The organism is Pseudomonas sp. EGD-AK9 (assembly GCF_000465935.2).
GTDB lineage: Bacteria > Pseudomonadota > Gammaproteobacteria > Pseudomonadales > Pseudomonadaceae > Aquipseudomonas.
The window spans coordinates 1-44,001 of record NZ_AVOF01000351.1 but is presented as its reverse complement, the minus strand read 5'-3'; the positions used below and the strand labels follow the sequence as shown (position 1 = coordinate 44,001).

Annotated in this window: 40 protein-coding genes and 2 tRNA genes; 29 read left to right on the top strand and 13 right to left on the bottom strand. The window is 65.4% G+C overall.

Annotation, left to right across the window (positions count from 1 at the left end; genetic code table 11):
• Positions 1 to 76: 76 nt before the first annotated feature.
• A complete protein-coding gene (gene smpB / locus N878_RS16045) occupies positions 77 to 559 on the bottom strand; it encodes an SsrA-binding protein SmpB (RefSeq protein WP_021444625.1) in 483 nt (160 codons plus the stop codon).
• A gap of 126 nt (positions 560 to 685) precedes the next feature.
• On the opposite strand from smpB, the gene N878_RS16040 reads away from it, so the two are divergent.
• Genes N878_RS16040 through N878_RS16030 form a run of 3 tightly spaced genes read left to right on the top strand, consistent with a single transcriptional unit; the run spans position 686 to position 2,837 of the window.
• Complete coding sequence (locus N878_RS16040) at positions 686 to 2,089, top strand: sodium-dependent transporter (RefSeq protein ID WP_021444624.1); 1,404 nt, start codon at positions 686 to 688, stop codon at positions 2,087 to 2,089.
• On the top strand, positions 2,090 to 2,524 hold the full coding sequence (locus N878_RS16035; protein ID WP_021444623.1) for a type II toxin-antitoxin system RatA family toxin: 435 nt from the start codon (positions 2,090 to 2,092) through the stop codon (positions 2,522 to 2,524).
• Positions 2,517 to 2,837, top strand: a complete 321-nt coding sequence (locus tag N878_RS16030; RefSeq protein ID WP_021444622.1) for an RnfH family protein — start codon at positions 2,517 to 2,519, stop codon at positions 2,835 to 2,837. Before N878_RS16035 ends, N878_RS16030 begins: the two co-directional genes overlap by 8 nt.
• A 59-nt stretch (positions 2,838 to 2,896) precedes the next feature.
• Here N878_RS16030 and N878_RS16025 read toward each other — a convergent pair whose 3' ends face one another.
• Positions 2,897 to 3,415: an outer membrane protein assembly factor BamE gene (locus N878_RS16025; protein WP_021444621.1), complete on the bottom strand. Its 519-nt coding sequence runs from the start codon at positions 3,413 to 3,415 to the stop codon at positions 2,897 to 2,899.
• 94 nt (positions 3,416 to 3,509) lie between these two features.
• Between N878_RS16025 and fur the strand changes: the two genes are divergently transcribed.
• Positions 3,510 to 3,914, top strand: coding sequence for a ferric iron uptake transcriptional regulator (gene fur / locus N878_RS16020; RefSeq protein WP_031303278.1), 405 nt, complete (start codon positions 3,510 to 3,512; stop codon positions 3,912 to 3,914).
• Between the two features lie 125 nt (positions 3,915 to 4,039).
• Here the strand turns inward: fur and recN are convergent, their stop codons facing one another.
• Positions 4,040 to 5,716 carry a DNA repair protein RecN gene (recN, locus tag N878_RS16015; protein WP_021444619.1) on the bottom strand — a complete coding sequence of 559 codons (1,677 nt, stop codon included), beginning with the start codon at positions 5,714 to 5,716 and terminating at the stop codon, positions 4,040 to 4,042.
• A 158-nt stretch (positions 5,717 to 5,874) separates the two neighbouring features.
• Between recN and grpE the strand changes: the two genes are divergently transcribed.
• The 8 genes from grpE (at position 5,875) to N878_RS15975 (ending at position 16,181) form a co-directional block, all read left to right on the top strand.
• On the top strand, positions 5,875 to 6,444 hold the full coding sequence (grpE, locus tag N878_RS16010) for a nucleotide exchange factor GrpE (protein WP_021444618.1): 570 nt from the start codon (positions 5,875 to 5,877) through the stop codon (positions 6,442 to 6,444).
• A gap of 99 nt (positions 6,445 to 6,543) precedes the next feature.
• Positions 6,544 to 8,460, top strand: coding sequence for a molecular chaperone DnaK (gene dnaK / locus N878_RS16005; protein ID WP_021444617.1), 1,917 nt, complete (start codon positions 6,544 to 6,546; stop codon positions 8,458 to 8,460).
• A gap of 135 nt (positions 8,461 to 8,595) precedes the next feature.
• Positions 8,596 to 9,723 carry a molecular chaperone DnaJ gene (gene dnaJ, locus N878_RS16000; protein WP_031303276.1) on the top strand — a complete coding sequence of 376 codons (1,128 nt, stop codon included), beginning with the start codon at positions 8,596 to 8,598 and terminating at the stop codon, positions 9,721 to 9,723.
• Between the two features lie 63 nt (positions 9,724 to 9,786).
• Entirely contained in the window at positions 9,787 to 10,590 is an 804-nt protein-coding gene (dapB, locus tag N878_RS15995) for a 4-hydroxy-tetrahydrodipicolinate reductase (RefSeq protein WP_021444615.1), read from the top strand.
• A 298-nt stretch (positions 10,591 to 10,888) separates the two neighbouring features.
• Positions 10,889 to 12,037 (top strand): glutamine-hydrolyzing carbamoyl-phosphate synthase small subunit, encoded by a 1,149-nt coding sequence (gene carA / locus N878_RS15990; protein ID WP_021444614.1) that lies wholly within the window; start codon positions 10,889 to 10,891, stop codon positions 12,035 to 12,037.
• Positions 12,038 to 12,068: 31 nt separating this feature from the next.
• A complete protein-coding gene (carB, locus tag N878_RS15985) occupies positions 12,069 to 15,290 on the top strand; it encodes a carbamoyl-phosphate synthase large subunit (RefSeq protein ID WP_021444613.1) in 3,222 nt (1,073 codons plus the stop codon).
• Positions 15,287 to 15,763, top strand: coding sequence for a transcription elongation factor GreA (gene greA / locus N878_RS15980; protein ID WP_021444612.1), 477 nt, complete (start codon positions 15,287 to 15,289; stop codon positions 15,761 to 15,763). The genes carB and greA overlap by 4 nt, the downstream gene beginning before the upstream one ends.
• A complete protein-coding gene (locus N878_RS15975) occupies positions 15,741 to 16,181 on the top strand; it encodes a hypothetical protein (protein ID WP_021444611.1) in 441 nt (146 codons plus the stop codon). The genes greA and N878_RS15975 overlap by 23 nt, the downstream gene beginning before the upstream one ends.
• A 9-nt stretch (positions 16,182 to 16,190) precedes the next feature.
• Here the strand turns inward: N878_RS15975 and yhbY are convergent, their stop codons facing one another.
• Positions 16,191 to 16,502, bottom strand: coding sequence for a ribosome assembly RNA-binding protein YhbY (gene yhbY, locus N878_RS15970; RefSeq protein ID WP_031303274.1), 312 nt, complete (start codon positions 16,500 to 16,502; stop codon positions 16,191 to 16,193).
• A gap of 91 nt (positions 16,503 to 16,593) precedes the next feature.
• Between yhbY and rlmE the strand changes: the two genes are divergently transcribed.
• From rlmE to N878_RS15885, 17 genes are all read left to right on the top strand, one after another.
• A complete protein-coding gene (gene rlmE, locus N878_RS15965) occupies positions 16,594 to 17,217 on the top strand; it encodes a 23S rRNA (uridine(2552)-2'-O)-methyltransferase RlmE (RefSeq protein WP_021444609.1) in 624 nt (207 codons plus the stop codon).
• Between the two features lie 173 nt (positions 17,218 to 17,390).
• Positions 17,391 to 19,304 (top strand): ATP-dependent zinc metalloprotease FtsH, encoded by a 1,914-nt coding sequence (ftsH, locus tag N878_RS15960; protein WP_021444608.1) that lies wholly within the window; start codon positions 17,391 to 17,393, stop codon positions 19,302 to 19,304.
• Positions 19,305 to 19,310: 6 nt separating this feature from the next.
• Positions 19,311 to 20,162, top strand: coding sequence for a dihydropteroate synthase (gene folP / locus N878_RS15955; RefSeq protein WP_031303272.1), 852 nt, complete (start codon positions 19,311 to 19,313; stop codon positions 20,160 to 20,162).
• Positions 20,163 to 20,175: 13 nt separating this feature from the next.
• Positions 20,176 to 21,513 (top strand): phosphoglucosamine mutase, encoded by a 1,338-nt coding sequence (gene glmM / locus N878_RS15950; RefSeq protein WP_021444606.1) that lies wholly within the window; start codon positions 20,176 to 20,178, stop codon positions 21,511 to 21,513.
• A 65-nt stretch (positions 21,514 to 21,578) separates the two neighbouring features.
• Positions 21,579 to 22,334 carry a triose-phosphate isomerase gene (gene tpiA, locus N878_RS15945; RefSeq protein WP_021444605.1) on the top strand — a complete coding sequence of 252 codons (756 nt, stop codon included), beginning with the start codon at positions 21,579 to 21,581 and terminating at the stop codon, positions 22,332 to 22,334.
• A gap of 3 nt (positions 22,335 to 22,337) precedes the next feature.
• Positions 22,338 to 22,715: a preprotein translocase subunit SecG gene (gene secG / locus N878_RS15940; protein WP_021444604.1), complete on the top strand. Its 378-nt coding sequence runs from the start codon at positions 22,338 to 22,340 to the stop codon at positions 22,713 to 22,715.
• A 7-nt stretch (positions 22,716 to 22,722) separates the two neighbouring features.
• Positions 22,723 to 22,808 (top strand) — tRNA-Leu (locus tag N878_RS15935).
• Positions 22,809 to 22,903: 95 nt separating this feature from the next.
• Positions 22,904 to 22,980 (top strand) — tRNA-Met (locus N878_RS15930).
• A gap of 129 nt (positions 22,981 to 23,109) precedes the next feature.
• Positions 23,110 to 23,568, top strand: coding sequence for a ribosome maturation factor RimP (gene rimP / locus N878_RS15925; RefSeq protein WP_021444603.1), 459 nt, complete (start codon positions 23,110 to 23,112; stop codon positions 23,566 to 23,568).
• A gap of 112 nt (positions 23,569 to 23,680) precedes the next feature.
• Complete coding sequence (nusA, locus tag N878_RS15920; protein WP_031303271.1) at positions 23,681 to 25,162, top strand: transcription termination factor NusA; 1,482 nt, start codon at positions 23,681 to 23,683, stop codon at positions 25,160 to 25,162.
• 27 nt (positions 25,163 to 25,189) lie between these two features.
• The gene (gene infB, locus N878_RS15915; RefSeq protein ID WP_021444601.1) at positions 25,190 to 27,676 is read left to right on the top strand and encodes a translation initiation factor IF-2; all 2,487 of its coding nucleotides are present in this window, start codon (positions 25,190 to 25,192) and stop codon (positions 27,674 to 27,676) included.
• 110 nt (positions 27,677 to 27,786) lie between these two features.
• Entirely contained in the window at positions 27,787 to 28,176 is a 390-nt protein-coding gene (gene rbfA, locus N878_RS15910; protein ID WP_021444600.1) for a 30S ribosome-binding factor RbfA, read from the top strand.
• Positions 28,177 to 28,178: 2 nt separating this feature from the next.
• Positions 28,179 to 29,141, top strand: coding sequence for a tRNA pseudouridine(55) synthase TruB (gene truB / locus N878_RS15905; protein ID WP_021444599.1), 963 nt, complete (start codon positions 28,179 to 28,181; stop codon positions 29,139 to 29,141).
• 213 nt (positions 29,142 to 29,354) lie between these two features.
• Positions 29,355 to 29,624, top strand: coding sequence for a 30S ribosomal protein S15 (gene rpsO / locus N878_RS15900; RefSeq protein ID WP_004424394.1), 270 nt, complete (start codon positions 29,355 to 29,357; stop codon positions 29,622 to 29,624).
• Positions 29,625 to 29,795: 171 nt separating this feature from the next.
• Entirely contained in the window at positions 29,796 to 31,901 is a 2,106-nt protein-coding gene (gene pnp, locus N878_RS15895) for a polyribonucleotide nucleotidyltransferase (protein WP_021444598.1), read from the top strand.
• A 281-nt stretch (positions 31,902 to 32,182) separates the two neighbouring features.
• Positions 32,183 to 32,551 (top strand): BON domain-containing protein, encoded by a 369-nt coding sequence (locus N878_RS15890; RefSeq protein WP_021444597.1) that lies wholly within the window; start codon positions 32,183 to 32,185, stop codon positions 32,549 to 32,551.
• 57 nt (positions 32,552 to 32,608) lie between these two features.
• The gene (locus tag N878_RS15885) at positions 32,609 to 32,806 is read left to right on the top strand and encodes a CsbD family protein (protein ID WP_021444596.1); all 198 of its coding nucleotides are present in this window, start codon (positions 32,609 to 32,611) and stop codon (positions 32,804 to 32,806) included.
• A 63-nt stretch (positions 32,807 to 32,869) separates the two neighbouring features.
• Here N878_RS15885 and N878_RS15880 read toward each other — a convergent pair whose 3' ends face one another.
• From N878_RS15880 to N878_RS15840, 9 genes are all read right to left on the bottom strand, one after another.
• On the bottom strand, positions 32,870 to 33,175 hold the full coding sequence (locus N878_RS15880; RefSeq protein WP_021444595.1) for a DUF2845 domain-containing protein: 306 nt from the start codon (positions 33,173 to 33,175) through the stop codon (positions 32,870 to 32,872).
• Positions 33,176 to 33,195: 20 nt separating this feature from the next.
• Positions 33,196 to 33,498 carry a DUF2845 domain-containing protein gene (locus N878_RS15875; protein WP_021444594.1) on the bottom strand — a complete coding sequence of 101 codons (303 nt, stop codon included), beginning with the start codon at positions 33,496 to 33,498 and terminating at the stop codon, positions 33,196 to 33,198.
• 4 nt (positions 33,499 to 33,502) lie between these two features.
• On the bottom strand, positions 33,503 to 36,382 hold the full coding sequence (locus N878_RS15870) for a DUF748 domain-containing protein (RefSeq protein ID WP_021444593.1): 2,880 nt from the start codon (positions 36,380 to 36,382) through the stop codon (positions 33,503 to 33,505).
• A gap of 104 nt (positions 36,383 to 36,486) precedes the next feature.
• Entirely contained in the window at positions 36,487 to 37,503 is a 1,017-nt protein-coding gene (locus N878_RS15865) for a class I SAM-dependent rRNA methyltransferase (protein ID WP_021444592.1), read from the bottom strand.
• Positions 37,504 to 37,701: 198 nt separating this feature from the next.
• Positions 37,702 to 38,880 (bottom strand): acetyl-CoA C-acetyltransferase, encoded by a 1,179-nt coding sequence (locus N878_RS15860; RefSeq protein ID WP_021444591.1) that lies wholly within the window; start codon positions 38,878 to 38,880, stop codon positions 37,702 to 37,704.
• A gap of 84 nt (positions 38,881 to 38,964) precedes the next feature.
• Positions 38,965 to 39,831 (bottom strand): oxygenase MpaB family protein, encoded by an 867-nt coding sequence (locus N878_RS15855; protein WP_021444590.1) that lies wholly within the window; start codon positions 39,829 to 39,831, stop codon positions 38,965 to 38,967.
• 78 nt (positions 39,832 to 39,909) lie between these two features.
• Positions 39,910 to 41,847 carry an acetate--CoA ligase gene (gene acs / locus N878_RS15850; RefSeq protein WP_021444589.1) on the bottom strand — a complete coding sequence of 646 codons (1,938 nt, stop codon included), beginning with the start codon at positions 41,845 to 41,847 and terminating at the stop codon, positions 39,910 to 39,912.
• A 162-nt stretch (positions 41,848 to 42,009) separates the two neighbouring features.
• Positions 42,010 to 43,674, bottom strand: a complete 1,665-nt coding sequence (gene pgi / locus N878_RS15845; RefSeq protein ID WP_021444588.1) for a glucose-6-phosphate isomerase — start codon at positions 43,672 to 43,674, stop codon at positions 42,010 to 42,012.
• Between the two features lie 79 nt (positions 43,675 to 43,753).
• Positions 43,754 to 44,001, bottom strand: a 248-nt coding sequence (locus N878_RS15840) for a pantoate--beta-alanine ligase (RefSeq protein ID WP_031303268.1), incomplete at its 5' end; no start/stop codon positions are given.

The following is a 44,001-nucleotide window of genomic DNA, read 5'->3' as shown; positions in this document are numbered from 1 at the left end:
GCCAGCGCACCGGCCCGGCGCTGCGGGCGTTCAGTGGCGCGCGGCCTGGGCGGCGCCGCGACACCCTACCGAGTGCTCAGTCGTCCTTGCCCTTGCTGCGCATGGCGCGCTGCACTTCGCGGTCGGCGTCGCGTTCCTTCTCGACATGGCGCTTGTCGAAGTCCTTCTTGCCCTTGGCCAGGGCGATCTCGCACTTGACCAGGTGCTGCTTCCAGTACAGCGACAGCGCCACGCAGGTGTAGCCCTTCTGCTGCACCGAGCCGAACAACTTGTCCAGCTCGCGCTTGTTCAGCAGCAGCTTGCGGGTACGGGTCGGGTCGGCGATGACGTGGGTGCTGGCGGTCTGCAGCGGGGTGATGTGCGCCCCCATCAGCCAGGCCTCGTCGTCCTTGAGCAGCACGTAGCTGTCCACCAGCTGCGCCTTGCCGGCGCGCAGGCTTTTCACTTCCCAGCCGGACAGCACCAGGCCGGCCTCGAACTTGTGTTCGATGAAGTAGTCGTGCAGCGCCTTCTTGTTCAGCGCGATGGTGCCTTGGGGATGTTTCTTTTGCTTAGCCATAGGGCGCGCATTATAGGGAGTCGCCAACGCCTGCGCTATGGGCGGAGCCGGCGCCGAACTTGAGCCCATGCGGCGAATCTCCGACAATGCGCGATCTTTTTTCCCGCAGCATGGGTTTGGCCGCATATGGCGAACGACAAAGTCTCGATTCACGGTGCCTGGGCCAGTCGCTGGGTGTTCATCCTGGCGGCCACCGGCTCGGCGGTCGGCCTCGGCAATATCTGGAAGTTTCCCTACATGACCGGGGTCTACGGCGGCGGGGCCTTCGTCGTCATGTACCTGTTCTGCATCGCCCTGGTCGGCGTGCCGATCATGCTGGCCGAGACCCTGATCGGCCGTCGTGGCCGACAGAGTCCGGTCAACGCCATGAAGAGCCTGGCCGTCGAGGCCGGCGCCTCGAAGCACTGGTCGCTGGCGGCGCTGGTGGGCATGGTCGCCGCGTTGCTGATCCTGTCGTTCTACAGCGTGGTGGCCGGCTGGTCGCTGGACTACATCCTGGGCATGGGCCGCGGAGATTTTACCGGGGTCACGGCCGACGGCGCCGGCGCCGCCTTCGGTGGCCTGACCGGCGATCCCTGGCGCCTGACCCTGTGGCATAGCCTGTTCATGCTGCTTACCGCGGTGGTCATCGCCAAGGGCGTGGTCGCCGGCCTGGAGCGCAGCCTGCGCATCATGATGCCGCTGCTGTTCGTCCTGCTGCTGGTGCTGCTGGGTTACAGCTTCACCACCGGACACTTCTGGCAGGGCTTCGACTTCCTCTTCCATTTCGATCCGAGCAAGGTGCAGGACGGCATCCTCGCCGCCATGGGCCATGCCTTCTTCACGCTCAGCGTCGGCGTCGGTTCGATCATGGTCTACGGCGCCTACATGCCGAAGCGGGCCTCGATCGGTGCCACGGTGCTCACCGTCGGCGTGCTCGACACCCTGGTGGCGCTGACCGCGGGGCTGGCGCTGTTTCCCATCGTCTTCGCCGCCGGCCTGGAGCCGGGCGGCGGTCCGGGCCTGATGTTCGTCACCCTGCCCATTGCCTTCGGCAATATCGCCTTCGGCCAGGTCATGGGGCTGATCTTCTTCGTGCTGGTGGCGGTGGCGGCCTGGAGTTCATCGATCTCCATGCTCGAGCCGGCGGTGGCCTATTTCGTCGAGAAGACCGCGCGCAGCCGCGCGCAGGTGACCGCCGTGCTGGCGCTGCTGTGCTGGCTGGTGGGCATGGGCACCGTGCTGTCGTTCAACCTCTGGGCCGAGGCCAAGTTCTTCGTCTTCGCCGATGACGGCTTCCACCTGCTGCAGTGGGGCGCCGAGGGCGGCAAGACCTTCTTCGACAGCATCGACTACCTCACCAGCCGCATCCTGCTGCCGCTGGGCGGGCTGTCCTTCGCCCTGTTCGCCGGTTGGGTGCTGAGCCGCGACGCGGTGCGCGAAGAGCTGGCGATCAGAAGTCCGCTGCTGTTCAATCTGGCCCTCTGGCTGATTCGCGTGGTGGCGCCGATCGGCGTGCTGATCGTCTTTGTCGCGGAGCTGAGCAAATAAATGACCACGCGCATCCAACGCTCGGCGCTGCTGCCCTATCCGGCGCAGGCACTGTTCGACCTGGTCAACGACGTGGCCAGCTATCCCGAGTTCCTGCCCTGGTGCCGCGCCAGCCAGGTGCTGGAGGTCAGCGAGGTCCATATGCTGGCCAGCCTGGAGGTGGCCAAGGGCAGCCTCAGCCAGCGCTTCGTCACCCGCAACACGCTGCAGCCCGGGCAGCGCATCGAGATGAACCTGCAGGAGGGTCCGTTCACCCGCCTGCACGGCGTTTGGGAGTTCAAGGCGCTCGGCGACAAGGCCTGCAAGATCAGCCTGGACCTCTCCTTCGACTATGCCGGCCCGCTGGTGCGCGCTACCCTGGGGCCTCTGTTCAACCAGGCGACCAACACCCTGGTCGACGCCTTTTGCCAAAGGGCCAAGCAGCTGTATGGATAAGCGCAACATCGCCATCGAAGTGGTCTACGCCCTGGCCGACAAGCAGAAGCTGTTGCGCCTGTCGGTGCCGGCCGGCACCACGGTGCGCGAGGCGGCGCTGCTCTCGGGCATGCAGCAGCATTTTCCCGGCCTGGACCTGCAGCAGGCGCCGCTGGGCATCTTCGGCAAGGCGGTGGCCAAGCCCGAGGAGCGGGTGCTGGAGGAGGGCGAACGGGTGGAAATCTACCGGCCGCTGATCGCCGACCCCAAGGAAGTGCGCAAACAGCGTGCGGCCAAGGCCAAGGCGAAAGAAGAAGGCGGAGAGCAGGTCTGAGAAGCGCCCGCCAGACATGAAAAAGCCCGGATCGCTCCGGGCTTTTTCATGTCTGGGTGTTACTGCGGATCGGTATCCAGTGGCTCCGGTACCGGTACCGGTACGGTCTCCACCTGGTCCACTTCGCGCTGGATCTGCTCCAGCAGCGAGCCCGGTGCGGGCGGGGTGTCGTCCTGCTGCTGCGGCTGGGCTTGCGGGGTGGTCACGCCGCTGTCCTCGCCGAGAATCGCCTGGTCGCGGCTGACGCCGGGCATGAAGTCGCCGGCCAGGCCGACCAGTTGATCGTTGCCGTCGAACACCAGGCTGACGCGCTCCTGCAGGCGCTGAGTGCCACCCGGCTGGATGCTGTAGAGGTAGTCCCAGCGGTCGGCGTGGAAGGTGTCGGTGATCAGCGGATTGCCCATGATAAACCGCACTTGGCGTCGGGTCATTCCCGGGCGCAGCTGGTCTATCATGTCCTGTGTCACGACATTGCCCTGTTGGATGTCGATCTTGTAAACCCCGGGGAATGAACAACCGGCGAGTGCGAAGAGCCCGGTCAGCGACAGGCTGGTCAGCAAGAGCTTGGTTTTTTGCATCGGAGGGTGACTTCCACTATCTTGGGCAACTTGAACCCCGGATCATACCCGTATTGAAGGGTGCTGCGAAGCAGCATCCATGAGAAAGCAGACCATGGTTGAAAATAGCGAACTGCGCAAAGCTGGACTGAAAGTGACTCTGCCACGGGTGAAAATCCTGCAGATGCTCGACAACGCCGAGCACCGTCACATGAGTGCGGAAGACGTCTACAAGGCACTGATGGAAGCCGGCGAAGACGTCGGCCTGGCCACCGTGTACCGCGTGCTGACCCAGTTCGAAGCGGCCGGCCTGGTGGTGCGCCACAACTTCGACGGCGGTCACGCGGTGTTCGAGCTGGCCGACAGCGGCCACCACGACCATATGGTCTGCGTGGATTCCGGCGAAGTGATCGAGTTCTTCGATGCGGAGATCGAGAAGCGCCAGAAGGAGATCGTCAAGGAGCACGGTTTCGAACTGGTGGATCACAATCTGGTGCTGTACGTGCGCAAGAAGAGCTGATGCTTTTGCTGCAATGAAAAAGGCGACCCGCGGGTCGCCTTTTTGTTTTTCGGTTTTCCGTTGCCCGAATGAAGGTCGGCGGGCCATGTCGAGCATTGCCGGATCGTATCCGGGCCAGGCTCCGCTTAGGCGGCCTGGGCCTTGCTCACCATCTTGCGCGCGTGGGCCAGGGATTCCTTGGTCAGATCGACGCCGCCGAGCATGCGCGCGATTTCCTCGATACGACCGTCGTTGTCCAGCTTGCTCACCGCCGTGGCAGTGGCGTCCTCGTCGCGGCGCTTGTGCACGAACAGGTGCTGATGGCCCTGCGCGGCCACCTGCGGCAGGTGGGTGACGCACAGCACCTGGCCGCGTTCGCCGAGGCGACGCAGCAGCTGGCCGACCACTTCGGCGGTGGGGCCGCCGATACCGACGTCCACTTCGTCGAACACCAGGGTCGGCACGCGCGAGGTCTGCGCGGTGATCACCTGGATTGCCAGGCTGATGCGCGACAGTTCTCCGCCCGAGGCCACCTTGGCCAGCGCACGCAGCGGCTGGCCGGGGTTGGCGCTGACCAGGAACTCCACGCTCTCCAGGCCGCCGGCCTGCGGCTCGTCGCTGTCCAGCGGTTGCAGCTGGATGCTGAAACGCCCGCCGGGCATGCCTAGCGCCTGCATCTCCTGCTCCACCGCGGCGCTCAGGCGCGCGGCGGCCTGGGCGCGCAGGGCGCTGAGCTCTTCGGCCTTTTCCCGGTAGTGGCGGGCGTAGGCGGCCAGCTCCTCGGCCAGGCGCTCGCCGGCCTGGTCGTCGGCGTTCAGCCCTTCCAGCTCCTCGAACAGTTGCTGCTGCAGGGCGGCCAGTTCGCCGGGTTGGATGCGGTGCTTGCGCGCCAGGGTGTAGATGCTGTCTAGGCGTTCTTCCAGGTATTGCTGGCGCTCGGGGTCGGCGTCGAAGTGATCGAGGAAGCGGTTCAGCTCGCCGACCGCTTCTTCCACCTGGATCTGTGCGCTGGCCAGCAGGTTGCTGGCTTCGCCGAGGGCGCCGCCCTGGCCGGCGAAGCCGCCGAGACGGTTGAGGCTGGCGGTCAGCGCCGACAGCACGTTGCCGGCATCGCTCTCGCTGCACAGCTCCAGCACCTGACGGCAGGCGCCGAGCAGGGCTTCGGCGTTGCTCAGGGCCTTGTGCTCCTGTTCCAGCTGTTCCAGTTCGTGCTCGCCCAGGGCCAGGTTGTCCAGTTCTTCCAGCTGGTAGCTGAGCAATTGATGGCGCGCGCGCTGCTCGTCGCCCTGGCTGGAAACACGCTGCAGCTCGTTACGCGTCTGCTTCCAGCGCTGCGCGGCCAGTTGCACCTGGCGCGCCAGCTCCTGGCTGGCGGCGTATTCGTCGAGCAGGCGGCGATGGGTGTCGGTCTTCAGCAGCGACTGGTGCTCGTGCTGGCTGTGGATATCGATCAGCAGCTCGCCCAGAGCCTTGAGGTCGCCCAGTGGGCAGGGCGTGCCGTTGATATAGCCGCGCGAGCGGCCCTCGGCGGTGATCACTCGGCGCAGGATGCACGGGCCGTCGTGGTCCAGGTCGCGTTCGGCGAGCCAGGCGCGGGCTTCGGCGATGTCGCTCAGGTCGAAGCTGGCGAGGATGTCCGCCTTGTCGCTGCCGGGGCGCACCACGCCGCTGTCGGCGCGGTCGCCCAGGCACAGGCCGAGGGCGTCGAGCATGATCGACTTGCCGGCGCCGGTCTCGCCGCTGATGGCGCTCATGCCGCGGTCCAGCTCGAGATCGAGGTGGTCGACGATGGCGTAGTTGTGAATGGACAGGTGCACCAGCATGGCGAACGCTCCCGAAGTGAGGTCTGGTTATTTATACAGTGTTTTTTCTTTTCCTGACAATCCTCCCTATCGCCCCTTGAAAGCTGGGGATTTGGCTCCATATAGGCGGGCAGGTGCGCGAGTCGAGTTCGCGCCGGTTTATTCGAGAGGAGAGAGGCATGGCTGACGAACAGACCCTGGATACGCAGAACCCCGAGGCGCAGGCGGCTGAGGCCGCGGCGGCGGGCGACGACCTGGCTGCTCGCGTGCAAACGCTGGAAGAGCAACTGGCCGCTGCGCAGGATCAGTCGCTGCGCATGGCTGCCGACCTGCAGAACGTGCGCCGCCGCGCCGAGCAGGACGTGGAGAAGGCGCACAAGTTCGCCCTGGAAAAATTCGCCAACGACCTGCTGCCGGTGGTCGACAGTCTGGAGCGCGGCCTGGAGCTGTCCAGCCCGGACGACGAGGCGATCAAGGCGGTGCGCGAAGGCATGCAGCTGACCCTCAAGCTGTTCCACGACACCCTGGCGCGCTACCAGCTGGAAGCCATCGATCCGCACGGCGCGCCGTTCAACCCGGAACACCACCAGGCCATGGCCATGGAGGAGAGCATCCACGCCGAGCCCAACTCGGTGCTCAAGGTGTTCCAGAAGGGCTATCTGCTCAACGGTCGCCTGCTGCGTCCGGCCATGGTCGTGGTCAGCAAGGCGCCGCTGACGCCGCCGCCGTCCATCGACGAGCAGGCTTGAAATCCGCCGCGCCGTCCCCATTTCTAAGTCAAGCGTTTTAGTGCTACCGCCGCCGGCGAAACCAGGCAGCGGAAAAATCAAAGTTTCGGGAGAACATTCATGGGCAAAATCATCGGTATCGACCTGGGGACCACCAACTCCTGCGTCTCCATTCTGGAAAACGGCAACGTCAAGGTGATCGAGAACGCCGAAGGCGCGCGCACCACGCCGTCGATCATCGCTTACGCCAACGATGGCGAAATCCTCGTCGGCCAGTCGGCCAAGCGCCAGGCAGTGACCAACCCGCACAACACCCTGTACGCGGTGAAGCGTCTGATCGGCCGCCGCTTCGACGAAGAAGTGGTGCAGAAAGACATCCAGATGGTGCCGTACAAGATCGTCAAGGCCGACAACAACGACGCCTGGGTCGAGGTCAACGGCCAGAAGATGGCACCGCCGCAGATCAGCGCCGAAGTGCTGAAGAAGATGAAGAAGACCGCCGAGGACTACCTGGGCGAGCCGGTCACCGAGGCCGTCATCACCGTTCCGGCCTACTTCAACGACAGCCAGCGCCAGGCCACCAAGGACGCCGGCCGCATCGCCGGTCTCGACGTCAAGCGCATCATCAACGAGCCGACCGCGGCGGCGCTGGCCTATGGCATGGACAAGGCCAAGGGCGACCACACCGTGATCGTCTATGACCTGGGTGGCGGTACCTTCGACGTGTCGGTGATCGAGATCGCCGAAGTCGACGGCGAGCACCAGTTCGAGGTGCTGGCCACCAACGGCGACACCTTCCTCGGTGGCGAGGACTTCGACATTCGCCTGATCGACTACCTGGTCGACGAGTTCAAGAAAGAAACCGGCATGAACCTCAAGGGCGACCCGCTGGCCATGCAGCGCCTGAAGGAAGCCGCGGAGAAGGCCAAGATCGAGCTGTCCTCCAGTCAGTCGACCGACGTCAACCTGCCGTATATCACCGCCGATGCCACAGGGCCCAAGCACCTCAACGTGAAGATCTCCCGCGCCAAGCTGGAGTCGCTGGTCGAGGACCTGGTGCAGCGCACCATCGAGCCGTGCCGCATCGCGCTGAAGGACGCCGGTATCGACGTGGCCAAGATCGACGACGTGATCCTGGTCGGCGGTCAGACCCGCATGCCGCTGGTGCAGAAGACCGTCGCCGAGTTCTTCGGCAAGGAAGCACGCAAGGACGTCAACCCGGACGAAGCCGTGGCCATGGGCGCCGCCATTCAGGGCGCGGTACTGGCCGGCGACGTCAAGGACGTGCTGCTGCTCGACGTCAGCCCACTGACCCTGGGTATCGAGACCATGGGCGGGGTGATGACCGCGCTGATCGAGAAGAACACCACCATCCCGACCAAGAAGTCGCAGGTGTTCTCCACCGCCGACGACAACCAGAGCGCCGTGACCATCCACGTGCTGCAGGGCGAGCGCAAGCAGGCCGCGCAGAACAAGTCGCTGGGCAAGTTCGACCTGGCCGAGATCCCGCCGGCCCCGCGCGGTGTGCCGCAGATCGAAGTGACCTTCGACATCGACGCCAACGGCATCCTCCACGTGTCCGCCAAGGACAAGGCCACCGGCAAGCAGCAGTCCATCGTGATCAAGGCCAACTCCGGCCTGTCCGAGGACGAGATCGAGCAGATGATCCGCGACGCCGAGGCCAACGCCGAGGAAGACCGCAAGTTCGAGGAGCTGGCCACCGCGCGCAACCAGGGCGATCAGCTGGTGCACGCCACCCGCAAGATGCTCACCGAGGCCGGCGACAAGGCTGACGCCTCCGAGAAGGCGGCCATCGAGAAAGCCATCGGCGATCTGGAAGTCGCGCTCAAGGGTGACGACAAGGCCGCCATCGAGGCCAAGATGAACGCCCTGTCCGAGGCCACCACGCCGCTGGCGCAGAAGATGTACGCCGAGCAGCCGCAGGCCGGCGCCGCCCAGCCGGGTGACGGCGATGCCAAAGGCGCCGCCGACGACGTGGTCGACGCCGAGTTCGAAGAGGTCAAGGAGAACAAGTAAGGGCTGCGGTTCGCACGCGAACCGCCCCCTGCTTTCGCTCCACCGTCGCCTGGCGACGGGCAGGATTCGCCGCGCGGGAGCCCTCTCCCGCGTCGGCGTATCTGGAGCTCACGAATCTGAGAGTGCAGCACGACTATGGCAAAACGAGACTATTACGAAGTCCTGGGTGTGGAGCGCGGCGCCAGCGAGGCCGAGCTGAAGAAGGCCTACCGGCGCCTGGCGATGAAGTATCACCCGGACCGCAACCCGGACGACAAGGGCGCCGAGGAGAAATTCAAGGAGGCCAACGAGGCCTACGAAGTGCTCTCCGACGCCGGCAAGCGTTCGGCCTATGACCAGTACGGTCATGCCGGCGTCGACCCGCAGATGGGCGGCGGCGGTGGCGCCGGTTTCGGCGGCGCCAACTTCTCCGACATCTTCGGCGACGTCTTCAGCGACTTCTTCGGCGGCGCCCGCGGCGGTTCGCGCGGTGGTGCCCAGCGCGGCTCGGATCTGCGCTACACCCTGGAGCTGGACCTGGAAGAGGCGGTGCGCGGCACCACCGTGACCATTCGCGTGCCGACCCTGGTCGGGTGCAAGACCTGCGATGGTTCGGGCGCGAAGAAGGGCACCAGCCCGGTGACCTGTACCACCTGCGGCGGTATCGGCCAGGTGCGCATGCAGCAGGGCTTCTTCTCGGTGCAGCAGACCTGCCCGCGCTGCCACGGCAGCGGCAAGATGATCACCGACCCCTGCGGCAGCTGCCATGGCCAGGGTCGGGTGGAAGAGAGCAAGACCCTGTCGGTCAAGGTGCCGCCGGGCGTCGACACCGGCGACCGCATCCGCCTGTCCGGCGAGGGCGAGGCGGGCTCCCATGGCGGGCCGGCCGGCGACCTCTACGTTGTGGTCAACGTGCGCGAGCACGCGATCTTCCAGCGCGACGGCAAGCACCTGTACTGCGAGGTGCCGATCAGCTTCGCCGACGCGGCGCTGGGCGGCGAGCTGGAAGTGCCGACCCTCGACGGCCGGGTCAAGCTGAAGATCCCCGAAGGTACCCAGACCGGCAAGCTGTTCCGTCTGCGCGGCAAGGGTGTGGCGCCGGTACGCGGCGGTGCGGCGGGCGACCTGATGTGCCGGGTGGCGGTGGAAACCCCGGTCAATCTGAACAAGCGCCAGCGCGAGCTGCTCGACGAGTTCCGCAAGTCGCTGCAGGGCGACGACTCCCACTCGCCCAAGGCCAGTGGCTGGTTCGAAGGCGTCAAGCGCTTCTTCGGCGACGTATAAAACCCTGGCCTCAGGCTGCAGGCATGGCTTGCAGCTTGGGGCTTGCAGCTTGGAGCTGATGCTATGCAACGTATCGCAGTGATGGGCGCCGCCGGGCGCATGGGCAAGACCCTGATCGAAGCCGTGCGCCAGGCCGAGGGCGCGCAGCTGACCGCCGCCATCGACCGCCCGGACAGCAGCCTGATCGGCGCCGATGCCGGCGAACTGGTCGGCCTGGGCAAGATCGGCGTGGCGTTGGTCGGCGATCTCGCCGCCGCGACTGCCGAGTTCGACGTGTTGATCGACTTCACCCACCCCTCGGTGACCCTGAAGAACCTGGAAATCTGCCGCGCCGCCGGCAAGGCCATGGTGATCGGCACCACCGGCTTCACCGCGGAAGAAAAACAGCGGCTGAACGAGGCGGTCAGGCAGATTCCCATCGTCTTCGCCGCCAACTTCAGCGTCGGCGTCAACCTCTGCCTGAAGCTGCTGGACACCGCCGCCCGCGTGCTGGGCGACGATGTCGATATCGAAATCATCGAGGCCCACCACCGGCACAAGGTCGATGCGCCGTCCGGCACTGCGCTGCGCATGGGTGAAGTGGTGGCCGATGCCCTCGGCCGTGACCTGCAGAAGGTCGCGGTGTACGGTCGTGAAGGCCAGACCGGCGCCCGCGCGCGTGAAACCATCGGCTTCGCCACCGTGCGTGCCGGCGACGTGGTCGGCGACCACACCGTGCTGTTCGCCGCCGACGGCGAGCGGGTGGAGATCACCCACAAGGCCTCCAGTCGCATGACCTTCGCCAAGGGGGCGGTGCGTTCGGCGCTGTGGCTGCAAGGCCGTGCGCCGGCCCTGTACGACATGCAGGACGTGCTGGGGCTGAAGTAGGGCGTGTCGGGCGCAGCCGGCGGGCGCAGTGCAAAGGCTGCCGAGCCCTGGCTCGGATGAAATCCGGGGATGCAGCGACGCTAGTCCCCCGGATGGCGTCCGGCTATAGGCTCGATACGACGCACGGGTCATATCGGGTGGACCGAAAAAGGGTTTTCCTGTAAGCTTCCCGCTTTAGTGTGTCCACTAAAAGTTACGCAGAAATGGCTCTGATAAAAAAGCGGGATGACCTTCACACGTCATCCCGCTTTTTTACAATCTGCGTTTGCTTCAAGCCTTGATCGAGACGGAGGTCTTCTTGACTAAGCCAGCCCCTAAACCCGCCATTCTGGCCCTCGCTGACGGCAGCATCTTTCGCGGCGAATCCATCGGGGCCGATGGCCAGACCATCGGAGAGGTGGTGTTCAACACCGCCATGACCGGCTATCAGGAAATCCTCACCGATCCTTCCTATGCCCAGCAGATCGTCACCCTGACCTACCCGCATATCGGTAACACCGGCACCACGCCGGAGGACGCCGAGTCCAACCGCGTCTGGGCCGCCGGCCTGATCATCCGCGATCTGCCGCTGATCTCCAGCAACTGGCGTGACAAGCAGCCGCTGGACGAATACCTCAAGGAAAACGGCACCGTCGCCATCTCCGGCATCGACACCCGCCGCCTGACCCGCATCCTGCGCGAGAAGGGCTCGCAGAACGGCTGCATCCTGGTGGGCGAAGGCGCCACCGAGGAAAAGGCGCTGGAGCTGGCGCGCAGCTTCCCGGGCCTCAAGGGCATGGACCTGGCCAAGGTGGTCAGCTGCGAGCAGCCCTACGAGTGGCGCTCCAGCGTGTGGAACCTGGATAGCGACAGCCACCCGGAAATCGCCGCGGCCGAACTGCCTTACCACGTGGTCGCCTACGACTACGGCGTCAAGCTGAACATCCTGCGCATGCTGGTCGCCCGCGGCTGCCGCCTGACCGTGGTGCCGGCGCAGACGCCGGCCAAGGACGTGCTGGCGCTGAACCCGGACGGCGTGTTCCTCTCTAACGGCCCCGGCGACCCCGAGCCCTGCGACTACGCCATCGCCGCGATCAAGGAAATCCTCGAGACCGAGATTCCGGTGTTCGGCATCTGCCTCGGCCACCAGCTGCTGGCCCTGGCCTCCGGCGCCAAGACCCTGAAGATGGGCCACGGCCACCACGGCGCCAACCACCCGGTGCAGGATCTGGATTCCGGCGTGGTGATGATCACCAGCCAGAACCACGGTTTCGCCGTGGACGAGAACAGCCTGCCGAGCAACCTGCGGCCGATCCACAAGTCGCTGTTCGACGGCACCCTGCAGGGCATCGAGCGTACCGATAAGGTGGCGTTCAGCTTCCAGGGCCACCCGGAAGCCAGCCCCGGCCCGCACGATGTGGCCCCGCTGTTCGACCGCTTCATCTCCGCCATGGCGGCCCGTCGCTGATCGCTGAGTCCAGGAATTCGAGAGTTACCCCATGCCAAAACGTACAGATATCAAAAGCATCCTGATCCTAGGCGCCGGCCCCATCGTCATCGGCCAGGCGTGCGAGTTCGACTACTCCGGCGCCCAGGCGTGCAAGGCGCTGAAGGAAGAAGGTTTCCGCGTCATCCTGGTGAACTCCAACCCGGCCACCATCATGACCGACCCGTCGATGGCCGACGCCACCTACATCGAGCCGATCAAGTGGGCCACGGTGGCCAAGATCATCGAGAAGGAGCGCCCGGACGCCCTGCTGCCGACCATGGGCGGCCAGACTGCGCTGAACTGCGCCCTGGACCTGGAGCGCCACGGCGTGCTGGAGAAGTTCGGCGTCGAGATGATCGGTGCCAACGCCGACACCATCGACAAGGCCGAAGACCGCTCGCGCTTCGACAAGGCGATGAAATCCATCGGCCTGGCGTGCCCGCGCTCCGGTATCGCCCACAGCATGGAAGAAGCCTACGGCGTGCTGGAGATGGTGGGCTTCCCCTGCATCATCCGGCCGAGCTTCACCATGGGCGGCACCGGCGGCGGCATCGCCTACAACCGTGAGGAATTCGAGGAAATCTGCGCCCGTGGTCTGGATCTGTCGCCGACCAACGAGCTGCTGATCGACGAATCGCTGATCGGCTGGAAGGAATACGAGATGGAGGTGGTCCGCGACAAGAAGGACAACTGCATCATCGTCTGTTCCATCGAGAACTTCGACCCGATGGGCGTGCACACTGGCGACTCGATCACCGTCGCGCCGGCGCAGACCCTGACCGACAAGGAATACCAAATCATGCGCAACGCCTCCCTGGCGGTGCTGCGTGAGATCGGTGTGGAAACCGGCGGCTCCAACGTGCAGTTCGGCATCTGCCCGAACACCGGGCGCATGGTGGTGATCGAGATGAACCCGCGCGTGTCGCGCTCCTCGGCGCTGGCCTCCAAGGCCACCGGCTTCCCGATCGCCAAGATCGCCGCCAAGCTGGCTGTCGGTTACACCCTCGACGAGCTCTCCAACGACATCACCGGCGGGCGCACCCCGGCATCCTTCGAGCCGGCCATCGACTACGTCGTGACCAAGATTCCGCGTTTCGCCTTCGAGAAGTTCCCCAAGGCCGACGCCCGCCTGACCACCCAGATGAAGTCCGTGGGTGAAGTCATGGCCATCGGCCGTACCTTCCAGGAGTCGGTGCAGAAAGCCCTGCGCGGCCTGGAAGTGGGCGTTGCCGGCTTTGATCCGAAGCTCGACCTCAATGACCCGGAAGCCGAGAGCACCCTGCGTCGCGAGCTGACCGTGCCCAGTGCCGATCGCATCTGGTACGTGGCCGATGCCTTCCGCGCCGGCAAGAGCGTCGCCGAAGTGTTCGAGCTGACCCGCATCGACGAGTGGTTCCTGGTGCAGATCGAGGATCTGGTCAGGGAAGAGGAGAAGGTCAAGACCCTCGGGCTGTCCGCCATCGACTACGAGCTGATGTTCAAGCTCAAGCGCAAGGGCTTCTCCGATGCGCGTCTGGCCAAGCTGCTGGGCGTTTCCGAGAAGAGCCTGCGTGCTCACCGCCACAAGCTGAAAGTGCTGCCAGTGTACAAGCGCGTGGACACCTGCGCCGCCGAATTCGCCACCGACACCGCCTACATGTACTCGACCTACGAGGAAGAGTGCGAGGCCGCGCCGTCCAGTCGCGACAAGATCATGATCCTCGGCGGCGGTCCCAACCGTATCGGCCAGGGCATCGAGTTCGACTACTGCTGCGTGCACGCGGCGCTGGCCATGCGTGAAGACGGTTACGAGACCATCATGGTCAACTGCAACCCGGAAACCGTTTCCACCGACTACGACACCTCCGACCGCCTGTACTTCGAGCCGGTGACCCTGGAGGACGTGCTGGAAATCGTCCGCGTCGAGCAGCCCAAGGGCGTGATCGTGCAGTACGGCGGCCAGACCCCGCTGAAGATCTGCCGCGCCCTGGAAGAGGCCGGCGTGCCGATCATCGGCACCAGCCCCGAGGCCATCGACCGCGCCGAAGACCGCGAGCGCTTCCAGCAGATGGTGCAGCGCCTGGGCCTGCGCCAGCCGGCCAACGCCACCGCGCGCAGCGAGGACGAGGCCCTGGCCCTGTCCAAGGGCATCGGCTACCCGATGGTGGTGCGTCCGTCCTACGTACTGGGCGGCCGGGCGATGGAAATCGTCTACCAGGAAGAAGAGCTCAAGCGCTATATGCGCGAGGCCGTCAAGGTCTCCAACGACAGCCCGGTGCTGCTCGATCGCTTCCTCAACTGCGCCATCGAGGTGGACGTGGATGCGGTGTGCGACGGTGAGACCGTGGTGATCGGCGCGATCATGCAGCACATCGAACAGGCCGGCGTGCACTCCGGTGACTCCGCCTGTTCGCTGCCGCCGTACTCGCTGCCGGCACACATCCAGGACGAGATCCGCGAGCAGGTCAAGAAGATGGCCCTGGAGCTCGGCGTGGTCGGCCTGATGAACGTGCAGATGGCCGTGCAGGGCGAGGACATCTACGTCATCGAGGTCAACCCGCGGGCCTCGCGTACCGTGCCGTTCGTCTCCAAGTGCGTCGGTGAGTCCCTGGCCAAGGTGGCCGCCCGGGTCATGGCCGGCAAGAGCCTGGCCGAAGTGGGCTACACCAAGGAAATCATCCCGCCGTTCTTCAGCGTCAAGGAAGCGGTGTTCCCCTTCGCCAAGTTCCCGGGCGTCGACCCCATCCTCGGCCCGGAAATGAAGTCCACCGGTGAAGTCATGGGCGTCGGCGACAGCTTCGGCGAGGCCTTCGCCAAGGCCCAGCTGGGCGCCAGCGAGATTCTGCCGAACTCCGGCTGCGCCTTTATCAGCGTGCGCGAAGACGACAAGCCGGAAGCCGTGCAGGTCGCCCGCGACCTGGTGGCGCTGGGCTTCGAGGTGGTCGCCACCGCCGGCACCGCCAAGGTGATCGAGGCCGCCGGGCTGCCGGTGCGTCGGGTCAACAAGGTGACCGAAGGTCGTCCGCACGTGGTCGACATGATCAAGAACGACGAAGTCACCCTGATCATCAACACCACCGAGGGGCGTCAGTCCATCGCTGACTCCTACTCGATCCGTCGTAACGCTCTGCAGCACAAGATCTACTGCACCACCACCATCGCGGCGGGGCAGGCGGTCTGCGAGGCGCTCAAGTTCGGTCCCGAGAAGACCGTGCGCCGGCTGCAGGATCTGCATGCAGGAATCAAGGCATGAATAAATACCCCATGACCGTCCAGGGCGCGCGCGCCCTGGAAGAGGAGCTGGCGCACCTGACCAAGGTGCTGCGCCCGCAGCTCAGCCAGGCCATCGGCGAGGCGCGCGAGCTGGGCGACCTCAAGGAAAACGCCGAATACCATGCCGCGCGCGAGCAGCAGGGCATGGTCGAGGCGCGTATCCGGGACATCGAAGGCCGCCTGCAGAATGCGGTGATCATCGACGTCACCAGCATCGCCCACACCGGCAAGGTGATCTTCGGCACCACGGTGGAAATCGCCAACGTCGAGACCGACGAAAGCGTGACCTACCAGATCGTTGGCGAAGACGAGGCCGACATCAAGCAAGGCAAGATCTCCGTCGGCTCGCCCATCGCCCGTGCCCTGGTGGGCAAGGAAGAGGGCGACGTGGTGACCGTGCAAACGCCCAGCGGCCTGATCGAGTACGAGATTGTCGAAGTCCGCCACCTATAAGCTGAGCCAGCCGTCGCGGGCCGGCGCCGTCAGCTGGCAGCTGGCCCAGACGCTCTGGGTCGGTGGCCTGTGGTTGCTGCAGTTCGTCGTCCTGCCGGCCATCGGCCAGCTCGGCCTGGCGCCGCTGCTGGTCGAGGAGATCGCCACGCGGCTGGTGCCGCTGCTGGTGGGGATGACTGCCGTTTGCGTCGGCGTGCAGGTGGTGGCGCTGCTGCGCGGCGAGGGGCTGGTCAGCCTCTGGCGCGACTTGCGCGGTCAGCTGCTGCTGACCGTGGCGGTCATGGCGCTGAGTTATGGCGTGGTGCTGCGCTACTGGCCGGAGGCCGGGCAGTGGCTACGCTTCAGCTACTTGGTGATGGCATTCTGCGGGCTGCTGCTGGTGCTGCAGCCCGTGCCGGGGCAAACGCGCGGGGCTTGATGCCGCGGCTCAGCCCTGGTGACGAATCACGTTGGACAGGTTGCGGTTCGGCTTGGGGTTCTTGCGATAGAGCAGGGCCATCTTGCCGATCACCTGCACCAGTTCGGCCCGGCCGCTCTGGCACAGCGCCTCGATGGCGGCCAGGCGGTCTTCGCGCTCGGCGACGCGCAGCTGCACCTTGATCAGTTCATGATCGTTCAGGGCGCGCTCCAATTCGGCCAGCACGCCTTCGGTCAAACCGTTGTCGGCCACGATCAATACAGGTTTCAGGTGGTGGCCGATAGATTTGAACTGTTTCTTCTGCTCTTGAGTGAGCGGCATAATCTGACCCCTAAGTTCGGTCTGGAAAAACGGCGCCTATCTTACCCGAGCCGGCGCGGTTATTCATGACCCGTTAAATCCGAGGTTTTGCGTGGCCCGTTCCAAGACCAGCCAGCGTTGGCTGAAAGAACATTTCGATGATCCCTACGTGAAGATGGCGCAGAAGGACGGCTATCGTTCGCGCGCCAGCTACAAGCTGCTGGAGATCCAGGACAAGGACCGCATCCTGCGCCCGGGCATGACCGTGGTCGACCTGGGCGCCGCACCGGGCGGCTGGTCGCAGGTGACCAGTCGGGTGATCGGCGACAAAGGTCGGCTGATCGCCTCCGATATCCTGGAGATGGACGCCATTCCCGACGTTGCCTTTATCCAGGGCGACTTCACCGACGATGCGGTGTTCGCGCGGATTCTCGAAGCCATCGGGGAAAACCCGGTGGACCTTGTGATTTCCGACATGGCCCCCAATATGAGTGGGGTGAGAACCGCCGATCAGGCGCGCGCCATGTACCTGTGCGAGCTGGCGCTGGATCTGGCTGGACGCGTGCTGCGTCCGGGCGGCGATTTTCTGATCAAGATTTTCCAGGGCGAAGGTTTCGACGCCTACCACAAGCAGGTGCGCGAGACGTTCGACAAGGTGCAGATGCGCAAGCCGCTGTCTTCGCGCGATCGCTCCCGCGAGCAGTACCTGCTGGCCCGCGGATTTCGCGGGGTCTAGGGTGAAACCGGCGCGCCCGGAGCGGGTCTTAATGTTAGAGACCTAATAAAGGGTTACAGACGGTGCCTGCCAGATGCGGGCGTTTGGTGTAAGTTAGGTCGGTATATCACTGGTCGTCATGGGAAGCCTGCTTCGCCACGAGGCCTGCTTCAGAGGGTAGCTAATTGAACGACATGGCAAAGAACCTGATCCTGTGGCTGATCATTGCGGCCGTATTGGTCACCGTGATGAACAACTTCTCCAGCCCGAGCGAGCCACAGACCCTGAGCTACTCGCAGTTCATCGAGCAGGTCAAGGAGGGGCGCGTCGAGCGCGTCACCGTCGACGGTTTCGTGATCACCGGCAAGCGCACCGACGGCGAAGGCTTCAAGACCATTCGTCCGGCGATCCAGGACGGCGGCCTGATCGGCGACCTGATCGATAACAACGTGGTCATCGAGGGCAAGCAGCCCGAGCAGCAGAGCATCTGGACCCAGTTGCTGGTGGCCAGCTTCCCGATTCTGGTGATCATCGCCGTGTTCATGTTCTTCATGCGCCAGATGCAGGGGGGCGCTGGCGGCAAGGGCGGGCCGATGAGTTTCGGCAAGTCCAAGGCGCGCCTGCTCTCCGAAGACCAGGTCAAGACCACCTTCGCTGACGTCGCCGGTTGCGACGAGGCCAAGGAAGAGGTTAGCGAGCTGGTGGAGTTCCTCCGCGACCCGGGCAAGTTCCAGCGCCTGGGCGGACGTATCCCGCGTGGCGTGCTGATGGTCGGCTCGCCAGGTACCGGTAAGACGCTGTTGGCCAAGGCCGTGGCCGGCGAAGCAAAAGTGCCGTTCTTCACCATCTCCGGCTCCGATTTCGTCGAGATGTTCGTCGGTGTCGGCGCTTCCCGCGTACGTGACATGTTCGATCAGGCCAAGAAGCACGCGCCGTGCATCATCTTCATCGACGAAATTGACGCCGTCGGTCGCCATCGCGGCGCCGGCATGGGCGGCGGGCACGACGAGCGCGAGCAGACCCTCAACCAGCTGCTGGTGGAGATGGACGGCTTCGAAATGAATGACGGCATCATCGTCATCGCCGCCACCAACCGTCCCGACGTGCTCGACCCGGCACTGCTGCGCCCCGGTCGTTTCGACCGCCAGGTGGTGGTCGGCCTGCCGGACATCCGCGGCCGCGAGCAGATTCTGAAGGTGCATATGCGCAAGGTGCCGATGAGCGACGACGTGCAGCCGGCGGTGATCGCCCGCGGCACCCCGGGCTTCTCCGGCGCCGACCTGGCCAACCTGGTCAACGAGGCCTCGCTGTTCGCCGCCCGCGCCGGCAAGCGCGTGGTGGAAATGAAGGAGTTCGAGCTGGCCAAGGACAAGATCATGATGGGCGCCGAGCGCAAGACCATGGTCATGTCCGACAAGGAGAAGCTCAACACTGCGTTCCACGAGGCCGGTCACGCCATCGTCGGGCGTCTGGTGCCCGAGCACGACCCGGTCTACAAGGTGTCGATCATTCCGCGCGGTCGCGCCCTGGGCGTGACCATGTTCCTGCCGGAGGAGGATCGCTACAGCCTGTCCAAGCGCGCGCTGATCAGCCAGATCTGCTCGCTGTTCGGCGGCCGTATCGCCGAGGAAATGACCCTGGGCTTCGACGGTGTCACCACCGGCGCCTCCAACGACATCATGCGCGCCACCCAGCTGGCCAAGAATATGGTGACCAAGTGGGGCCTGTCCGAGAAACTCGGTCCGCTGATGTATGCCGAGGAAGAGGGCGAGGTGTTCCTCGGTCGCAGCATGGGCAGCCAGCACAGCAATGTGTCCGGCGAAACCGCCAAGTTGATCGACGAGGAAGTGCGGCGCATCATCGACGAGTGCTACGCCACCGCCAAGAAGCTGCTGGTGGAGAACCGCGACAAGCTCGACGCCATGGCCGAGGCGCTGATGAAGTACGAAACCATCGACGCCGATCAGATCGACGACATCATGAATGGCCGCGAGCCGCGTGAGCCGCGCGGTTGGGATGGCGGCGGCGACTCCGGTGCGCCGCAGGCCAAGGTCGACGAGGTCGATCGTCCCGAGAAGCCCATCGGCGGGCCGGCGGCAGAGCACTGATCGCCTATGTCCCTCGCGCAATACCCAAGCCGGCTGCCCTGTGGCAGCCGGCTTCTTGATTTGTCCCGTCCGCAGGTGATGGGCATCCTCAATGTCACCCCCGATTCCTTCTCCGATGGCGGCCGCTTCACTGCGCGCGACGCCGCGCTGCGCCATGCCGCGGCCATGGCCGCGGCAGGGGCGACGCTGATCGACGTCGGTGGTGAGTCGACGCGTCCTGGCGCGCGCGTGGTTTCGCCGACCGAGGAGCTGGAGCGCGTGGCGCCGGTGGTCGAGGCCATCGCCCGTGAGCTGGACGTGATCATCTCGGTCGACACCTCGACCCCGGCGGTGATGCGCGAAACGGCGCGACTCGGTGCCGGGTTGATCAACGACGTGCGCTCGCTGCAGCGCGATGGCGCGCTGGATGCCGCCGCCGACAGCGGCCTGCCGGTGTGCCTGATGCATATGCGCGGCGAGCCCGGCAATATGCAGGACGACCCGCAGTACCCGGATATCCTGGTCGAGGTGCGCGACTTTCTCGAAGAGCGCATGGCAGCCTGCGCGACGGCCGGTATTCCCGCCGAGCGGATCGTGCTCGATCCGGGCTTTGGTTTCGCCAAGACCCTGGAGCACAATCTGGCCCTGTTCAAGCGAATGGGCGAGCTCTCCGTCCTCGGCCGCCCGCTGCTGGTTGGCGTGTCGCGCAAGAGCATGATCGGCAAGGTGCTCGGTCACGAGGTGGGCGAGCGCCTGTATGGCAGCCTGGCGCTGGCGGCCCTGGCGCTGACCAAGGGCGCCCATATTTTGCGTGTGCACGACGTCGCCGAAACGGTGGACGTGGTGCGGATGATCGCCGCGGTGGAAGCGGCGCACTAACAAGGAAAGCGGTATGGCTAGAAAATACTTCGGCACCGACGGCATTCGTGGCCGCGTCGGGCAATTCCCCATCACTCCGGATTTCATGCTCAAGCTCGGCTGGGCGGCGGGCATGGCCTTCCGCAAGCAGGGTAAGTGCCGCATCCTGATCGGCAAGGACACGCGAATTTCCGGCTACATGTTCGAATCCGCCCTGGAGGCCGGTCTGGCCGCTGCCGGTGCCGACGTGCAGTTGCTCGGGCCGATGCCGACGCCGGCCATCGCCTACCTGACGCGTACCTTCCAGGCCGATGCCGGCATCGTCATCAGCGCCTCGCACAATCCGCACGACGACAACGGCATCAAGTTCTTCTCCCGCGAGGGCACCAAGCTGCCTGACGATGTGGAGCTGATGATCGAGGAGCTGCTCGATCAGCCGATGACCGTGGTGGAGTCTGCCGGCATCGGCAAGGCCTCGCGGATCAACGATGCCTCGGGGCGCTACATCGAGTTCTGCAAGGGTAGCGTCCCCAGCGGCACCAGCTTCAAGGGGCTGAAGATCGTCGTCGACTGCGCCCACGGCGCCGCCTACAAGGTCGCCCCCAGCGTGTTCCGCGAACTGGGCGCCGAGGTGCGGGTGATGGCGGCGCAGCCCGACGGGCTGAACATCAACGACGCTTGCGGCTCGACCCATATCGCCGCCCTGCAGGCCGAAGTGGTCGCGCAGCAGGCCGATCTGGGCATCGCCTTCGACGGCGACGCCGACCGGGTGTTGATGGTCGATCAGCACGGCGCGGTGGTCGACGGCGACGAGCTGTTGTTCATCATCGCCCGCGATCTGCAGGAACGCGGTCGTCTGCGCGGCGGCGTGGTCGGCACGCTGATGAGCAACTTGGGCCTGGAGCTGGCCCTGGCCGAACTGAACATCCCCTTCGTGCGGGCCAAGGTCGGCGATCGCTACGTGATCGCCGAGCTGCTGGCGCGCAACTGGCAGCTGGGGGGGGAGAATTCCGGGCACCTGGTGTGCTTCCAGCACACCACCACCGGCGACGCGATCATCGCCGCGCTGCAGGTGCTGATGGCGCTCAAGCGTCGCGAGCAAAGCCTGGCCGAGGCGCGCGGTGGGCTGAAGAAGTGCCCGCAGGTGCTGGTCAATGTGCGCCTGGGCGGCGATGTCGATCCGCTCGCGCACCCGTCGGTGCAGGAAGCCTGCAATCGGGTGACCGAGCGCATGGCCGGTCGCGGCCGGGTGCTGCTGCGCAAGTCGGGAACCGAGCCGTTGGTGCGGGTGATGGTCGAGGGCGACGAGGAAGGCTTGGTGCGCGGCTATGCCGATGAATTGGCTAAGATTGTTGCCGAAGTCTGTGCTTGATTGAGCTTGCTACCGAGGGTGCTCTTGGGTAACATCTGCGCCCTCTTTGATCGACGAGGTAAAACATGCGTCGCCCCTTGGTCGCCGGTAACTGGAAAATGCACGGTACCCGCGCCAGCGTCGCAGAGCTGATCGAAGAGCTTCGCCAGCTGGAGTTTCCGGCTGAGGTCGAAGTCGCGGTATTCCCTGGCAGCTTGCATATAGCCCAGGTCGTGGCCGGTCTGGCCGCTGGCGCTGTGAAAGTGGGTGCGCAGAATTGTGCAGTACAGGCGGAGCAGGGCGCCTTGACCGGTGAGCTGGCGACGAGTCAGTTGGTCGATGCCGGATGCGAGCTGGTGTTGGTTGGCCACTCCGAGCGGCGCCTGATCCTGGGCGAGAGCGACGAAGCGGTGATTCGCAAGTTCGCCGCGGCGCAGGTCGCGGGGCTGGTGCCGGTGCTTTGTCTCGGCGAGACGCGCGAGCAGCGCGAGGCCGGTGCGACGCTGGATGTGGTGGGTGCTCAGTTGGCTGCCGTGATCGACGCTCTGGGTGTCGAGTCGCTGGCAAAGGCGGTGGTGGCTTACGAGCCGGTTTGGGCCATAGGTACCGGGCTTACCGCTACGCCCGAGCAGGCCCAGCAAGTGCACGCGGCGATCCGCGCCCAGGTTGCGCAGGCGGATGCCGAGGTGGCGAGCGGTCTGAGAATTCTTTATGGCGGCAGTGTGAAGGCCGCCAGTGCAGCCGAGTTGTTCGGCATGCAGGATATCGATGGGGGGCTTGTGGGTGGAGCCTCTCTGAATGCGGATGAATTCGGTGCGATCTGTCGCGCTGCAGGAAACTGAAGAATGCTGGAAACAGTCATTGTGGTTCTGCACCTGCTGGGTGCGATCGGTGTAGTGGTGCTGGTGCTATTGCAGCAGGGCAAGGGTGCCGATGCTGGTGCATCGTTCGGTTCGGGGGCTTCGGCAACCGTATTCGGAAGCCAAGGTTCCTCTACCTTTCTGAGTAAGTTTACTGCTATACTCGCCACCGGTTTTTTCATTACTAGCTTGGGCTTAGCGTTCTTTGCTAAAGAAAAAGCTGATGCAATGACCCAGGTTGGTCTGCCAGATCCAGCGGTTCTGGAAGTTCAACAAAAGCCGGCAGCAGAAGATGTGCCGGTGCTCGAAGAGCAAGCGCCCGCAGCCGATTCGTCGGATGTGCCGGAGGCTCCCGAGCAGTAACAGTTTTGCCGAGGTGGTGGAATTGGTAGACACGCTACCTTGAGGTGGTAGTGGCCATAGGCTGTAGGGGTTCGAGTCCCCTCCTCGGTACCATACTCAAGAAAGCCCGCAGTTCGCGGGCTTTCTTGTTGCTGGAGTCTCGGTTGACCCTCGAGGGGGGCAGCCGTATAATTCCGGCCCAGCTTTGACGCGGGGTGGAGCAGTCTGGTAGCTCGTCGGGCTCATAACCCGAAGGTCGTTGGTTCAAATCCAGCCCCCGCAACCAGTTTCAGCAGGCCCCTTTTCAGGGGCTTTTTGTTAGCTGAAAGACAGTGTCCGCCGGCATTTCAGGCGGTTCGAAGGGATGGGCGTTTCGCCCATTTTTTATTTGCACAGCATGCGCGAGGGCCGTTAAGTGTCGAGCAAGCTAGAACAGTTGCAGGCCTTGTTGGCCCCGGTAATCGAAGCACTCGGTTACCAGTGTTGGGGCATCGAGTTCCTGTCGCAGGGGCGTCATTCGCTGCTGCGTGTCTATATCGACAAGGAAGGCGGCATCCTGATCGAAGATTGCGAGATCGTCAGCCGTCAGCTCAGCGGTGTGCTGGACGTCGAGGATCCCATTACCTCGGAGTACACCCTGGAAGTGTCTTCGCCCGGCATGGACCGGCCGTTGTTCACCCTGGAGCAGTTCGCCGCTCACGCTGGCGAGCAAGTGAAGATCAAGCTGCGTTCGCCTTTCGACGGGCGGCGCAACTTTCAAGGCCTCCTCCGCGGTGTGGAGGAACAGGACGTGGTAGTGCAGGTGGATGACCACGAGTACCTGTTGCCGGTCGACCTGATCGACAAGGCCAACATTATCCCCCGGTTTGATTGAGACGCGGATCCCGCGAGAGCTCTGCGGCTAGCGCGAATGGCGCAAGTAGCGCACATGGCGCAAGTAGCGCGGATGGTGCAGATCCAATGGATTGCGAAAGGCGAGGCGTACGATGAGCAAAGAAGTACTGCTAGTTGTTGAGTCGGTATCCAACGAAAAGGGTGTGCCGGCTAGCGTAATTTTCGAGGCGCTGGAGTTGGCTCTGGCGACCGCAACCAAGAAACGTTTTGAAGACGAAGTCGATCTGCGTGTGACGATCAACCGGCAGAACGGCAGCTACGAGACCTTCCGGCGCTGGACCGTGGTCGACGAGTCCGAATTCGAAGACCCGGCCTACCAGCTGACCGAAGACATGCCGCAGGCGATGGAAGCCGGCGCCAAGATCGGCGACGTGCTGGAGGAGAAGGTCGAGTCCATCGAGTTCGGCCGCATCGCCGCGCAGACCGCCAAGCAGGTCATCGTGCAGAAGGTGCGCGAGGCCGAGCGTGCGCAGGTGGTCGACGCCTACCGCGAGCGCCTGGGCGAGATCATCTCCGGCACCGTGAAGAAGGTCACCCGCGACAACGTCATCGTCGACCTGGGCAACAATGCCGAGGCGCTGCTGGCCCGCGAAGACATCATCCCGCGCGAGACCTTCCGCGTCGGCGTGCGTCTGCGCGCCCTGCTCAAGGAAATCCGCACCGAGAACCGCGGCCCGCAGCTGATCCTGTCGCGTACCGCGCCGGAAATGCTGATCGAGCTGTTCCGCATCGAAGTACCGGAAATCGCCGAAGGGCTGATCGACGTCAAGGCCGCCTCCCGTGACCCGGGTTCGCGCGCCAAGATCGCCGTGCGCTCCAAGGACAAGCGCATCGACCCGCAGGGCGCCTGCATCGGCATGCGCGGTTCGCGCGTGCAGGCGGTTTCCGGTGAGCTGGGCGGCGAGCGAGTGGACATCGTGCTGTGGGACGACAACCCGGCGCAGTTCGTGATCAACGCCATGTCGCCGGCCGAAGTGGCGGCGATCATCGTCGACGAAGATGCCCATGCCATGGACATCGCCGTCGCCGAGGACAACCTGGCTCAGGCCATCGGCCGCGGCGGCCAGAACGTGCGCCTGGCCAGCCAGCTGACCGGCTGGACGCTGAACGTGATGACCGAGGCGGACATCCAGGCCAAGCAGCAGGCGGAAACCGGCGACATCATGCAGTCCTTCATCGACGAGCTGGAAGTCGACGAAGAGCTGGCCCAAGTCCTGGTCGAAGAGGGTTTCACCAGTCTCGAAGAGATTGCCTACGTACCCATGGAAGAAATGCTCAGCATCGATGGCTTTGACGAGGACATCGTCAATGAGCTGCGTGCACGGGCCAAGGATCGTCTGCTGACCAAGGCGATCGCCAACGAGGAGAAGTTGGCCGATGCCCATCCGGCGGATGATCTGCTGGAACTGGAAGGCATGGACAAGGCGCTGGCTCTGGAGCTGGCGCTGCGCGGCGTGATTACCCGTGAAGACCTGGCCGAGCAGTCGATCGACGACCTGCTCGACATCGACGGCATCGACGAAGAACGTGCCGGCAAGCTGATCATGGCCGCTCGAGCCCACTGGTTCGAATAAGCGGTTGCGGCCTGAGGAGAAAGATGCATGACGCAAGTCACGGTGAAAGAACTGGCCCAAGTGGTCGACACACCGGTGGAGCGCCTGCTGCAGCAGATGCGTGAAGCCGGGCTGTCCCACGACAGCGCCGAACAAGTAGTGACCGATAGCGAGAAGCAGGCCCTGTTGGCCCATCTCAAGAGCAGTCACGGCGACAAGGTCGAAGAGCCGCGCAAGATCACCTTGCAGCGCAAGACCACCAGCACCCTGCGGGTGGCTGGCAGCAAGACCATCAGTGTGGAAGTGCGCAAGAAGAAGACCTTCGTCAAGCGCAGCCCGGAAGAGCTGGAAGCCGAGAAGCAGCGCGAGCTGGAAGCCCAGCGCGCCGAAGCCGAGGCCGAGCGCCTGAAGGCCGAGGAAGCAGCCAAGCGCAAGGCCGAGGAAGAGGCCAAGCGCCAGACGGCTGCCGCTCCGGCGGCGGTTGATGGCGTTGCCGCGGTTGCCGCGCCGATCAGCGAGCCGGTAGTGGCTGCTCCCGTGGTCGAGGCCGAGCGCAAGAAGGATGAGGTGCGCCGTCCCGAGAAGACGCGCAGCGATGACGACGAGCGCCGCGATCGCAAGCACACCCAGCATCGCCCGACCGTCAAGGAGAAGGCGCCGGCTCCGCGCGTCGCTCCGCGCAGCGTCGACGAAGAGAGCGACGGCTTCCGTCGCGGTGGCCGTGGCAAGGCCAAGATGAAGAAGCGCAACCAGCATGGCTTCCAGAGCCCGACAGGTCCTATTGTGCGCGACGTATCGATTGGCGAGACCATTACCGTTTCCGACCTGGCCCAGCAGATGGCCATCAAAGGCGCGGAAATCGTCAAGTTCATGTTCAAGATGGGCACTCCGGTGACCATCAACCAGGTGCTGGATCAGGAAACCGCCCAGTTGATCGCCGAGGAATTCGGCCACAAGGTTAAGCTGGTCAGCGACAACGCCCTGGAAGAGCAGCTGGCCGAGTCGCTGAAGTTCGAGGGCGAGGCCTTCCAGCGCGCGCCGGTGGTGACCGTCATGGGTCACGTCGACCACGGCAAGACCTCCCTGCTCGACTATATCCGTCGTGCCAAGGTGGCCTCCGGTGAGGCGGGTGGCATCACCCAGCACATCGGCGCCTACCACGTGGAAACCGACCGCGGCATGGTGACCTTCCTCGACACCCCGGGCCACGCTGCGTTTACCCAGATGCGTGCCCGCGGTGCCAAGGCCACCGACATCGTCATCCTGGTGGTGGCGGCGGACGACGGCGTGATGCCGCAGACCCAGGAAGCGGTGCAGCACGCGAAAGCGGCTGGCGTGCCGATCGTGGTCGCGGTGAACAAGATCGACAAGCCCGATGCCAACCCGGACAACATCAAGAACGGCCTGGCCGCGCTGGATGTGATCCCGGAAGAGTGGGGCGGCGACGCGCCGTTCGTACATGTTTCGGCCAAGATGGGTACCGGTATCGACGAACTGCTCGAAGCCGTATTGCTGCAGGCTGAAGTGCTCGAGCTGAAAGCCACGCCGTCGGCCCCGGGCCGTGGTGTGGTGGTCGAATCGCGCCTGGACAAGGGCCGCGGCCCGGTGGCCACCGTGCTGGTTCAGGACGGTACCCTGCGTCAGGGCGACATGGTTCTGGTCGGCGTCAACTACGGCCGCGTGCGTGCCATGCTCGACGAGAACGGCAAGTCGATCAAGGAAGCCGGTCCGTCGATTCCGGTCGAGATTCTCGGCCTGGACGGCACGCCGGATGCCGGTGACGAGATGATGGTGGTGGCCGACGAGAAGAAGGCCCGCGAAGTTGCGCTGTTCCGTCAGGGCAAGTTCCGCGAGGTCAAGCTGGCTCGTGCGCATGCCGGCAAGCTGGAAAACATCTTCGAGAACATGGGCCAGGAAGAGAAGAAGACCCTCAACATCGTGCTCAAGGCCGATGTGCGTGGCTCTCTGGAAGCCCTGCAAGGCTCGCTCAGCACCCTGGGCAACGACGAAGTGCAGGTGCGCGTGGTCGGTGGCGGCGTCGGTGGTATCACCGAGTCCGATGCCAACCTGGCGCTGGCCTCCAACGCCGTGCTGTTCGGCTTCAACGTCCGTGCCGATGCCGGTGCGCGCAAGATCGTCGAGGCCGAAGGCCTGGACATGCGCTACTACAACGTCATTTACGACATCATCGAGGACGTCAAGAAGGCGCTCACCGGTATGCTCGGCAGCGACGTGCGGGAGAACATCCTGGGCATCGCCGAGGTGCGTGACGTGTTCCGTTCGCCGAAGTTCGGCGCCGTGGCCGGCTGTATGGTCATCGAGGGTACCGTGTACCGCAACCGTCCCATCCGCGTACTGCGCGAGGACGTAGTGATCTTCGAAGGCGAACTGGAGTCCCTGCGCCGCTTCAAGGACGACATGTCCGAAGTGCGGGCCGGCATGGAATGCGGTATCGGCGTGAAGAGTTACAACGACGTCAAGGTCGGCGACAAGATCGAAGTGTTCGAGAAGGTCCAGGTGGCGCGCAGCCTGTAAGCAACCCGGCGCGATAACGCAACGCCCGGCCCCGCTCAAGCGCGGCCGGGCGTTTGCCGCTTTTGAGCCCGACGCCGAACAGGCGGCGGGCGAAGGAAAGGTAAGTAGAAATGGCCAAAGACTACAGCCGTACCCAGCGTATCGGCGATCAGATGCAGCGCGAGCTGGCCCTGATGATCCAGCGCGAGATCAAGGACCCGCGCCTGGGCCTGGTGACCATCACCGCAGTGGACGTCAGCCGCGACCTGTCCCATGCCAAGGTGTTCATCACCGTGATGGGCAAGGACGACGATGCCGAGCAGATCAAGCTCAACCTGGAGATCCTCGGCGAGGCAGCCGGTTATCTGCGCATGCTGTTGGGCAAGTCGATGAAGGTGCGCACCATCCCGCAGCTGCACTTCCAGTACGACGCCAGCATCCGCCGCGGCGCCGAGCTGTCGGCGCTGATCGAGCGTGCGGTGGCGGAAGATCGCAAGCACCAGGACGGCAGCGAGGGTTAAGCGTGGCGCAGGTCAAACGTATACGGCGCAAGGTCGACGGCATCATCCTGCTGGACAAGCCGCGCGGCTTCACCTCCAACGCCGCGCTGCAGAAGGTGCGCTGGCTGCTCAACGCGGAGAAGGCCGGCCACACCGGCAGCCTCGATCCGCTGGCCACCGGCGTGCTGCCGCTGTGCTTCGGCGAGGCGACCAAGTTCTCCCAGTACCTGCTCGATGCCGACAAGGGCTACGAGACCCTGGCCCAGCTCGGTGTCACCACCACCACCGGCGATGCCGAAGGCGAGGTGCTGGAGCGGCGTCCGGTGACCGTTGGTCGTGCCGAGATCGAGGCGCTGTTGCCGCGTTTTCGTGGCGAAATCAAGCAGATACCGCCGATGTACTCGGCCCTGAAGAAGGACGGCCAGCCACTTTACAAGCTGGCCCGTGCCGGCGAGGTAGTGGAGCGCGAGGCGCGTTCTGTTACTATTGCGCGCCTGGATTTGCTGGCCTGCGAGGGCGAGCAGGCCCGCCTGGCGGTGGATTGCAGCAAGGGCACCTATATTCGGACCCTGGTCGAGGATCTCGGCCAACTGCTCGGTTGCGGCGCGCACGTCGCCGAGCTGCGCCGGACCAAGGCTGGGCCGTTCGACCTGAGCCGTACCGTGACCCTGGAAGAGCTGGAAGCGGCGCATGCCGAAGGTGGCAACGAAGCGCTCGATCGCTTCCTGCAGCCGGTCGACAGCGGCTTGCAGGACTGGCCGCTGCTGCAGTTCTCCGAACACAGCGCGTTCTACTGGTTGCAAGGGCAGCCGGTACGCGCGCCGGAAGCACCGAAGTTCGGCATGGTGCGGGTGCAGGATCACACCGGTCGCTTCATCGGCATCGGCGAAGTGAGCGACGATGGGCGTATCGCCCCGCGTCGATTGATTTACACCGGTGCCCAGCACCGGGTGCAGACACGGGTCTTAGGGCCCGGATTGAATTGATACCGGCGCATGGCGTCGGCAGGTGTTGTCGGTGGTTGCCGGTAACGCCGAATGGTTCGGCCCCGAGGGCTGAAGCCTGAAGCTGGCGATACCAGCGGCAGGACTGCGAGGGTGGCTGTTAGTAGGCACGGTCATACCTCTTTTTAAAACACGGGAAGCGATTCCCGGCCTATTGAGACTGCTTCGGCAGTTTCCAGATGAGAGGAAGCCAACATGGCACTCAGCGTTGAAGAAAAAGCCCAGATCGTTAACGACTACAAGCAAGCTGAAGGCGACACCGGTAGCCCGGAAGTGCAGGTAGCCCTGCTGACCGCCAACATCAACAAGCTGCAAGGCCACTTCAAGGCCAACGGCAAAGATCACCACAGCCGTCGTGGTCTGATCCGTATGGTTAACCAGCGTCGTAAGCTGCTGGACTACCTGAAGGGCAAGGACACCAGTCGTTACAGCGCCCTGATCGGTCGCCTGGGCCTGCGTCGTTAATAGACGCGAGCTGCACAAGTTGGAAGCTGGGAGTTCGGCGTCGCGAGTGGGGAGTGATCCTCACCTCGTGGCGCCGGGCTTCCAGCTTTTGGCTTTTCGAGGGATGCACCGGGTCCGACTCCCGTGCTTCTTTCCAATTTCCCCCAAGGCAACAAAGAGAAGGAAAACACCGTGAACCCGGTAATCAAGAAATTCCAGTTCGGTCAGTCGACCGTTACCCTCGAGACTGGCCGTATCGCCCGTCAAGCCTCCGGCGCCGTGCTGGTCACCGTTGACGATGACGTCAGCGTGCTGGTCGCCGTAACCGGCGCCAAGACTGCCGACCCGAGCAAGGGCTTCTTCCCGCTGTCCGTGCACTATCAGGAAAAGACCTACGCTGCCGGCAAGATCCCGGGCGGTTTCTTCAAGCGTGAGGCGCGTCCCTCCGAGAAGGAAACCCTGACCTCGCGTCTGATCGACCGTCCGATCCGTCCGCTGTTCCCGGAAGGCTTCCAGAACGAAGTGCAGGTCATCTGCACCGTGGTTTCCACCAGCAAGAAGACCGATCCGGACATCGCGGCGATGATCGGTACCTCGGCTGCCCTGGCCATCTCCGGCATCCCGTTCAACGGCCCGATCGGTGCCGCGCGCGTCGCCTTCCACCCGGAAACCGGCTACCTGCTGAACCCGAATTACGAGCAGCTCAAGGCCTCGAGCCTGGACATGGTCGTGGCCGGCACCAAGGACGCCGTGCTGATGGTCGAATCGGAAGCCAAGGAGCTGACCGAAGACCAGATGCTGGGCGCCGTGCTGTTCGCCCATGAGGAGTTCCAGGTGGTCATCCAGGCTGTCGCCGAGCTGGCTGCCGAAGCCGGCAAGCCGACCTGGGACTGGCAGCCGAAGCCGGAAAACACCGCACTGCTGAACGCCATCCGTGGCGAGTTCGGTGACGCGATTTCCCAGGCCTACACCATCACCATCAAGCAGGACCGCTACGCGCGCCTGGGCGAGCTGCGCGATCAGGTCGTGGCCAAGTTCTCCGGTGAAGAAGGCCAGCCGAGCGCCGGTGAAGTCAAAGACGCCTTCGGCGAAATCGAATACCGCACCGTGCGCGAGAACATCGTCAACGGCAAACCGCGTATCGATGGTCGTGACACCCGCACCGTGCGTGGCCTGAACATCGAAGTCGGTGTACTGGACAAGACCCACGGTTCGGCGCTGTTCACCCGTGGCGAAACCCAGGCGCTGGTCGTGGCTACCCTCGGTACCGCCCGCGACGCACAGCTGCTGGACACCCTCGAAGGCGAGAAGAAAGACCCCTTCATGCTGCACTACAACTTCCCGCCGTACTCGGTCGGTGAGTGTGGTCGCATGGGCGCCACTGGCCGCCGCGAAATCGGCCACGGTCGTCTCGCCCGTCGTGGCGTTGCCGCCATGCTGCCGAGCGCCGACGAGTTCCCGTACACCATCCGCGTGGTGTCGGAAATCACCGAGTCCAACGGTTCTTCCTCCATGGCTTCGGTGTGCGGCGCCTCCCTGGCGCTGATGGACGCCGGTGTGCCGATGAAGGCACCGGTGGCCGGTATCGCCATGGGTCTGGTGCTGGAAGGTGAGAAATTCGCCGTGCTGACCGACATCCTCGGTGACGAAGATCACCTGGGCGACATGGACTTCAAGGTAGCCGGTACCGCCAAGGGCGTCACCGCGCTGCAGATGGACATCAAGATCCAGGGCATCACCGAAGAGATCATGGAGCAGGCGCTGGAGCAGGCGCTGGAAGCGCGCCTGAACATCCTCGGCCAGATGAACCAGGTCATCGCCCAGTCGCGCAGCGAACTGTCGGCCAACGCACCGACCATGCTGGCGATGAAGATCGATCAGGACAAGATCCGCGACGTCATCGGCAAGGGTGGCGCCACCATCCGCGCCATCTGCGAAGAGACCAAGGCTTCGATCGATATCGAAGACGACGGCTCGATCAAGATCTTCGGCGAAACCAAGGAAGCGGCCGAGGCGGCCAAGCAGCGCGTTCTGGCCATCACTGCGGAAGCCGAGATCGGCAAGATCTACGTCGGTAAGGTCGAGCGCATCGTCGACTTCGGCGCCTTCGTCAACATCCTGCCGGGCAAGGACGGTCTGGTGCACATCTCCATGCTCAGCGATCAGCGCGTGGAGAAGGTCACCGACGTGCTGCAGGAAGGTCAGGAAGTGAAGGTACTGGTACTGGACGTGGACAACCGCGGCCGTATCAAGCTGTCGATCAAGGACGTCGCCGCCGCCGAGGCATCCGGCGTCTGACGACTGGCTCGCTGCAAGGACAAGCCCCGCCTCTGCGGGGCTTTTCTTTGCGCGCGGCAAAACCCTGGCCGCGGGGAGATCCGCGTCGTGCAATTTGCCCGAGGCTTTTGCGCGGGGTTCGGCGAAATGCAAGGTTTCGCCTATCTGGGTGTATTCATAAGCTATTGAAAAATAACAGTATTGTGAGTTCTTAAAAGCTGGCACAGGCCTTGCGAAAGTCCTGTTGAGCCTGCAGCCAGGAGCTGGCCTGCAGATTGTCTGGAACGTACAGGAGTCGAACCATGAAACAGCCAATCAAGCGTATTGCTCTCGCCACCCTGACCACCACTGCCCTGGGCCTGTCGCTGGCGTCCACGGCGTTCGCCCAGCCGGCCGACGCCGTGCAGCCGACCCTGCTGGCTGCCAATACCAGCGTGGACAAGGCCGAGCAGGCGGTGTCCGACACCTGGATCACCAGCAAGGTCAAATCCAGCTTTATCGCCGACCAGAGCCTGAGCGGCCTGGACATCAAGGTCGAGACCAATCAGGGCGTGGTCGCGCTGTCCGGCGTGGTGGCCAGCGAGGCCGAGCGCGAACTGGCCATCGCCAAGGCCAAGGAAATCGAGGGCGTGCGTGACGTGTCGGCCGACGGCCTGAAAGCCGCCGACTGATAAGTGAGCGTGGCGGGTTGCGGCCCGCCGCTTCGCCAACCACAGGGAGCCATGACCATGAACAGCGACATCACCAAGGGTAAGTGGAAGCAGCTCAGCGGGCGCATCAAGGAGCGTTGGGGCAACCTCACCGACGACGACCTGGACGTCGCCGAGGGCCACAGCGAGTACCTCGTCGGCAAGCTGCAGGAACGCTATGGCTGGACCAAGGAGAAGGCCCAGCAGGAGTTGCGCGACTTCAGCGACAAGCTCTGACGCCGCGTTACAGACCGAGGCCCCGCCGGCATCGTCGGCGGGGCCTTGGCGTAGGTGTGGGCATCAGATGCCGCGCTTGCTGCGAATCTCCACCAGGCGTCCGCCCTCGAAGCGCAGGAAGTGGTACATGCCGCCGCGTGGCCCGTAGATCCACTCCTCCACGGCGACCTCGTTGCGAAAGCCGTACTGGTCGAGCACTTCCTTGTAGCCGAGAAAGTCGCGGCTCAGCGGTTCGCCGCATTTGCCCTGGACTTCGCTGGTCGGCGCGCTGGTGCTGACCAGGGCGCTGCCGCAGCGATAGGTGGAGGAGGCTTCGGCCAGCGGCAGGGCCAGCAGTAACAGCAGTGGGGCGTGGTGGAGGCGGATCACTGGCGGTTCCTGGTGTGGTTTCAGTGCTGACGACGGCGCTCGATGGCGACCAGGCGGTTGCCCTCGAAGCGCAGGATGCTGAGCATGCCGTTGCTCGGCCCGTAGACCCATTCCTCGACCAGGTACTCGCGGCGGTCGTAGGAGCCCAGGGTGTAACCGATGGGATCGCGGTGCTGCGGCTCGCCGCACTTGCGTTCGACCTCGAAGGGACGGTCGCCGAGGCTGACCAGCTGGCTGCCGCAGCGCAGGGTATCGGCCTGCAGCGGCGCGCTGGCCAGGGCGGCCAGCAGGGCGCAGAGGGCGGTGCAGGGGCGACGACGCATGGCGCTACTCGCTGTCCAGGTGGAGCGGGGTGAGCACGCGGCCATCGGCCTCGGGCTCTCCTAGATTGACATCGATCAGGTACAGGCGTTCGTCGGCCAGGCCGCCTTGGGCGACCAGGTAGTCCTTGATCGCCGCCGCGCGCTGCTGAGCCAGCTGGCGCAGCAGCAGCTTGCTCTGCGCCCAGGAGTCCAGCACGGCCTGGCGCATAAGCTGATGACGCTGCTCGTCGTCGAATTCGGCCCATTCGGCCGGCGGCTGCTGCTTGAGGCGGGCGCGGTAGATGCCTTCGAGCAGGATCGCCTGGTCGTCCTCGTCCACCACCAGCTCGTCGGCGCTGGCCGGCACCTTGTCGCCGCGGCGCTGCAGCATCTTGTACCAGGTCTCGCGGAATTCACGTTGCAGGCGCTGCTCGGCCAGCAGCGGGCCGTCGGCGCGCTGGGCGCTCTGGCCTTCCACTTCCAGGCGCAGCGCCGGGCGTTCCTGCAGGGCCTTGGCCAGGGTGTCGAGGGCCTGGCGTGCGTCGTCGCTCAGGGCGTCCGAGCCGGCGTCGAACGGCACGGTGCTGAGGTCGACGTCGCTGCCGCCGGCGACCAGGCCGGCGACGAACTTGAACGGTGCCTGCGCCGCGCGCAGCACCAGGTTGCGCAGGGTCTGCCAGACGATGGGCATGACGCTGAACTCGGGGTTGTTGAGGTCGCCCTTGACCGGCAGCTCGATGGCGATCTTGCCCTCGGTGTCCTTGAGCAGGGCCACCGCCAGGCGGATCGGCAGGTCGACGGCGTCCGGGCTGTCGACCTTCTCGCCCAGCTGCAGGTTTTCCACCAGCACCTTGTTCTCGGCGTTGAGCTGGCCCTTCTCGATGCGGTAGTGCAGGTCGAGGTTGAGCCGGCCCTTGCGGATGCGGTAGCCGGCGAACTTGCCGGAGTAGGGGGTGATGGTGGTCAGCTCGACGTTCTTGAAGCTGGTGGCGATGTCCAGGCTGTTGAGCGGGTCGAAGGGGGTGAGCTTGCCCTTGACGCTGACCGGCGCGTACTTGTCCACCTTGCCCCGGATGTCGACGCTGGCGGCCTGCGGGCTCTGGTTGTCGAGGGTGCCGATGCGGCCGTTCATCTGCTGGATGGCGGTGGCGAAGCTGGGGGTCAGGCTGAAGTCGGCGAAGTTGGCCGAACCGTCGTTGATGGTCACGCCGCCGATGCGCACGGCCAGCGGTTTGCCCGCATCCGCCTGAGCCTCAGCCGGCGCGGCAGGCTGCGGCACGATCAGCTCGCTGACGTTGGTGGTCAGGTTCTCGTTGATCACGAAGCGCGCATAGGGCTGCTCCAGCTCGACCTGCTCGATGGCCAGGCTTTCGCCGTGGCGATAGTCGAGGCCGTTCACCTGCACCTGCTGCCAGCGCAGGAAGTCACGCTCGCGCAGGGTGTCGAGGGTGTGCAGCTGGTCGATCCTGGCGCTGCCGCTCACCTGGAGCGCCAGCGGCGCGGTGCTCTTGAGTTGCACCTCGAGGTCGCTGCCGAGCAGGCCGCTGCGCAGTTCCAGGCGGATAAACGGGCTGAGATAGGCCTGGGCCAGGCGCAGGTCGATGTCCTGGGTGGCGACCTTGAGCTGGGCGCTGGTGGGCTGCAGCTGCACCTGGCCGGCTGCCTGCAGCTTGCCCTGTTTGCCCAGGCCGGTATCCAGCTTGAGGCCGAAGGGCTTGTCGCCGAGGCTGTCGAAGTCGCTCAGCTCGAGGTTCAGCGGGCCGACCTCCAGCGCCACTTCCTGCTGCGGCACGCGGTCGACCAGGTGGGCCTGGTAGTCGCGCAACTGCACGTCGCGCAGCAGCACCTGCCAGGGTTTGCTCGCCTCCTCGGCAGGCGCCGGCTCGCTGGCTGCCGTGGGTTTGCCGGCAAACAGCTTCTGCCAGTCCAGCTCGCCGTCGGCCTCGCGCGCGGCCCAGGCTTCCAGGCCCTGGCTGCGCACCTGGCCGATGAGCACCTGCTGCTTGGCCAGGTCCAGGCTGGCGTCGGCGACGTCGAGGCGCTGCAGGCGCAGCAGCGGCTTGCCTTCAGGGCTGTCGATGGCGAGGGGGGCCAGCTGGATGGCGAGCTTGCTCAGCTGCAGTTCGGTGCCGCTGGACAGATCGAGGTGGTAGTCGCTGCTCAGATCGACCTGGCCTTCCTGCAAGGCCAGCGGCAGGGCATCGCGCACGTAGGGCCAGATGGCGCGCAGGCGGCCGTCGCTGAGCTTGAGGTTGCCGCTGGAGGTCAGCGGCACCAGGCCTATGCGGCCCTGCCAGTCGATGCGACCGCCATGGGGGCCGGTGGCGGTCAGGGTCATTTCGGCGTTGTCGCCGGCCAGGGTGCTGAGGTTGTGCAGTTCCAGGTTGAGCGAGTCGTAGGCGAACTCCACCGGCTCGCTGGGGCGCAGGTCCTGGAAGTGCAGGGAGTTCTCGCGCAGCCCGACCTTGTCGATGCGCAGCGGGAAGGGCTCGCTTGGCGGCGCGTCGGCGGCGTCCGCCGGGCTCTCCGGCAGTTTGAACAGCTGCGTGAGGTTGAGCGTGCCGTCCTTGGCGAACAGCACCTCGCCGTGCGCGCCGTCCAGCTCGACCTCGGCCAGGTGCAGGGCGCCGCTCCACAGGCTGTCCAGTTGCAGGTTGGCGTACAGCTGCGCCAAGCCGAGCTGTGGCCGCTGCGGCTCGCCGATGGCCAGGCCCCACAGGCGCAGCTCCAGGCTGAAGGGGTTGAGCTGCAGGCGCTGCAGGCTGGCCGGCACGCTGGCGTACTGCGCCAGCTGCTGGTTGGCGATGCGCAGGGCGATGCCCGGCAGAATCAGGAAGCCGATCAGGCTGTAGAGGAAGAGGGCGATCAACAGGGCGCTCAGCGCGCGCTTCAGTCCTTTGGGCATGGCGAGGCGTCATCTATCCAGACGAAGAGATGCCTTGGAGTATGGCACGCCGGTTCGGTTCCGGGCGTGCGCCGCACCGCGCATTTTTCTCTGCCGCGGGTCGCTCAGAGCCTCAGGATCAGGGTCTTCAGCGGCGGCTTGGCGTCGTGCGAGGGGAAGTCGGCGGCCGGTGGCAGCACCTGGCAGTCGCGCAGCGGGCGGCCGAGCTTGGCGGCGCAACGCAGCACCTGCTCGCGCCAGTCGGCCAGCTCCACCTTCGCCAGGTTGTTGCAGCACACCAGCGTGCCGCCCTCGGCGGTGGCCAGGATCGCCGGCTTGAGTAGGCTCTGGTAGTCGCGCAGCAGGTCGACGGTGCCGAAGGCGCTCCTGGCCCAGGCTGGCGGGTCGAGGAACACCAGGTCGAACTGGCGCGGCGCCAGACGCGGATAGGCCGGCAGTTTCTGTCCGCGGCGGCTGGCGACGGGCAGGTCGGCCAACTGGCGGATCGCCGGGAAGTAGTCGGACTGGATGAACTGCATGGCCGGCAGGGCGGGGTTCAGCGCGCCGTTCTCGCGGCCCACCGCCAGGTTGCCTTCGGCGAAGTCCAGGTTGACCACCTCGCGCGCGCCGCCGGCCGCGGCGCAGAGGCCGACGCCGCAGGTGTAGGCGAACAGGTTGAGCACGGACTGGCCGGCGCTGTTGGCCTTGATCCAGCCGCGGGCGTTGCGCAGGTCGAGAAACAGCAGCGGGTCCTGCCCGGGATGGCGACCACGCACCCGATAGTTCAGGCCCCACTCCTGGCCGAGCATATCGTCCAGTGCCTCGGGGGTGGCCTGATACACCGCGTCGCGGCGGTCGACGCGCGAATTGCCGCCTGCGCGGTCGTTGTAGACCAGGTGCAGGTCGAGGCCGAGACGCTCGTTGATGGCGCTGTGCAGCGCGAGCAGCGTCTCGCGCTGCAGCGGTTGGTGAAAACTTTGCACCAGCAGCTGCGGGCCGTAGCGATCGAGGGTAAGGCCGGGGGCGCCTTCCTGGCTGCCGTGGAACAGGCGGTAGCAGTCGGTACCCTGGGCGTGCAGTTCACCCAGCAGCGGCTGGCGGGCATCGAGGGCGGCGCGCAGCGCCAGATCAAGAGCGGGCATGCGCGGCATCTCGGAGAAAGGAAAGGCCGGCAGTTTAGCAAGAAAAACGCCGACCCTCGGTCGGCGCATTGTGGCGATTGCGGCCGGCGTAGGTTGGGTTGAGCGCAGCGAAGCCCAACGGCGGTCTGCCGGGCGCGCCGGGTAGCGCCCCTGTTGGGCTTCGGGGCTGCGCCCCTCGACCCAAGCTACGGCTTTGGCTTAGCGCTCGATGGCCAGCGCCACGCCCTGGCCGCCGCCGATGCACAGGGTGGCCAGGCCCTTCTTCGCATCGCGGCGGATCATCTCGTGCAGCAGGGTCACCAGCACACGGCAGCCCGAGGCGCCGATGGGATGGCCGAGGGCGATGGCGCCGCCGTTGACGTTGACCTTGGCCGCGTCCCAGCCCAGCTCCTGGCCGACCGCCAGGGCCTGGGCGGCGAAGGCCTCGTTGGCTTCGATCAGGTCCAGCTCGGCGAGGTTCCAGCCGGCCTTGTCCAGGCAGCGGCGGGTGGCCGAGACCGGGGCGATGCCCATGATCGCCGGGTCGACGCCGGCATTGGCGTAGGCCTTGATCCTGGCCAGCACCGGCAGGCCGAGGGTCTGAGCTTTTTCGGCGCTCATCAGCAGCACGGCAGCGGCGCCGTCGTTAAGGCTGGAGGCATTGCCGGCGGTGACGCTGCCGTCCTTCTTGAAGGCCGGCTTGAGCTTGCCCAGCGCCTCGGCGGTGGTGCCGGCGCGCGGCTGCTCGTCACGAGCGAAGGCGACGGGGTCGCCCTTGCGCTGCGGGATCAGCACCGGAGTGATCTCGGCATCGAAGCGACCGGTCTCGATGGCCGTGCAGGCCTTCTGCTGCGAGGCGGCGGCGAAGGCGTCCTGGGCGTCGCGGGAAATCCCGTATTTCTCCACCAGGTTCTCGGCGGTGATGCCCATATGGTAGTCGTTGAAGGCGTCCCACAGGCCGTCCACGATCATGCTGTCCTGCAGCTGGGCGTGGCCCATGCGCAGGCCGGTACGGGCCTTGGGCAGCACGTAGGGCGCCAGGCTCATGTTCTCCATGCCGCCGGCGATGATCACCTCGGCATCGCCGCAGCGAATCGCCTGGGCGGCCAGGTGCAGGGCTTTGAGGCCCGAGCCGCAGACCTTGTTCAGGGTCATGGCCGGTACGGCATGCGGCAGGCCGGCGCGGATCGCCGCCTGGCGTGCGGGGTTCTGCCCGCTGCCGGCGGTGAGCACCTGGCCGAGGATGACTTCATCGACCTGAGCGGCATCGAGGCCGGTCTGCTGCAGCAGGCGCTTGATCACGATGGCGCCGAGCTCGGGCGCGGGAATCTCCGCCAGGCTGCCCTGGAAGCTGCCGATGGCGGTGCGGGTGGCGGCGACTATGACGACGTCTTGCATGTGCTGGTCCTCGATTCGGTTCAGACAATGACCGGAAAGACGCTGATGGTCGCATGGCTGGCTGTGACCGGCCAGCCACGCCTGCTAAGGCGCCAGGCGACGGTGGGCGCGCTGTGCGGCGCTGTTGCGCACGGCCCAGCGCAGCACGTTGGCGGTGCGCTGCACGCTGGCGCGGATCAAGGGCCGGCGCCAGGCCGCCTGGCGTTCGCCGAGCAGGTCGCTGGCCCAGTCCGGCAGCAGGTCGACGCCGGCCTGCAGCATCAGGTTGCCGAAAGGCTTGGCCAGGATGCTGGGCATCGGCGCGGCGTAGAGCAGTCGCACCACTTCGCGGGTACGCTCATCGCAGAGCAGGTGCGGGCGCATGCGCTGCAGATAGTCGGCGATGGCCCGCTGCGATTTGGGCACGTCCTGTGCACCGAGGCGCTCGGCGATCAGCGCCACTTCGCGGTAGTAGCGATCCTGCTCGGCCACCGGCAGCCGCGGGTCGACGTAACGCAAATAGCCGGCGAGAAACTGGCTGACCTCGGAGACGTGCACCCAGGTCAGCAGCTCGGGGTCGCTGGCGCTGTAAGGGCGACCGTCCGGCGCGCTGCCGACCACCTGCAGGTGGATGCGGCGCACCTTGTCGATCAGCTGCTCGGCATCGTGCAGGCCGCCGTAGGTGGTGCCGGCGATGAACAGGCTGGTACGGCGCAGGCGACCGAGCATGTCCTGGCGAAAGGTGGAGTGATCCCATACGCCGGCCAGCGCCAGCGGGTGGAGCATCTGCAGGAGCAGCGCGGAAATGCCGCCGACCATCATCGCGGTGAAGTCGGCGTGCACTTGCCAGACCATCGACTCGGGGCCGAACAGGCCGGCATCACCGCGCGGCTGGTCGAGGTCGAGCACGCCCAGCGAGGCGCCGGTGAGGCTGTGCACCTGTTTTTCGATCTGACGACGTAGGCTTTCCATGGCGCGCAGTTTCGGCGCTTGGTCGGTGCAAGACAAGGCGGCCCTTATCCCGCATGCGCGGGACAAGGGCCTGCTGGATCAGCGGTTGAGGCGCTGGCCGATCAGGCTGTCGACCACGCTGGGGTCGGCCAGGGTCGAGGTGTCGCCCATGTTGTCCAGCTCGTTGCAGGCGATCTTGCGCAGGATGCGCCGCATGATCTTGCCCGAGCGGGTCTTGGGTAGGCCCGGCGCCCACTGGATCAGCTCCGGCTTGGCGAAGCTACCGATCTCCTTGCCGACCAGGCTCAGCAATTCCTTCTTCAGCGCGTCGCTGGGCTCGCTGCCCTTCATCAGGGTGACGTAGGCGTAGATGCCCTGGCCCTTGACGTCGTGCGGGTAGCCGACCACCGCGGCCTCGGCCACCGCATCGTGCAGCACCAGGGCGCTTTCCACCTCGGCGGTGCCGATGCGGTGGCCGGAGACGTTGATCACGTCGTCGACGCGGCCGGTGATCCAGTAGTAGCCGTCCTCGTCGCGGCGCGCGCCGTCGCCGGTGAAGTAGTAGCCGGGGTAAGGCTTGAAGTAGGTGTCGATCATGCGCTGGTGGTCGCCGTAGACGCTGCGGATCTGGCTCGGCCAGCTGGCCTTGATCGCCAGCACGCCGGCGCCCGGGCCCTCGATCTCCTTGCCCTGCTCGTCGAGCAGCACCGGCTGCACGCCGAAGAACGGGCGGGTGGCCGAGCCGGGCTTGAGCTCGGTGGCGCCGGGCAGCGGGGTGATCAGGATCGAGCCGGTCTCGGTCTGCCACCAGGTATCGACGATGGGGCAGCGGGTGTCGCCGACCACGTGGTAGTACCACTCCCAGGCCTCGGGGTTGATCGGCTCGCCCACCGAGCCGAGCAGGCGCAGGCTCGAACGCGAGGTGGCCTTGACCGGGCCTTCGCCTTCGCGCATCAGCGCGCGCAGGGCGGTGGGGGCGGTGTAGAAGATATTGACCCGGTGCTTGTCGATCACCTGCCAGAAGCGCGAGGCGTCCGGGTAGTTGGGCACGCCCTCGAACATCAGGGTGGTGGCAGCGTTGGCCAGCGGGCCGTAGACGATGTAGCTGTGCCCGGTGACCCAGCCGACATCGGCGGTGCACCAGTAGATGTCGCCCTCGTGGTAATCGAACACGTACTTGTGGGTCATGGCCGCGCCGAGCAGGTAGCCACCGGTGGTATGCAGCACGCCTTTCGGCTTACCCGTGGAGCCCGAGGTATAGAGGATAAACAGCGGATCCTCGGCGTCCATCGGCTCGGCCGGGCAGTCGGTATCGACCTCCTTGAGCGCCTGGTGGTACCAGAGGTCGCGGCCTTCCACCCAGGCCACGTTACCCTGGGTGCGCTCGACCACCACCACCGTGCTGACGTTCGGGCAGCTCTGCAGGGCCTGGTCGACGTTGTTCTTCAACGGGATGTACTTGCCGCCGCGCACGCCTTCGTCGGCGGTGATCACGGTGCGGCAGTCGGCATCGAGGATGCGGTCGCGCAGGGCATCCGGGGAGAAACCGCCGAACACCACCGAATGCACGGCGCCGATGCGCGCGCAGGCGAGCATGGCGTAGGCCGCCTCGGGGATCATCGGCATGTAGATGCACACCCGGTCACCCTTCTTCACGCCACGGCGCTTGAGCACGTTGGCCAGGCGGCTGACGTTGTGGTGCAGCTTGTTGTAGGTGATATGCGCCGACTCGGCCGGGTTGTCGCCTTCCCAGATGATGGCGATCTGTTCGCCGCGCTGTTGCAGGTGGCGGTCGATGCAGTTGTAGGCGACGTTGAGCTGGCCGCCCTTGAACCATTCGGCGTGGCCCTGCTTGAGGTCGCTGGTGTGCACCCGGTCCCAGGGCTGGAACCAGTCGAGGAAGGCCTTGGCCTGCTCGGCCCAGAAGGTCTCGGGCTGCTCGACGGATTGCCGGTACAGGCGCAGGTAGGCGTCGTTGTCCAGATGTGCGCGCTGGCGCACCGCGTCGGCCACGGGGTGGCGGGTGATCTCGAACATGGCGGGGTCCTTGTTGTTGTCTGTCCGCAACGTTCCCAAGGGTGCACCCAAGCAGGCGCTCGGTTCAAGTGCGTCGATTGCCTGAGCGCCGCGAGACCGGTCATGCCCGCGTCGGGGGCCTGGGTATCGCTGCGCTCAACCCAGGCCAGCAGATTGTGCGATTCAGCCGCGATGGTGCTCGCGGAAGTGCTCGATCAGGCCCTGGGTCGAGGCGTCGGCGGCGGCGCTGTCGACCTGGCCGACCAGGCGCTGGTAGACCTCCTTGCCCATCTCCTTGCCCAGCTCCACACCCCACTGGTCGAAGGCGTTGATGCCCCAGATGGCGCTCTGCACGAACACCTTGTGCTCGTACAGCGCCACCAGGGCGCCGAGGTTGAACGGCGCGATGCGGTTCATCACCAGGATATTGCTCGGCCGGTTGCCGGGAATCTCCTTGTGCGGCGCCAGGCGCTGCACCTCGTCCTCGCTCAGGCCCTTGGCGCGCAGCTCGGCCTCGGCCTCGGCGCGGCTCTTGCCCTGCATCAGCGCCTGGGCCTGCGACAGGCAGTTGGCGAACAGCCACTGGTGGTGGTCGGACAGCGGGTTGTAGCTGTTGACCGGGACGATGAAATCCGCCGGCACCAGCAGGCGGCCCTGGTGCAGCAACTGGTGGTAGGCGTGCTGGCCGTTGCAGCCGACGCCGCCCCAGATCACCGGGCCGGTGGCGATGTCCAGGGCGCTGCCGTCCTGGCGCACGCTCTTGCCGTTGGATTCCATGTCCAGCTGCTGCAGGTGCTTGGTGAAGTTACGCAGGTAGTGGTCGTAGGGCAGGATCGCGTGGCTCTGCGCGCCCCAGAAGTTGGTGTACCAGATGCCCAGCAGGGCCATCAGCACCGGCATGTTCTCCGCCAGGGGGGCCTGGGTGAAGTGCTGGTCCATGGCGTAGGCGCCGGCCAGCAGTTCCTTGAAGTTGGACACGCCGATGGCCAGGGCGATGGGCAGGCCGATGGCCGACCACAGCGAGTAGCGGCCGCCGACCCAGTCCCACATGGGGAAGATGTTCTGCTCGCCGATGCCGAACTCGATGGCCGCCTTGCGGTTGCTGGTCACGGCGATGAAATGGCGGTGCAGCTCTTGTTCCGGGCCGCCCATGGCCAGGTACCAGTCGCGCGCGGCCAGGGTGTTCTTCAGCGTCTCCAGGGTGCCGAAGGACTTGCTGGAGACGATGAACAGGGTGGTTTCCGGGTTGAGCCGGGCGGTCAGCTCGCGGAACTCGCTGCCGTCGATATTGGCCAGGTAGTGGCAGCGCACGCCGCGCTGGGTGAAGGGGCGCAGCGCCTCGGAGACCAGCTGCGGGCCGAGGAAGGAGCCGCCGATGCCGATATTGACCACCTCGGTGATCGGCTTCTCGCTGTAGCCGCGCCACAGGCCGCTGTGGATGCGGCTGACCAGCTCGGTCATCTGGTTCAGCACGCGGTGCACCTGGGGGATGATGTCCGCGCCGTCCACCACCAGGCGCCGGCCGATCGGGCTGCGCAGGGCGGTGTGCAGGGCGGCGCGGCCTTCCGAGGCGTTGACCTGCTCGCCGCTGTACAGGGCGTCGATGGCGCCTTGCAGGTCGGCCTGCTCGGCCAGCTGGATCAGCAGCTCGAGGCTGCGTTCGTCGATCAGGTTCTTCGAGTAGTCCAGCAGCAGGCCGCAGTTGTTCAGCGAGAAGCGCTGGAAGCGTCGGGCGTCCGTGGCGAAGGCCTCGCGCATGCTGAACCCGGCCATCTCGGCGCGGTGTTGCTGCAGGGCGTGCCAGGCGGGCAGGCGGGTGACGTCGTGCGGCTGCTGGTAGTAGGCCATCGGGGCTCCTGATGCGGAAAAGCGAAAGGCCCGGAGTTATCCGGGCCTGGCGAGTGTAACCGGCGGTCTCGCGGCGCAGCTACTGGGCGGGCAGTTCCACCAGCAGATTGTCGATCAGCCGGGTGCTGCCGAGGTGGGCGGCGGTGAGTACCACCAGCTGGCGGTCGTCGAGCTGGGCCGGACGCAGGCTGAGGGCGTTGCGTATTTCCAGGTAGTCCGGGACGAAGCCGGCGTCGCGCTGCTGGCGCTGGGCCGTCTCGATCAGTCGCGGATAGTCGCGGGCGCCGCGCTGCAGCTCGCTGGCGATGCCCTGCAGGCTGCGGTACA

Bases quoted from the DNA above. Each gene is read 5' to 3' on its own strand.
- smpB (WP_021444625.1), bottom strand. From the start codon at position 559: ATGGCTAAGCAAAAGAAACATCCCCAAGGCACCATCGCGCTGAACAAG.
- N878_RS16040 (WP_021444624.1), top strand. From the start codon at position 686: ATGGCGAACGACAAAGTCTCGATTCACGGTGCCTGGGCCAGTCGCTGG.
- N878_RS16035 (WP_021444623.1), top strand. From the start codon at position 2,090: ATGACCACGCGCATCCAACGCTCGGCGCTGCTGCCCTATCCGGCGCAG.
- N878_RS16030 (WP_021444622.1), top strand. From the start codon at position 2,517: ATGGATAAGCGCAACATCGCCATCGAAGTGGTCTACGCCCTGGCCGAC.
- N878_RS16025 (WP_021444621.1), bottom strand. From the start codon at position 3,415: ATGCAAAAAACCAAGCTCTTGCTGACCAGCCTGTCGCTGACCGGGCTC.
- fur (WP_031303278.1), top strand. From the start codon at position 3,510: ATGGTTGAAAATAGCGAACTGCGCAAAGCTGGACTGAAAGTGACTCTG.
- recN (WP_021444619.1), bottom strand. From the start codon at position 5,716: ATGCTGGTGCACCTGTCCATTCACAACTACGCCATCGTCGACCACCTC.
- grpE (WP_021444618.1), top strand. From the start codon at position 5,875: ATGGCTGACGAACAGACCCTGGATACGCAGAACCCCGAGGCGCAGGCG.
- dnaK (WP_021444617.1), top strand. From the start codon at position 6,544: ATGGGCAAAATCATCGGTATCGACCTGGGGACCACCAACTCCTGCGTC.
- dnaJ (WP_031303276.1), top strand. From the start codon at position 8,596: ATGGCAAAACGAGACTATTACGAAGTCCTGGGTGTGGAGCGCGGCGCC.
- dapB (WP_021444615.1), top strand. From the start codon at position 9,787: ATGCAACGTATCGCAGTGATGGGCGCCGCCGGGCGCATGGGCAAGACC.
- carB (WP_021444613.1), top strand. From the start codon at position 12,069: ATGCCAAAACGTACAGATATCAAAAGCATCCTGATCCTAGGCGCCGGC.
- greA (WP_021444612.1), top strand. From the start codon at position 15,287: ATGAATAAATACCCCATGACCGTCCAGGGCGCGCGCGCCCTGGAAGAG.
- yhbY (WP_031303274.1), bottom strand. From the start codon at position 16,502: ATGCCGCTCACTCAAGAGCAGAAGAAACAGTTCAAATCTATCGGCCAC.
- ftsH (WP_021444608.1), top strand. From the start codon at position 17,391: ATGGCAAAGAACCTGATCCTGTGGCTGATCATTGCGGCCGTATTGGTC.
- folP (WP_031303272.1), top strand. From the start codon at position 19,311: ATGTCCCTCGCGCAATACCCAAGCCGGCTGCCCTGTGGCAGCCGGCTT.
- glmM (WP_021444606.1), top strand. From the start codon at position 20,176: ATGGCTAGAAAATACTTCGGCACCGACGGCATTCGTGGCCGCGTCGGG.
- tpiA (WP_021444605.1), top strand. From the start codon at position 21,579: ATGCGTCGCCCCTTGGTCGCCGGTAACTGGAAAATGCACGGTACCCGC.
- secG (WP_021444604.1), top strand. From the start codon at position 22,338: ATGCTGGAAACAGTCATTGTGGTTCTGCACCTGCTGGGTGCGATCGGT.
- nusA (WP_031303271.1), top strand. From the start codon at position 23,681: ATGAGCAAAGAAGTACTGCTAGTTGTTGAGTCGGTATCCAACGAAAAG.
- infB (WP_021444601.1), top strand. From the start codon at position 25,190: ATGACGCAAGTCACGGTGAAAGAACTGGCCCAAGTGGTCGACACACCG.
- rbfA (WP_021444600.1), top strand. From the start codon at position 27,787: ATGGCCAAAGACTACAGCCGTACCCAGCGTATCGGCGATCAGATGCAG.
- rpsO (WP_004424394.1), top strand. From the start codon at position 29,355: ATGGCACTCAGCGTTGAAGAAAAAGCCCAGATCGTTAACGACTACAAG.
- N878_RS15890 (WP_021444597.1), top strand. From the start codon at position 32,183: ATGAAACAGCCAATCAAGCGTATTGCTCTCGCCACCCTGACCACCACT.
- N878_RS15885 (WP_021444596.1), top strand. From the start codon at position 32,609: ATGAACAGCGACATCACCAAGGGTAAGTGGAAGCAGCTCAGCGGGCGC.
- N878_RS15875 (WP_021444594.1), bottom strand. From the start codon at position 33,498: ATGCGTCGTCGCCCCTGCACCGCCCTCTGCGCCCTGCTGGCCGCCCTG.
- N878_RS15870 (WP_021444593.1), bottom strand. From the start codon at position 36,382: ATGCCCAAAGGACTGAAGCGCGCGCTGAGCGCCCTGTTGATCGCCCTC.
- N878_RS15865 (WP_021444592.1), bottom strand. From the start codon at position 37,503: ATGCCCGCTCTTGATCTGGCGCTGCGCGCCGCCCTCGATGCCCGCCAG.
- N878_RS15860 (WP_021444591.1), bottom strand. From the start codon at position 38,880: ATGCAAGACGTCGTCATAGTCGCCGCCACCCGCACCGCCATCGGCAGC.
- N878_RS15855 (WP_021444590.1), bottom strand. From the start codon at position 39,831: ATGGAAAGCCTACGTCGTCAGATCGAAAAACAGGTGCACAGCCTCACC.
- acs (WP_021444589.1), bottom strand. From the start codon at position 41,847: ATGTTCGAGATCACCCGCCACCCCGTGGCCGACGCGGTGCGCCAGCGC.
- pgi (WP_021444588.1), bottom strand. From the start codon at position 43,674: ATGGCCTACTACCAGCAGCCGCACGACGTCACCCGCCTGCCCGCCTGG.